Origin of the sequence: Enterobacter sp. BIDMC 30 (assembly GCF_000534355.1) — a bacterium.
GTDB lineage: Bacteria > Pseudomonadota > Gammaproteobacteria > Enterobacterales > Enterobacteriaceae > Enterobacter > Enterobacter ludwigii.
The window spans coordinates 2,903,122-2,959,662 of sequence record NZ_KI973169.1 but is presented as its reverse complement, the minus strand read 5'-3'; the positions used below and the strand labels follow the sequence as shown (position 1 = coordinate 2,959,662).

The following is a 56,541-nucleotide window of genomic DNA, read 5'->3' as shown; positions in this document are numbered from 1 at the left end:
GCAGGCGCTGGCTGCCGCGCTGGTACAAACCCAGCGTATCAGCGCGCTCTTAACCCGCTTTCGCGAACATGTGGTTCAGGAAAAAGTCACCTTGCGCGATATCGACCTGAAACCGTGCTGGCAGCAGGTGGTCGATCTCCTGGAACATGAACGCCGCTCTGAACATATCGCGGTGAGCCATGCGTTCGCGGCAGGTGCCACGCGGGTTCTGGCAGACCGCCTCTGGCTTGAACAGGTGCTGCATAATCTGCTCAGTAATGCCATTCAGGCCCAGCAAGAGTGCGCGCAAGGGTGGGTAAAAATAACCAGCGAGAAACGGGAAAACTGGATTTATATCACCCTCACCGATGGCGGACCTGGCTTTAGCCCGGAGGCCTTGCAGAACGCCTTTATGCCGTTTTACAGCGGGCGGACGGAGGGAATAGGGCTGGGAATGACGTTAACGGAGTCGTTGATGACGCGCATGAACGGATCAATTACGCTGGGCAATGCGGCCCAGGGCGGGGCGCAGGTCCGGTTACAACTGGCGAGTGGAGAGGTAAATACGCGTGGATAACACAGTCTGGCTGATTGATGACGATGAATCCATCCGTGAGTCGCTGGCCTTCTTACTCTCGGGAATGGGCTGGCAGGTCAATGGGTTTGAAAGCGTGGACGCGTTTACGTCAGCGCACGGTGGGCGCGCGGCGCTCGTCGGCTGTCTGCTGCTGGATATGCGCATGCCGGGAAAAGGCGGGCTGACCTGGCTGGAGGAGGGCAAATGGCCCTGGCCGCTGCTGCCGGTTATCGTCATGACTGGACACGGCACCGTTGATGCCTGCCGCCGCGCCTTTCGCAATGGCGTCTTTGAATTTTTCACCAAGCCGCTGGATGCCGATAAGCTCATTGAAACGGTAGGGCTCGCCTTCGAAGAGAGCCAGAGACGACTGACCCGCTGGCAGGAAACGTCGCGGATTAAAGCGCGTTTCGAACAACTGACGGCGCGTGAGCACGAGGTGCTGGCGGTGCTGATGGAAGGACGCAGCAATAAAGAGGTGGCCCTGCAGTTGACCCTCTCGCCCAGAACGGTTGAAGCGCACCGGGCCGCGGCGTTCGCCAAGCTTGGCGTGACCAGCCTGGTGCAGGCAATCCGCGATTACGACAAATTACAATCCGTATAACTACCAGGATAATTGCGTAATCAACCGAATTACGCCTCATCGCGCGTCTGAGTACGATTGAACGGTATTCAATCATTCGAGGACGTGCGATGAAAAAAGTAATGATGGCAGCCGCGCTTGTCGCCGGTAGCGTAAGCCTGACGGCACAGGCCGACGCGTTGAACCAGAAAAACCTCTCCCTGGCGCAGGCCAACGCGCTGGCGACCTCCGCCATTCAGGCCTGCGTAGCGAAAAACTACCAGGTGACGGTCACCGTGGTGGACCGCGCCGGTGTGGTCAAAGCGGTGCAGCGTACCGACAATGCCGGGCCACACACGGTAAAAGCCAGCGAAATGAAAGCCTATACCGCGCTGAGTGCAAAAAATGCGTCAGGCAAGGTTATGGACGCCGCGCAGAGCAATGCCGGCGCACAAAACATGCGTGATATTCCGGGCTTCCTGCTGCTGGCCGGTGGTCTGCCGGTGAAAGAGGGGGATGAGGTGATTGGCGCAATAGGGATCGGCGGTGCGCCGGGTGGTCATCTGGATGAAGCGTGCGCGCAGGCGGCGATTGACGGGCTGAAGAAATAATATAAAAAAGCACCGGGTTTTCCGGTGCTTTATCATCAGATCTTGCAGGCATCACCGCAGTCGTCATCGGCGATAATCGACTGCGCTTTTTTATCAGCGTCGTCGAGACGTTCCGCGTTACGCTCTTCAGCTTCATCCAGCCCGTTAAAGACCAAGTTTTCGAGATCAATTTCCATATGGCACCTGCTTTGTTCGGTTTTTGATACTGGCACAGTATAGGGCAAAAAGAGCCGGCAATGTACCGCGCAGCACATAACGATAATCCCTGCCATACTCAGTGCTTTATCGCTGAGGAGAGCTCATGATTATACTGTGTAAAACCTGCGGTACCTCTTATGACGCAACGCCGGCGCGATGCCCTGTGTGCGAGGATGAACGCCAGTATGTTCCGGCCAGCGGCCAGGCGTGGAGTGATTTTGCGACGGTGACGGCCACACACAGCAATAAATGGCAGCAGCTGGAGCCGCAGCTGCTCAGTATCAAAACGGTGCCCGCTTTTGCCATCAACCAGCGCGCGCTGCTTCTGCGTACCCCCCACGGCAATATCCTTTGGGATTGCATTGCGAATCTCGACCCGGCAACCAGAACCATCATCACGGCGCTCGGCGGCATCAGCGCGATCGCAATTTCACATCCTCACTACTACACCACGATGCAGGAGTGGGCCGGGGCTTTCGATGCGCCGGTTTACCTGCACGCGAACGATCGCGAGTGGGTTATGCGCGACAGCCCGATGCTCCACTTCTGGCAGGGCGATACGCTGGACATTTTCCCCGCGGTAACGTTATTACGCCTCGGAGGACATTTCGCTGGCGGAACGGTGCTGCACTGGCAGGAGGGTGATGGTGTCTTACTGTCAGGCGATATTCTACAGGTCACGCCGGGCAAAGATGCTGTCTCGTTTATGTGGAGCTATCCGAATATGCTGCCGTTGCCCGCCCGCAGCGTCGAAGACGTGACCGGGCGGCTGGTGGGGAAAAAATTCGCTCGCCTGTACGGCGCTTTTGAAGGGCAAAATATCCTGGCGAATGCAGATGAGATTGTGCAGCGGTCGGGCCAGAAATATATTGCTTGTCTGAAGTAAAGTCCGGTGGGTAAACTTTACTTGTGTGATCCCGATCATACCTAAACTAAAACAGATAAAAGAGAAATTGCTATGCAACATATCATTGAAGGTTTTCTCAGCTTTCAAAAAGAGATTTTCCCGCAACGTAAAGAGCTCTTCCGCAGTTTAGCGTCCAGCCAGAATCCCAAAGCGCTGTTCATCTCATGCTCTGACAGCCGTCTGGTCCCAGAACTGGTCACTCAGCAAGAGCCAGGACAACTCTTTGTCATTCGTAATGCTGGCAACATCGTGCCACCGTTCGGCCCTGAGCCAGGCGGTGTCTCCGCAACGATTGAATACGCGGTTGTTGCGCTGGGCGTGACCGATATTGTTATCTGCGGCCACTCCAACTGTGGGGCCATGAAAGCCATTGCCGACAATGCGGACCTCGAACCTATGCCGGCGGTTTCTCACTGGTTACGCTATTCCGATGCGGCAAAAGCGGTGGTTGAGAAGAAAACCTGGGATAAGCCAATCGATAAAGTGAATGCGATGGTGCAGGAAAACGTGTTTGCGCAGCTGAGCAACATTAAGACTCACCCGTCAGTGGCGGTGGGCCTGCGCAACAACGCCATCCGTCTTCACGGCTGGGTGTATGACATTGAAAGCGGCAAAATCCTTGCACTGGATAAAGAGACGAAAACCTTCGTCTCTTTATCCGATAACCCGCAGGTTTACTTCGAGTAATCCCGCGTTGCAGGGCACGGATGCCCTGTCAGTCATCACTGTACGGTAATTTCCTTCTTGAACCCGATGCGGTTTTCTCTGCGGCTTTTGCCATCGCCTCTGCTATCTCTGCACATTCCGCCAGTCCCTGAACAAAAGGGTGATCGTGCATCAGCCACGGGATTGCGCCAAATGCAATGCGTCCGCGAAGCGTTTCCGGCGCTTTTAACGTGTAATCCTCGCCAATATCCGGGATCTCATCGCCCGTCGCCTGTAGCTGCTTGCGCAGCGTCGGGAAGGGCAGATCTTTTGTTTTAAGCGGCTTTTGCCCGCGGGCATCAATAAAGACGTCGAAACGGTAGGTCGTCTCTTTTGTGGTGATGACCGTCTGCGCGCTGCCAATATCCAGCGTGTAATCATCACCCAGCGCCACAACGCTAATGATGCCGGCCTCACGAAGCGCGAGAAGCCTGCGAATGGATTGCGGGGGAATGGCGGCATAGTTGTCGATAAAGACGCGTGCCAGCCCGTTTTTAAAGCGTTCAGCGTCCTCCTCGGTAAGATGAGGAACCATCTCCTGAACCACTTCATGCAGCCGAAGCACGGTGTAGCGCCAGGCCACCGTGCGCCGGTCACGTTTGTTCCGCTCGACCTCATTCAGGTTCTCTTCAGCCCAGGTAAACGGACCGTGCTGTTTTCGATCCTCAAACCACGCTTCGCGAAGGCTGTCCGCCGTCTGCATGCGCAGCGATATTTTCTCACACCAGGCCGGGTCGGCGAGTTCAAGCTCTTTCACCATCAGGGCGAAAATGCGGTCAAGCAGACCGTCTGATCCTTTGGCGATTTCGGCTTCGAGTACCGATTCGGTTAATACCGACAGCGGTTCGTACGGAATAGGGCAGTAAAAATCGGCCTCTGGCAGAATCCCGGTCCTGGACATGAGTACAATTTTTAACGCTTCACTTCCTTTATCGAGGAGGAACGTGCCGTCGCGAAATTCACCGTGCTGCATGACCACGGCCATCGCCGCGTCTAGCCCGCTTAAGGATGTTCCCATAATACCGACGCGGCAGGGGCGGATGCGGGCATCCATCAACCCTGACCACGGGCTTGGGAAATACGCGCGCGTGGCTTCCTCTTCTTCTGGCCAGACATGCCCGGTGGCGATCACGGCGAGATCGAATCGTTCCGGAAACGGCGTGTCATTGACCGAAAGCGTCACGCCGGAGGAGGACGGGGCAACATCGGTGACGGTGGCAGACGTGTGGATCTCAACCTGAAATCCCCGTCTCTTAGCTTCCTGGACTATCGTCTGGAAACTGTCGCGAAAATACTCGCCCAGCAGAATACGGGGCAAAAACTGTCTGTCATGCAAGGCGGCTTTATCAACCTTAAAGCGCGCCAGATGGGCTTCACTCTGGCGCTTAAGCCAGTCGAGGTAGGTCATAAAAAGGGGCGGGATCTCAATGCTGGCAATGTTGGCCAGCATCAGGCGAGAGTTATCGTCGTCGTTGTAGGGCATTCCCACGCCAGCTTCGTCTGCCTGTTCAAAAACGGAGACAGAGAGCGGCGACGCGTTCTTAAGAAGAGAATAAAAGGTGTAAATCCCTGTAGGGCCGGAGCCGATAATGGCGATTTTCTTCATCGACAGTCTTCCTGTTTTTTTTCCATAAGAAAAGCGTAGCAGGAGAATAATGATGAAATTGGGGTATTAAGAAAAATCAGGGCTTAAGAAGAGGATTTGCACCATTTCAGGACTGAAATGGTGCGTCCGAGTGGACTCGAACCACCGACCCCCACCATGTCAAGGTGGTGCTCTAACCAACTGAGCTACGGACGCAGAATGGTGCGTTCAATTGGACTCGAACCAACGACCCCCACCATGTCAAGGTGGTGCTCTAACCAACTGAGCTATGAACGCAACGTGTTGTCGGTGACAACGGGGACGAATATTAGCGGCACAGCATCGTTGAGGCAAGAGGGAAAATGCATTTTTCTCTCTGATTTCACGCGATTGCTTTATTACCGCGCAAAGTGAAGAGAAAGTAGCCGCCAGCTGGCGGCTACTGCGTATTTAACGTGCAGCGCGTTGCAATATTACCGAGGATGACTGGCGTTGCAGGAAGCGCATGCGCAGCATCATCATAATTGCCGCAGAGGTTAAGCCGATGATAAAGCCCATCCAGAATCCTGCCGGCCCCATGCGGTCAACCACCAGATCGGTAAGCGCCAGGATATAACCACACGGCAGACCCAGCACCCAGTAAGCGATGAAGGTGATAAAGAAGATCGAACGCGTATCTTTATACCCACGCAGTACGCCGCTGCCAATCACCTGTATGGAGTCGGAGATCTGGTACACCGCGGCAAGCAGCATCAGATGGGATGCCAGCGCCACCACTTGCGGGTTGTCGTTGTAAAGCAGGGCAATTTGCTCACGCAGCGTGATGGTAAACAGTGCCGTACAGATGGCCATACAGACACCGACGCCAAGCCCCGTGCGGGCCGCCGTTTGCGCATCCAGCGTCGAACCTTGCCCCAGACGAAAGCCCACGCGAATGGTCACCGCTGCGGCCAGCGACATCGGCAATACGAACATCAGGGAACTGAAGTTCAGCGCAATCTGGTGACCGGCTACGTTCACAATGCCGAGCGGAGAAACCAGCAGGGCGACCACGGCAAACAGCGTCACTTCAAAGAACAGCGCCAGCGCAATCGGCAGGCCTAACTGCACCAGACGCGTCATGATGTTCCAGTCCGGCGTGCTGAACGAACGTTCATTGCGGATATCGCGCATTGAACGAGCACGTTTCACATAGGAGATCATACTGAAGAACATCACCCAATAGACAGCAGCCGTCGCCACGCCGCAGCCGACGCCGCCGAGCTCCGGCATACCGAAGTGACCATAGATGAAGATGTAGTTCACCGGAATATTCACCAGCAAGCCGATAAAGCCCATCACCATTCCGGGCTTGGTTTTCGCCAGACCTTCACACTGGTTACGCGCGACCTGGAAGAACAGATAGCCAGGCGCACCCCACAGCAGGGCCCGCAGGTAGCCGACGGCTTTGTCAGCCAGTGCCGGGTCAATATTATGCATGGCGCGGATGATATGACCGGCATTCCACAGCACAACCATTATCAGCACGGAGACAAACCCTGCCAGCCAGAACCCCTGTCGAACCTGATGGGCAATACGTTCACGTCGCCCTGAGCCATTTAGCTGAGCGATAACCGGGGTGAGGGCGAGCAGCAGGCCGTGGCCAAACAGGATGGCCGGAAGCCAGATCGAGGTGCCTATTGCCACGGCGGCCATATCGGTGGCGCTGTAGCCACCCGCCATTACCGTATCCACAAATCCCATTGCGGTCTGGGCCACTTGCGCGATGATCACTGGTATAGCCAGTGCCAATAACTGGCGCGCTTCATTCATGTACTTCTGCACGTGAACACCTTTATATTCTAGTTATTTGAGAGACTAAAAAGGCCGCCGTAACTGGCAGCAAGAAGAAAATGCAGGGGGGTGCCAGCTATTGTAGCGGGGTTTAACTATTTATCTAGTGAAAAAATCGCCACAAAATGCGCTCCGCTGGCAACCTGTTTTTCCAACTGTTATTGTGGTGGGATTAAACGGTGTCACCACCGTCCGGAAAAAACAGGAGTTGTGAGCATGTTTACTGGTATTGTGCAGGGCACCGCCAAAGTGGTGTCCATTGATGAAAAACCTAATTTCCGAACTCATGTGGTTGAGCTTCCGGAATATATGCTTGATGGCATTGAAACTGGCGCCTCGATTGCACATAACGGCTGTTGCCTGACGGTAACCGAAATTAACGGTAACCAGATTAGCTTTGATTTAATGAAAGAGACGCTGCGCATCACCAACCTGGGCGAGCTGGTGGTGGGGGATACCGTAAACGTAGAGCGTGCGGCCAGGTTCAGCGATGAGATTGGCGGCCATCTGATGTCAGGCCATATTATGACCACCGCGGAAGTGGCGAAGATTGTCACCTCGGAAAATAACCGTCAAATCTGGTTTAAAGTGCAGGATCCTTCATTAATGAAATACATCCTGTATAAAGGATTTATTGGTATTGATGGGATTAGCCTGACGGTTGGGGAAGTGACGCCGACCCGTTTCTGCGTGCATTTAATTCCTGAAACTCTCCAGCGTACAACCCTGGGGGCGAAAAAACTGGGGCATCGGGTTAATATCGAAATCGATCCACAGACTCAGGCGGTTGTGGATACCGTTGAGCGGCTGTTGGCGGCAAAAGAAGCCGCAATAATAAAGACCGCAGAAGAAGAATAAAATGAACCCCGGATATCCGGGGTTTTTTTTAGCGTGCGACCCGCAAACCGTGTTCTATCCCTCGGCTGAAAACAACCTGCCAAAGTTGAATATCACGCGCGCGAAAGGCGCCTGCGCAGGCATTGAGATAATAGCTGAACATCCGTTTAAACCGTTCAGAATAGTTGTCCGCAATTTCTGGCCAGGCTTCCTGGAAACGTGAATGCCATGCCATCAACGTGGTGTCATAATCCGCGCCAAAGTTATGCCAGTCTTCCATAATGAAATGAGGTTCACTGGCGTTAGCAATCTGGCGAACGGACGGCAAACAGCCATTCGGAAAGATGTATTTGTTGATCCACGGATCGACGTTATTGTCGGTGCGCTTAGAACCAATGGTGTGCAGCAGGAAGATGCCGTCAGGTTTCAAGTTACGGTCCACCACGCTGAAGTAGGTGTCATAGTTTTTCGGCCCCACGTGTTCGAACATGCCTACGGAGACTATGCGATCAAACTGCTCGTTCAGGTCGCGATAATCCTGAAGGCGAATATCCACATCAAGGCCCTGGCAGCGCTCCCGTGCCATTTTTTGCTGTTCAGCTGAAATGGTCACACCGACCACGCTGGCACCATAATGCTTCGCCATAAAATAGGCCAGACCACCCCATCCACAGCCGATATCCAGCACACGCATGCCCGGCTGTAGCTGCAGTTTTTCACAAATCAGACGCAGCTTCGCCTGCTGGGCTTCTTCAAGGGTTGAGGCCTCTTTCCAGTAGGCGCAGGAATATTGCATGAAAGGATCGAGCATGCGGCTGAACAGGTCATTACCGAGGTCGTAATGCTCCTTGCCGACGATCCATGCCCGTTTTTTGCTTTGCAGATTAAACAGCCGGGCGGAGGCGACACGTAATGTATCTTTCAGATTACGGGGGAGCTGGTTTTCCAGACCGGCGCGTAAAACGCTGGAGAAAAACATATCCAACCGTTCACACTCCCACCAGCCGTCCATATAACTTTCCCCCAGGCCTAACGATCCCTCTCGCAATACGCGTTTAAAAAAGTCGGGATGCTTAACCTGTGGATCGGATGGCGAAGATCCATTAATAGTGATGCCTGCGCGACCTAACAGTTCACTGACGATCCGGGACCAGTTATCGTCCGGAACGCTGACTTCTTCTATACACGATGAACTCATAGCTTCTCCATCACCTTACTGTGATCAGAACCTTCAAACAGCGTAGACGCTTTTTATGGTTTGTGAGAAATCTCACGGTATTTCCCCGTGAGGCTAGTATCCGACGTAGAACAGAGGAAGGGAGATAACCCTTGCCGAAATGCCTTCCATGGTAAAACGGGAGCGCTCCGGCTCCCGTTAACACTTAATATTTATCGTATTTAATCGAACCAAATTTAGTATAGGCCTCAAAATTTGGTGATTCAATAGAAAATTCTTAGCAACCTAATCACTGATATTTAACATAATTTCTGGCGCGATTATGCATGCGAGGTTTTCACCTCTGTGCGGTCATCCTGCTCACGTTGTGCCGCAGACTGCATACGGTATCCCAGAAGGGCCAGCGCAACCGTAACCAGCATGACGCTGGTGGTGGTCAGGAGCGGCGTGGCAATCAGCGCAGAGACCACCAGGCTTGCCAGGAAGCACAGACCCAGCTGCAGGGTATTCTGAAGCGCGGCCGCACGGCCTGTTGCCTGTGGGAACGGACGTAACGCCTGGGCTACGACGATAGGGTAAATCGCACCGTTCGCCACGGCCATCACGCAGAAGGGAATCAGAATTTCTGCCAGACCTGCGCCCGGGATAAAGCCAACAGCCCAGGTGGCGATCACGCTCAGCGCGTAGAGTACCAGCAGCCAGGGCAGCATCTGCTGACCTTCCCATTTTTGCAGCGCCGCGCGACAGCCATAGCCCCCGACCAGAAACGCGATGGTCTGCGGGACATAGCTCAGACCGATGGCGGCCGGGCTGTAACCCATATCGTGAAGAATGAACGGCGAACCGGTCAGCCACGCGAAGAAACTCGCCGAGCAGGCGGCATAAATCAGGACATTACCGCGGTACGCTTTGGTGCTCAGCAGAGAGGTGAAGGTCACCGGTGTCGTGTCGGCAGGCGTCTCTTTCTTATGTGCCGCCTTGAGTGTGAATGCCGGGATCATCAGGACCAGCGTGATGGCAAACAGCGTAGCGAAAATGGCCTGCCAGTCGAAATGCGCCAGGATCCAGCTCCCGAGCAGCGGGGCGAGGGCAGGCGAAAGCCCTACCAGCGGCATAATGGTGGCGAAAATGCGGTTTGTACGGTTGGCCGGATAGTAGTCGGTGACCAGCGCCTGCCAGGTCACCGCGGCAGCACAGACGCCAACGGCCTGCACGAAGCGCAGTACCAGCAGCCAGGTTGCATCGCGTACCCATAACATTCCCAGACAGCCGACGGCAAAGATAGCCAGCCCCAGCAACAGCACCGGTTTACGGCCAAAGCGGTCAGAGAGCGGCCCCCAGAGCAGCTGCGCGAAGGCAAAGCCCGCGAGGAATAAGCTCAGGCTGGCGCTGATGGCTGCCGCCGGGGTCTGTAAATCTTCCTGCATTGCGGCGAAGGCGGGCAGGTACATATCAGTGGCTAAAAAGCCCAGCACGCTTAAACCACCGAGCCAGACTAAAAATCCTTTCCTGGGTTGCATTGTTTTTTTCTCCTGAGGGAGGCAGGTCTATGTTTGCGCAGAGTGTAGGGAGTGCAAAGCAGCTTGTGAAACGCTAATATTTGGCGAGTGCATTCAAAATTTTTGCAGGCAGAAAATGTGGTCAGATTATTCTCTTGAAGTGGTCGATGCTGTTGCGCGCAACGGCAGCTTTAGCGGTGCAGCGCAGGAGTTGCACCGCGTCCCCTCGGCAATCAGCTATACGGTGCGTCAGCTTGAAGAATGGCTGGCCGTTCCGCTGTTTGAACGGCGTCACCGTGATGTGGAATTAACGCCCGCCGGGGCATGGTTTTTGAAAGAAGGGCGTTCTGTTATCAAAAAAATGCAGATCACCCGCGAACAGTGTCAGCAGATCGCTAACGGCTGGCGAGGACATCTTTCGATTGCCGTGGATAACATCGTAAAACCGGAACGTACCCGGCAGATGATTGTCGATTTCTATCGCCATTTCTCGGATGTCGAATTGCGGGTATCCCAGGAAGTGTTTAACGGCGTCTGGGATGCGCTGGCGGATGGCAGGGCAGAGATGGCGATCGGTGCCACGCAGGCGATCCCGGTCGGGGGACGCTTTGCCTTTCGCGACATGGGCATGCTCAGCTGGAAATGTGTGGTGGCAAGCGATCATCCGCTGGCGGCCCTGGACGGGCCGCTCAGCGACGAAACGCTCCGTAACTGGCCCTCGCTGGTGCTGGAAGATACCTCGCGTTCGTTGCCCAAACGCATTACCTGGCTGCTGGATAACCAGCGACGGGTGGTTGCGCCGGACTGGGAATCCTCAGCAACATGCCTCAGCGCAGGGCTGTGCGTTGCCATGGTTCCTGGCCATTTTGCACGGCCCCGAATCGACACCGGTGAATGGGTTGAACTGACGCTGGAAAATCCTTTTCCGGATGCGGCCTGTTGCCTCACCTGGCAACAAAATGATGTGTCGCCCGCAATGGCCTGGCTTCTGGATTACCTGGGAGACAGTGAGACGCTTAACCGGGAATGGCTACGGGAGCCAGTATAACTGGCCCCGTAAAAGATTAACGACGATAGTCGCGGAACGGACCATCCGCAACGGAACGGCGTTCGATAAGACGCGGGTGAACTTCAATGGACTGAGACTCTTCACGCTTGTTGACGATCCTGTCCATCAGCATATTGAAGGCCGTTTCACCCAGCGAGTCTTTTGGCTGGTGGATGGTGGTCAGCGCCGGGGTAAAGAAGCGCGCGTTGCGCACGTTGTCATACCCGATCACGGAAATGTCCTGCGGCACGCGCAAACCCAGTTCATCGGCGGCACAGAGAGCACCCATCGCCATAATGTCACCGCCACAGAAAACGGCTGTCGGGCGATGCGGCTGGGAGACAATCTGCTGCATTGCGCGGTAACCGGATTCCGGTTCAAAGTCACCCTGCACGATCCAGTTTTCCGGCACGGTAATCAGCGCCTCTTCCATTGCTTTCATAAACCCGGCCAGACGCCCGGCTCCGGTGTTGCGCTCCAGTGGACCCGGGATCACACCAATCTCACGGTGACCGCGTTCAATCAGATAACGGCCTGCCATATAGCCGCCTTCAAACGCGTTATCGATGACGGAGTCGGTGAAGTCTGCACGTGCTTCGCCCCAGTCCATGACCACCATAGGAATATGGCGGTACTCTTCCAGCATGGAAAGCACGGACTCCGGATACTCTGAACACATCACCAGCAGGCCATCCACACGCTTTTGCGCCATCATGGAGAGATAAGCGCGCTGTTTTTCAATGCTGTTCCACGCGTTGCCCAGAATCAGGGTATAGCCTTTCTGGAAGCAGTTTTTCTCGACCGCTTCAATGATCTCGGCAAAATAGGCCGCTTCACTGCTGGTTGCCAGCAAACCAATGGATTTGGTGTGATTAACTTTGAGGCTGCGCGCCACCGCACTCGGTGAATAGTGTAATTCTTTGATTGCCGCCCAGACGGCGTTGCGCGTCTCTTCCGCCACAAAGCGGGTTTTGTTAATTACATGTGATACGGTTGTAGTGGAAACGTTTGCGCGTTTTGCTACGTCTTTAATTGTTGCCATTAAATGTCACTCCAGACCATATCCTAAACTCCTGAAAAACTTGAAGGTAAACGTTTGCCTTCTCTCACCTTTATCACGCAATCTTGAATTGCGGCACGCCGGGAAAACGACACAGGACGTCAGGAGGGGGTCAATGGCCGGTACGCTAATAAATTTAGCGTGGAATTTTGTCCTATCTTGATGAAAAGGGGAAGAGCTAAAGTGGTTATCAGTTTAAATCCAGGAAGATTTTTGAACTAAACTGTGTAAAAATGAGCAGGCTCACTTTTCGTGGGGAGATTAAAAGGAGAAAAATTGATGAGCTACGATCTGAAGTTTTCGCTGGTGACCACCATTATTGTACTGGCTCTGATTGTTGCGGCGGGTCTGACGGCTGCATTGCACTGATTTACACGGAGGGAGATCTCTCTCCCTCTCAGTTTTCCTGATTGTTACGCCTGCGGCAAAAATCTTTTGCCAATTTGTTAACTTCTCATTTTTTGTGATTGATGTCATGCTTTCGGCTTCTTTGTTCTGTTTCACGACATGACACGGCATCCGGAGTTGACGCATGAAAATCAATTTTCCCCTGCTTGCCCTGGCGATTGGCGCTTTTGGGATTGGCACCACTGAATTCTCCCCGATGGGGTTACTGCCTGTTATCGCCCGGGGCGTGGATGTTTCTATCCCGGCGGCCGGGATGCTCATCAGCGCCTACGCCATTGGCGTGATGGTGGGGGCACCGCTCATGACGCTTCTGCTTTCACACCGCGCGCGCCGCAATGCGCTGATTTTCCTGATGGCGATATTTACGCTGGGCAACGTGCTCTCCGCGATTGCGCCGGATTACACCACCCTGATGTTGTCCCGCATTCTAACCAGCCTTAACCACGGCGCGTTCTTTGGGCTGGGATCGGTTGTGGCCGCAAGCGTAGTGCCAAAACACAAGCAGGCGAGTGCCGTGGCAACCATGTTTATGGGTCTGACGATTGCCAACATTGGCGGTGTACCTGCCGCAACCTGGCTGGGTGAGGCGATCGGCTGGCGCATGTCGTTCCTGGCGACGGCCGTGCTGGGTGTTATCGCCATGGTGGCGTTGTACTTCTCCTTGCCGAAAGGCAGCGCTGGTGAACGTCCTGACGTCCGCAAAGAGCTGTCGGTACTGATGCGCCCGCAGGTGCTCTCCGCGCTGTTGACCACCGTACTGGGTGCGGGCGCCATGTTTACTCTGTACACCTATATTTCACCGGTGTTGCACGATATCACCCACGCGACGCCTCTCTTTGTGACCGCGATGCTGGTGCTGATTGGTGTCGGGTTCTCTATAGGCAACTATCTCGGCGGGAAATTCGCCGATCGTTCCGTGAGCGGGACGCTGAAAGGCTTTTTAACGCTGCTGATTGTCATCATGATCGCCATTCCATGGCTGGCGCGTAATGAAGTCGGGGCGGCGATGGCGATGGTTGTCTGGGGGGCTGCGACCTTTGCCGTGGTTCCGCCGCTGCAGATGCGCGTGATGCGCGTTGCCCATGAGGCACCGGGTCTCTCGTCGTCGGTCAATATTGGCGCGTTTAACCTTGGCAATGCGCTCGGTGCCGCTGCCGGTGGTGCCGTCATTTCTGGCGGCCTGGGATACAGCTTTGTGCCGGTGATGGGGGCGATAATTGCCGCACTCGGCCTGCTGTTAGTGATGATGTCTGGCCGTAAACAGCCGGAAGCAGCGTGCGCTGCTAAATAATAAAAAAACGCAGAAGGGCAAACCCTTCTGCGTGTCTCTTACGCGGCGAAGTTCTTCGCCACAAACGCCCAGTTAACCAGTGCCCAGAAGTGCTCCAGGTAGTTCGGACGCGCGTTACGGTAATCAATGTAATAAGCGTGTTCCCAGACGTCCACGGTCATCAGCGGCGTTGCGCTGGTGGTCAGTGGCGTACCCGCGTTCGAGGTGGAAACGATAGCCAGTTTGCCATCCGCGTCTTTCACCAGCCACGTCCAGCCAGAACCGAAGTTCTTGACTGCAGCATCCGTAAACTTCGCTTTAAAATCAGCAAAGCTGCCAAATGCCGCGTTAATCGCGCCAGCCAGTTCACCCGTAGGTTCGCCGCCTGCATTCGGTGCCAGGCAGTGCCAGTAGAAGGTGTGGTTCCACACCTGAGCGGCATTGTTAAAGACACCGCCCTCTGAACTGCGGACGATCTCTTCCAGCGTTTTGCCTTCAAAATCGGTGCCCTTGATCAGGTTGTTCAGATTGGTGACGTACGTCTGGTGATGTTTGCCGTAGTGATACTCCAGGGTTTCCGCAGAAATGTGCGGGGCCAGGGCGTCTTTTGCATATGGTAGTGCAGGTAATTCGAACGACATTGCTTCTCTCCTTATTGTTTTTTATGTTGCCAATAACCACACAGACAACAGGGACAGGATAGCAAATTGAAAGGGTATGCAAAAGAGGAACTTACCCTGCCACGGCTGTGGCAGGGCAGGGGTTAGCGAATGGTTTTTGGCGTCATCACGCGGCGTGCGCCGACATAGTGACGTACCCAGTAGTCTTCACTGAGAGAGGTTATCTGGATGTCCTGCCCGCTACGTGGGGACTGGATAAATTTCCCGTTGCCTACATATACGCCAACGTGGTCAGCCGTGCCGCGCCCCTGAGTGCGGAAGAAGACGAGATCGCCATTCTCCAGTTCACCGCGGTTGACCGGTGACGCGTCGCGCAGGTGATACATCTCATTGGCGGTACGTGGAATTCGGAACTTCACCAGATCTTTATAGGCGTAATAGACGAGGCCGCTGCAGTCGAAACCGGTACGCGGTGAGCTGCCGCCCCAGCGATAGGGTTTGCCGATCTGCCCCATCAGTTTATTCAACGCCGTTTTTTGCGCTTTCTGCACGCGAACCTTATGCACTTCCGCTATTTTCGTGACCTTCGTGCATTTCGCTTTATGACCTTTGCGGGGGATGCATTTTTCCGTCACGAGATTAGCTGCAGTTTGCGAGGCTTTGCTTTTGGTTGCGTGGGCAGTGCGGGAAGGTTTTGTTTTCGTCTTGCTGGAGGCGGTCTTTTTAGTCTGGGTGGTGGTCTTTTTCTTGTCGTTCTTGCTGGTGGTTTTTTTCTTACGGTCTGTGGTTTTGGCCAGATGCGTTTTTTGTACAGCAGAGTGCCGCGCCTGTTGAGAGGCGTTCGCCACTGGCGTGAAAGTGAGTGTTGTAAACAGTAAAGCACAGAGCGTGATCGAGATTTTATTTATCCGCGCCACTGGGCAGTCCCCTGATAAATGCAGGTCATCAATAATACCCGCGAATGATTTACAAAGCCCGTCGATTCTAATCTATAAAAACCCGATAAGTTAATAGCATTTTTCAATCTACAATCCTGTTTCGTTAGCAAGTGCAAAAAAATTCATCAATCTGTCGCACTATTGTTCACTCCCTAAACAAAACCCTGAGTGCCGCAGGGTTAAACACCATTTGCAATGCAACTTTTCATCACTCGCGGTAAAATAAGAAAGACGTGACAAAAATGTTATTTTCCGATGGCAGTCTGAACCGCTACAATGACAGACGAATGCCGTAACAGAAGTTAAAGGAAGCAAGACATGAGCACCACTATTGAAAAAATCCAGCGCCAGATCGCTGAAAACCCGATTCTGCTGTATATGAAAGGTTCTCCGAAGCTGCCAAGCTGTGGCTTCTCCGCGCAAGCGGTTCAGGCGCTGTCTGCCTGTGGTGAGCGTTTTGCTTACGTTGATATCCTGCAGAACCCGGACATCCGCGCTGAGCTGCCTAAATACGCTAACTGGCCGACGTTCCCACAGCTGTGGGTAGACGGTGAGCTGGTCGGCGGTTGCGATATCCTGATCGAAATGTATCAGCGCGGCGAACTGCAGCAGCTGATCAAAGAAACGGCTGCGAAGTACAAAACGGAAGAGCCAGACGCGGAGTAAGTTATCTGCGAAGACAAAAAAGCGACCTCATGAGGTCGCTTTTTTTTATTCTTCACTGTCACCCATCGGCAGCGGCCAGCCGCCCAGACGCTTCCAGCGGTTCACAATTTCGCAAAACAGCTCCGCCGTCCGCTCGGTGTCATAAAGTGCGGAATGCGCCTGCGTACCGTCAAACTCAATGCCTGCCGTAATACAGGCCTTTGATAATACCGTTTGTCCCAACGCCAGACCGCTCAGTGCCGCGGTATCGAAGGTCACAAACGGGTGGAAAGGGTTACGCTTGAGCGACGCGCGCTCGGCAGCGGCCATGGTAAAGGTGTGATCGAACGTGGCGTTATGCGCCACCATAATGGCGCGGCTGCAGTTGCTCTCTTTCATACCTTTACGCACCATTTTAAAAATGGCGTGCAGCGCGTCATATTCACTTACCGCACCACGCAGCGGGTTATGCGGATCGATGCCGTTAAAGGCCAGCGCTTCGGGCTGTAAGTTGGCCCCTTCAAACGGTTCAACGTGGAAATGCAGCGTGGTGTCCGGTGTAAGCCATCCCTGTTCATCCATCTTCAGCGTGATGGCGGCAATTTCAAGCAGCGCATCGGTTTTAGCGTTAAATCCGGCTGTTTCAACATCGATCACAACAGGATAAAAACCACGAAAACGGTCGCACAGACCGCTAAATTGAGCGTTATCGGACATCAGGGTCTCTTACATGGGGAAAAAAGCAGTGCGCATTATGGCAAATTTTGGATGGGGATGCAGTAAAAGTACGGGCGCATGTTGCGCCCTGCGGGATCAGTTGCCCAGACCGCGACCAGCGTCTTTGGCTTCAATCAGCTCGATTTTGTAGCCGTCCGGATCTTCAACAAACGCGATCACGGTGGTGCCGCCTTTGACCGGGCCAGCTTCGCGCGTCACGTTACCGCCGTTGCTGCGAATACGTTCACAGGCTTCGGCTGCGTTGTCCACTTCCAGCGCGATATGACCATAAGCGGTGCCCAGCTCATAGCTGTCCACGCCCCAGTTGTAGGTCAGTTCGATGACCGCTTCGTCCGTTTCCGGGCCGTAACCCACAAACGCCAGCGAGTATTTATATTCCGGGTTTTCGCTGGTGCGCAGCAGTTTCATACCCAGTACGTTAGTGTAGAAATCGACAGAACGTTGCAGATCGCCAACGCGCAGCATGGTGTGAAGTAGGCGCATAATTTCCTCATTAACCAATGGAATAGAATATCTATTTGAACAGAAACGATGTTTTAGTATAGCGGCGAAAGGTCGCCGCTATCAATGAGCAATGAAGAGATTACAGGGTAGGGTAGTCGGTATAACCTTCAGCGCCGCCGCCGTAGAAGCTTTCCGGACGCTGAGGGTTCAGCGCGGCTTTCTGCTGCAGACGGGCGACCAGATCAGGGTTAGCGATAAAATCGCGACCAAATGCAACGGCGTCGATCAAACCTTTGCTAATCAGATCTTCAGCTTTCTCAGGGGTATATGCACCTGCACCGATGATCACACCGTGGAAGCGTTCGCGTACTTTCTGACGGAAGGCTTCAGTGTAAGGCTGACCACCGGCCCAGTCTGGCTCGGACATATGCAGATACGCGATACCCCGTTTTGCCAGCTCTTCAATCAGATAAAGGGCATCCGCTTCTTCGTCCGGGCCGTTATCAACGTTCTGGAAAGAACCAATCGGGGAAACGCGGATACCAATGCGGTCCGGGCTCCACTCCTGACATACGGCATCCACCACTTCCAGCACCAGGCGCGCACGGTTTTCAACGCTGCCGCCGTACTGGTCGGTACGATGGTTAGAGGACGGTGACAAGAACTGGTGCAGCAGATAACCATGCGCGGAGTGCAGTTCAACCAGGTCGAAACCGGCTTCACGCGCATTCGCCACGGCCTGGCGGAAATCGTTAACAATCCCCGGGATCTCGTCCAGTTCAAGAGCGCGCGGCATAGACGTATCAACGCGGATCGCATTGCCGTTTTCATCACGCAGGGAGGTGCGGGTGTTCGCGCTCAGGGCAGAGGCGGAAACCGGTGCCTGACCGCCAGGCTGGATGCTGCTGTGAGAGATACGACCGGTATGCCACAGCTGGACCGCAATACGCCCCTCTTCAGCGTGAACGCCAGCCGTGATTTTTTTCCACGCGGCAATCTGTTCCGGGCTGTGCAGACCTGGTGCGCCAGCGTAACCCTTAGCCTGAGCAGAAATCTGAGTGGCCTCGGTGATGATCAGGCCAGAGCTTGCGCGCTGACGGTAATATTCACCCATCAACGGGGTAGGGATATCACCCGGCTCAATGCTGCGCAGACGGGTAAGCGGGGCCATGAACACACGGTTTGGCGCGGTAACGGCACCCACTTTCAAGGGGGTAAATAATTTTTCAGCGGACATAAAGGCTCCTGAGTAGACCAGTCGTCTAGTAATTACGTAAATAAAAACGCCTGCTATACGCGAGGCGTAGTAATGCTGCTTTTTACATGTGCCAGTGCGCTTTCAAGCGGCACCGCACTGCGAGAAATCTTGGCCTGCAGGTTCGCGCCTAACCAGAGGGCGTATAAAACCTGCGCCTGGGTTAAGGGTTCGCCGGGAAAAATCAGCGTTTTTTCATCGCGGCCTTTCTCCAGCGCCTGTGCCATGAGGGCGATAACCCCGCGGGCCCCTTTATCCATTGCTGTGCGCATATCTTCTGAAAGATCGCACACTTCGGCAGAAAGTTTTACCGTCAGGCAACCGCTGATGATGCCCTGCTGACAGAACTGGTTCAGCGTTTCCTGATAGAAGTGCAGAACACGATCGCGATAATTACCTTCGCCCGTGGCAAAGTGCGCTGCCAGGCGCTGATGGTAGCTGGCATAGTGCCGCTCCAGCATTGCCACGCCAAACGCCTCTTTGGACCGGAAGTAGTGATAAAACGACCCCTTCGGTACCTCAGCGGTTTTTAATAACTCGCTCAACCCCATACCGGTGAACCCGCGATGCATGCAAAGTCGCTCGCCGGTCGCCAGTAAATGTTCTCGGGTATCGTGTTCTGTATTTCTGCTCATGGCCGCACTCTAATAGACCGTTCGGTCTATTGCAAGCGTGTTCAGTGGCGACATGCGTTCAGAATATCCAGCTGCTGTTGATAAACCTTTGATTTAATGTCCATCATACCCAATACGGTAGAGAACAAATTGTCCTGCGAAACCGCATTTTTTGCTGCATAGTCACGTAAACACTGCGCGTTGACGCCGAAATTTTTCGCATAGTCTGGTGATAACCAGAACATAAACGGAATGTGCGTTTGTTGCTCTGGTGCCAGCAGATACGGCGTGCCGTGCAGATAAATCCCGCTTTCGCCCAGCGACTCCCCGTGATCCGAAAGATAAATCAGGGCGGTATTCATGCTCACCTGACGCGCTTTCAGGGCATCGATGGTTTTGCTGACCATGCTGTCGGTATACAGGATGGTGTTGTCATAGGTATTCATCAGCGCCTGGTGATCGCAATCCTGAATTTCATTGGTATCGCAGGTTGGCGTAAATTTGCGGAAATTATCCGGATAACGGCGATAGTATGCCGGGCCGTGGCTGCCCATCAGGTGGATGACCAGTACGGAGTCCTGCTTCAGGCCATCCAGGACATTGTCCAGACGGGTGAAGTTCACATCGTCAATGCAGGAGTTGTCTTTGCAGAACTGATCGAGTTTCCACTGGGTCATGTCGGTATGGGGAACGCGATCGCAGGCGCCTTTACAACCGCCATCATTGTCACGCCACAGCATATTGATCCCCGCATGGGCGAGCACGTCCAGCAACCCTTCCTGGTGATGGGCCAGGTCGGCATCGTATTTACTGCGCGTCATACCGGAGAACATGCAGGGCACGGAAACGGCTGTTTCGGTGCCGCAGGAGGAGGCCTGCGGGAAGTTAATCACATCCTGCTTTTTCAGCTCGGGGTTTGTTTCACGCCCGTAGCCATTCAAGGAGTAGTTCGCGGCGCGTGACGCTTCGCCGATGACCAGCACCAGAACGGTTTTCTTTTGTTGGCCTGCAATCAGCGGCCCTTTATGGGCATCTTCACCGATCCGGACCAGTGTTTGATCGCCTGCAAACCAGCGCATTTTGCTGTATTTGACCATCGCGCTGACATAGTTAGCGGGGGTCACCATTTTGACGATGCTTTTGTTATTGCGAAACAGCGACGCGTAGTCTTTATAAAACAGGGCGGCGATGAGGATGATAACCAGCAGGGCGCCGAGCATTGCGGCAAAACGGGTCAGCAGGGCGTACCACCATTTCCCGGTGCGAATGCGGATCATGGCCAGCACCACGGACGGAACAAGACCGGCAACGACAATCCACAGGATCATCTGCGGCGTCACCAGGGCAGTGGCTTCCTGAGAGTTGGTTTCGAACACGTTAACAATCATGTTCTGATCGATAACCGCGCCGTAGGTATACATAAAGTAAGTCGCGGCGGCGCATCCGACGGTCAAGACAATCAGCAGCGGCTTACGGATAAACGGGATATTAAGCAGACTAAAAACAATGACCCAGCCGCAAAACAGCACCAGTGGAACGGACGCGGCAAAGAGGACGTCATGGATATGCGCGGGCGCGATAATTGCCCAGCTACGCTGAATAAACAGCGCGTTTAATACGGTAAAGAAAAGTGCACAGCCCAGAGTAAATTTTATATCGTTACATTGTAACTTTTTAATTAGCCACATCGATCAGAAAACCTGCAATTTTAATGATGGGGCGAGTATAGAGAACGAAGATTAGTGAAACCTTAATGCCACAAAACTGTGGTAAAGCCCTTGCACGCGGGACGTTTACCGTCTTCACTGTAGGTGATAGTCGTTATCGGGAGGTGAGTGTGGCAGAGCAACTGGAGTTTTTCCCCATCCAGAGCCCGTGCCGGGGTATTTGTCAGGTGGATGAACGCGGATATTGCCGTGGCTGCATGCGCACGCGCGATGAGCGTTTTAACTGGCAACACTTCAGCGACACGCAGAAACAGGAGGTGCTCCGTCTCTGTCGACAGCGACTTCTGCGCAAAATACGCGCAAACAAAGCCGGTGACACCGAAGAACCCCAGCAACCTTCACTGTTTTAACACGGTAATTGCGTATACTCATGACATCACGTCCTTGAGGAAAATGTTATGGTTCAGCGAATTACCCTTGCCCCCCAGGGGCCAGAATTCTCCCGCTTTGTGATGGGCTACTGGCGCCTGATGGACTGGAATATGTCCCCCCTCCAGCTGGCAAGCTTTATTGAAGAGCATCTCGACTTAGGGATCACCACGGTCGATCACGCTGATATTTACGGCGGCTATCAGTGTGAAGCCGCGTTCGGCGAGGCACTCAAGTTGGTTCCTGCGTTACGCGAACGCATGGAGATCGTCACCAAATGCGGGATTGCCACGACGGCAAAACCGGAGCATGCTCTCGGCCATTACATTACCGACAGCGCGCACATCATTAAGAGCGCCGAACAGTCGCTGGTTAACCTGGCGACCGATCATATCGATCTGCTACTGATCCACCGCCCCGATCCGTTGATGGATGCCGATGAGGTGGCCGAAGCGTTTTTGAATCTGCATCAAAGTGGCAAAGTGCGTCATTTCGGCGTATCAAACTTTACCCCTGCACAGTTTGCGCTGCTGCAGTCTCGTCTGCCGTTTACCCTGGCCACCAACCAGGTTGAAATTTCTCCGGTTCATCAGCCGCTGCTGCTGGATGGCACGCTCGATCAGCTTCAGCAGTTGCGTATCCGTCCGATGGCGTGGTCGTGTCTGGGCGGCGGACGTCTGTTTAATGATGATGAATTCCAGCCGCTGCGGACTGAGCTTGAGACCATTGCCCGCGAACTGAATGCCGGAAGCATCGAACAGGTGGTGTACGCGTGGATCCTGCGTCTGCCGTCAAAACCACTGCCAATCATTGGCTCGGGCAAAATTGAACGCGTACGCGCCGCCATTGCCGCGGAAGAGTTGCAGATGACCCGTCAGCAGTGGTTCCGCATCCGCAAAGCGGCGCTGGGTTACGACGTACCGTAACCGGTAAAACGTGACTTTCCGGTGAAATCTTTGCCCCTGGTATAAACTTAAGGGGCAAAAAACAACCCGTGGAGGTCATATGAAGCGTTTTACTCTGGCTCTCGTCACGCTGGTGGTCTGTGCAGGTGCGCAGGCGGCCAGTGATGAAGTGGAAATGAATCTCGTCACCTCTCAGGGTGTAGGTCAGTCCATCGGCACGGTGAAAATCACTGAAACCGACAAGGGACTGGAATTCGCGCCCAATCTCAAAGCCCTTCCTCCTGGCGAACATGGTTTCCATGTCCATGCCAACGGTAGCTGTCAGCCCGCCTTAAAAGAGGGAAAAGCCTCGGCTGCGGAGGCGGCAGGCGGCCACCTCGACCCACAACATACCGGTAAGCATGAAGGTCCTGACGGTATGGGACATCTGGGTGATTTGCCGGTGCTGGTGGTGAATAACGACGGCAAAGCCACGGATCCCGTCGTCGCGCCGCGGCTGAAAAAGCTGGATGAAGTGAAAGGCAAGGCGCTGATGATCCACGTCGGCGGCGACAATATGTCCGATCAGCCAAAACCGCTTGGCGGTGGCGGGGCTCGCTATGCCTGCGGGGTGATGTGATCCCCAATTGTACCCGGAGCCGGTGCCTGTTCCAGCTGCGACAGCGAGCAGTGCAGGCGCCAGATTATCGAGGCTAAATCTCGTGCTGCAGGCGAGTGGTGGTGCGCAAGGGTATCGCAAATTCGCTGAAGTTCAGCAAGCGTGGTTTCCAGTGGACGCTGCTGGACACCGCGTTCGCTCATGACATCGCGTAGCAGGGTGATGCAGACATCACGAACCTGCGACAGCGGGTCGGACCGTGTTTCCCATGCCCTAAGTTGCCAGACCACGTGAGAGCAGTTCAACAGCACCACGCCCCAGCGCAACAGCCAGCGGCGCGAAAGGGAGTCCTGGCTGTTATTGAGCTGGCTGACATAGTGATAGACCAGCGATTCATACTCACTTTCACGTAAATGCGGTTTTCGACTCAACTGGTCGACAAAACCTCTGCGTAACTCGCGGATATGCCGGCGACTCTTGCGCGCATCTGAACCCGGACGTAACACCGCAAATGCCAGCCACGCCAGCCCAACGCCAAGGATCTTCGCCAGGTTGTCATTGAGAAAATCGGCGTAGTCATAAACCGGCGGGTTAGTGACGGAGATAAACGAGCCCATAAACACAATCAGCTGTCCCCACAGCCCGGCGAGTTTGGGCATTTGCAGCTTCAGCAACTGCATGGTGGTTAACAGCGGGAACAGGAACAGAAGGAACTGCCACAGGTCGCTTATCTGCACCATCAACCCAAACTTCACGGCAAAACTAAACAGCGAAAGCAGCACCAGGGTGCGCAGCAGCAGCGTGAGGGAGTTGAACGGTGACGCGGCGACGGAGTACAGCACGCAGCTGATAGCAGCAAGCGTCAGGGCCGCAGGGCCTGACTCCCACTGGGTGGTGATACTCCACGCGCCGACCAGCGTGAGCGCGCAAAAGGTACGAAAACCGCTCCACAGTGCCTCCATCGAGTCTGTGTGTCGTGCCAGCGCCGGGCTACCGGGGACAGCGAACTCGGTGACCGGGGTGGCATTTTCCACGGCGTTAATCCAGCGGCTGCTGCGCAGATACAACCGGCAAAAATAGTTGAGACGCTGCCAGAAGGCGCGGTGACGGTAATCGTACTCATCAACTGGCGCGAGCGGGGCGATAATCTTCGCAACGGTGTAGATGTCGGCATCCGGGCGTGCAAGTGCCGCGAGCAGCGTTTCAATCACGGCGCGCGTATGTGCAGGGGGTGAAGGCCAGTTGAGTAGCATCCGGCGCAGACTGGAGATTGAGCTGGTCATACGCAACTGCTGATGCAACAGATAGTTAAGCAGGGTGTTCTGACGACGAAAGCGATAGTGGCTCCAGAAGGCCTGAATGCGTAACAGATTCATGGTCAGGATCTGGCCGATCACCTTTTCGTGCGCGAGACGGATGTCGTCGTTGGTATCCGGTTGCCAGAGCAGGCTTGCGTGCTCCAGTAAACGGGTATGCATGGTCTTCAGGGCGGTAATAAGCGCGGTGCCATCGGAGGTGCTCGGCAGTATCATCATCATGAAACCGCCGCTCAGAATACCGACAATCACTTCACAGACGCGCGCCTGTGCGATGTCCCACAGCTCGGTGGTATCGAGCACATTCACCACCGGAAAGGCGATAATGGCGGCGGTATAGCCGGCCAGCTGGAAGGCATAGGCAACGTTATTCGTAAAGTGCGCGCAGGCCCAGGTACAAAAGCCCAGCCATATCGCCATGCTCAACAAAAAAAGCCACGGATCGTTCAGCGTATGACCTGCAATGATTAACGCTGCGGTGGCACCCAACAGGCTGCCGGCAATACGTCCAAGACTTTTGCTGATCACCCCGCCGACGGTGGGGAAACTCACCACCGCGGCAGAGGTCATTGCCCAGTAGGGCTGATCAAGGTTGAGGTAATAGGCGACAGTCAGCGCCAGACACATCGCAATGCCATTACGCAGCGCATAGCGCCACTGCGGACGTGTCGCTTTCATCCACGGCGTATTTCGCCAGGAGAAGGCCTGCAGGTTCATCAACGGGTCCCGATGGCGACGGTGCAGGTTGTGCCGGAGACCAGCGTCATGCCCTGCGGTAAACGATCAAACTCCACACGAACCGGTACGCGCTGGGCCAGACGCACCCACGGCACGTTCGGTTTGATGTCCGGTACCAGGCCTGAATCCATTTCAACACTCTGATCGTAAATGGCGCGGCCGATGCTGGAGACGTGACCCTGTAACCGCTGCGAGCCGCTGTAAAGCGTAATGGTAGCGGGAGACCCTTCGCGAATATGGCGAAGCTTGGTCTCTTCAAAATAACCCACCACATAGAACGAGTGGCTGTCGACAAGGGCGAAAACGGGTTGCCCGGCGGTGGCATAATTCCCCACGCGGGCTGACAGGTTGGTGATCCATCCATCGACTGGCGCGGTAATAACGGTTTGTGTCAGCTCCCACTGCGCCTGTTTGAGCGTAGCCTCCGCGACGTTCACGCTCGCCTGCATGGCCTTAACGTTGATATTGGCAGTATCTAAATCTTCTGCGGAAATATAGTTGCGCGACAAATGCCGGCGGCGATTGGCTTCGTTATTGGCTTTTGCTAAATCAGACTGGGCCTTCGCCAGCTGTGCCTGGGCGTTAAGGATCGCAATATGATAGGGGGTGTCGTCGATACGGAATAACACGTCACCCTTTTTAACGTACTGGTTATCTTTCACAACAAGCGTCGTAATGCTGCCCGAAACCTGTGGGGTAATGCTGACCTGCTCAGCCCGCACTTTGCCGTCACGTGTCCAGGGTGACTGCATATAAAAATTCCAGAGCCACCACCCGGCAACCAGGGCCAGAGCAAGAACAATCAGCGTGGAAAAGTACTTCAGCGTTTTCAGGGACATATTCACCACACAATCAAGACAGCTAGGCCCAGGCATACGGAAAGGGCAAACAGGGAGAGATCCATTAACATGGGGTGCCAAATCTCGCCGGAGTACATCCAGTCGCGAAGCAGGCGATGGGCTATGAGCCAAATCATAAAGCCGACCAGGACGGCCTTAAACAAGGGCGGAAAGTAGACTGACGCACCGAAAATCAGGTCCTGAAGGGGGAGTCCCACGGAGCTTTGAAAAAACGTCACGGGCAGAGATCCTTTGCAGTGAACAAAATGCCGCGAGGGCGAGTCTTAATCTGATGGAACATCACAATTCAGTGTAAGTCATCCTTTTAAGTTCGATGAATGCAGTATTGCATTTGTTTTGCCAATACAAATGCTGCACACTATTCTAAAATCAGTATAATAACTTAGCAAGCTAATTATAAGGAGATGAAATTGGAATCGCCATTAGGTTCTGATCTGGCAAGGTTGGTACGCGTCTGGCGTGCTCTGATTGACCATCGCCTGAAACCTCTGGAATTGACACAGACGCACTGGGTCACGCTGCATAACATTCATCAGCTGCCACCCGACCAGTCACAAATTCAACTGGCAAAAGCGATCGGCATTGAGCAACCGTCACTGGTACGTACGCTTGACCAACTGGAAGAGAAAGGACTCATCTCCCGGCAAACCTGCGCCAGCGATCGTCGCGCTAAGCGGATTAAGCTCACTGAGAAAGCGGCCCCTATCATTACTGAAATGGAAGCCGTTATCACCAAAACGCGCGGCGAAATCCTTTCCGGGGTTTCACCCGCAGAGCTTGAACTGCTCATCAGCCTCATTGGACGCCTCGAGCAGAACATCCATGAGCTGCAGTCACGCGACTGACACCATCACAAGGCCTTGCAGCAGCAAGGCCTTTTTTACCTCGATACAACGACACGGTTACGCCCGGTCTCTTTCGCTTCATACATCGCCTTGTCAGCATTCTCCACGCACGCTTCAGCGGTCGTCGTCGGAGAGGTGGCGGTAAATACCCCCATGCTAATCGTGATGGATTCAGGTAACTGACCCCCGCTGCTGACCTTATCAAAACTGCTCAGCTTTAGCCGTATGCGTTCAGCCACCTGGTACGCTGCCTCCGACGAAGTATTGGTCAGCATCAGGACAAATTCTTCCCCACCAATACGTGCCGCAATGTCCTGCGGGCGGACGGAATCCATCAGCAGGTTGGCAACAAACTGCAATACTTTGTCTCCCTGCAGATGGCCGTAGCAGTCGTTGATGCGCTTAAAACGGTCGAGATCGCTGACGATAACCGACACAGGGTGGTTGGCTTTGCTGATGCTGAGTGCCTGATTTAAGGCGTCGTAAAAATAACTGCGGTTGTAGAGGCGCGTCAGCGGGTCGCGGATCGAGTTCTGATAAGACTGCTGATACTTTATGTGCGAGTCGCGATACAGGTTAAAGACGTCGTACAGCAGGACAAAAATAATCATCAGCGTCGCCACGGTTTCGAATAAGCGAGCGTGATACCAGGACGTGTCCTCAGCATGCCCGCCGGCTAACAGTAATGAGAGCGTCAGGACATAACAAACACATAAGAAATTACCGCCAACCCAAAAAAGATTCCGCACCCGGGTAATCGTCATTAACGTTGCTAACGCCACAACCCAGAGAAGAATCAAAAAGATATTTATGACCTGGCTCCAGAGAACCATAAATTGCCGGGTTTCATTATCCACCAGATCCAGCGTTATCAGTGCCGAGTGGCTGGAGCAGAACCAGGCCAGGGCGACCATAGAAACCGTAAACAGCAGTGTACCGATAACCACGGCAATATGCGCGGGGCGTGAAAGGGGATAATCCCGAATAGAATAGAGCAAAGCTGAGACTATTATCAGCACCGCCATAAGAATATGACGGAACATAAAGAAGATCATGGCGTCGTTATAGTCGACAACATTGAACTGATAGAGATCCAGCCATGACGGGAAGCTGGACAGGGTGCCGGCCATCAGCATCGTCGACCCGGCGAAGGCCGAGGCGAGGGCGATAAGGTACAACCGCCGTCTGTCACACCAGTATTTCATGACCATGAAGCAGGCAATAAACAGGTGGAATACCAGCAAAAATATGGTAAGTGTCGGGAATAGCAGCGGTGAGAATGAAGGGACTAATTCGACCAGTTTTACAAAGAGACCTTGTAATATTCCAACGACGACGATGCATCCAAAACAGAATGTAATATAAGGGTTCTTAAAATATCGTTGTAGTGCAAGCATAGGGATTTGACGGAATAATAAAATTAAAAAATGTAAAGTAAGAAAGAGAGTAACAGGCGTGGAGAGTAAATACTTTGCGCAGGAACAAGATATACCGCGCTTAATGATTCATGGCGGAAATGTTTTTTGTAAATATATTGCTGGTAATTATATTATATGTAAATAGATTTGTTTACGGGCTTTGCTAAATGGATTTGTTCAATGGATGTGGTCTGATGACCACATCCAGTTTGAATTAGCGTGGAGAAACGGTGACCTGGCTTCCGTTGCTCGCCAGAACAACGCGCTGGCCGGCAGAGAAACGGGTATTACCTTGTTTCTGTACTACCATGATGGTGCTGCCGTCATCTTTACGGATTTCCAGTTCTACGCCCTGGCTTTTGTTCATTGCACCCTGAACGCCCTGGCCTGCAACACCACCCGCAACGGCACCTGCTGCTGTGGCCAGCGAACGACCTGTGCCACCGCCTACGGTATTACCGAGGAAGCCACCCAGCACAGCACCGCCGATGGCACCCATCACGTTGCTGTCATCGCCACCCTGAATTTGTACAGGGCGTGCGTTAACAACGGTACCGTAAGTGACGCTCTGAACCTGTTTGGCTTCAGAAGCGCTGTACACGTCGCCAGAAAGTGAACTGTCATTCACACAGCCTGCAAGGGTTAAACCGATCAGCGAAACGCCCAGTACACGTAAAATCATTTGAATCTCCTGTTCACCAAAAACGCCCGATGGCGGGCATCCGTTATGGCTAAATTATATGGCATAAGGGGCCATAGTTCATATCTTTGCACTAACAATAAGAAAATTGTACTTGAATTTAACTTAACGAGACATAAACGGGCACCCGGCAGGTTACCTGTCTGAGATTGTTAAAAAATATTATCGCCGGATAGCAAAGCGGCGCTGTTTATGGTTGAGTGGAGAGCATTAGCCCACGCAACGTAAGGAAAGCGCATGAAATCGGGTCGCTACATTGGTGTGATGTCGGGTACCAGTCTGGATGGCGTAGACGTCGTTCTGGCCGCTATTGATGAAAACATGGTGGCACAGCAGGCGAGCCTGACCTGGCCTATCCCCCTGGCGCTGAAAGAGGACATTCTCAGTGTCTGTCAGGGGCAGCAACTGACGCTTTCTCAGCTTGGTCAGCTTGATGTGCGGCTGGGGGCGCTGTTTGCCGATGCAGTACTGGCTCTGATGCATAAAGAAAAGCTTCGCCCGCAGGATGTCGTCGCTATCGGCTGTCACGGACAAACGGTCTGGCATGAGCCGGTCGGCGATGCACCGCATACCCTGCAAATCGGCGACAACAACCAGATTGTGGCGAAGACGGGCGTGACCGTAGTCGGTGATTTTCGGCGTCGCGATATTGCGCTTGGCGGGCAGGGCGCGCCGCTGGTGCCCGCTTTTCATCAGGCATTGTTGACCCATCCGACAGAGCGCCGAATGGTGCTGAACATTGGCGGTATAGCCAACCTGTCTCTGCTTATCCCGGATCAACCCGTACGCGGCTATGACACCGGCCCGGGTAACATGCTGATGGATGCCTGGATCTGGCGTCAGCGTGGTCAGGCGTATGATAAAGACGCGCAGTGGGCCAGCGAAGGCAAAGTGATCATCCCGCTGTTGCAGTCCATGCTAAGCGATCCGTACTTCGCCCTACCGGCGCCCAAAAGCACGGGGCGTGAATATTTCAACTATGGCTGGCTCGAACGTCAGCTGGCGCAGTTCCCGGCGCTTGCACCGCAGGATGTCCAGGCGACGCTCGCCGAGTTAACGGCGGTTTCGATATCGGAACAGGTTCTTCTCAGCGGTGGCTGCGAACGCCTGCTGGTGTGCGGCGGTGGCAGCCGTAACCCGTTGGTGATGGCACGTCTTGCCGGGTTATTGCCGGGTACCGAGGTGACGACCACCGATGAAGCCGGCATCAGCGGCGATGATATGGAAGCGCTGGCTTTTGCCTGGCTTGCCTGGCGTACCATTGCCGGGCTACCGGGCAATTTACCGTCGGTGACTGGCGCACGTGAGGCCAGCGTCCTCGGGGCCATTTTCCCGGCGAATCCACGTCATAATCAGAGTTAACTGAAATTCAGCGCTGCGTGTGGTCGTTAGAATGGAATGAAACAGGAGGGCAGCCATGCCCTCCAGGACCAGGAAAGTCTTCGGAATACGCCCATGAAAAAACTTCTTCTTATTGCCGCGCCTTTATTGCTGTCAGGATGCAGCGTCTACAACCAGTTCCTTGATCGCATGCAGACCGATACCCTGGAGTATCGCTGTGATGAAAAACCGCTGACCGTTAAGCTGAACAATCCGCGTCAGGAAGCCAGTTTTGTCTACGACAACAAATTGCTCACCCTCAAGCAGGGCATTTCTGCCTCCGGCGCACGCTACACGGACGGAATTTATGTCTTCTGGTCTAAAGGCGACAGCGCCACCGTCTACAAACGCGACCGTATTGTGCTGAACAATTGCCAGCTCGAAAATCCGAAGCGTTGAGATTTTTACAGGGGCGGCGCACAATAGCGCCACCCAATGTCAATGTCAGCTAACGCCATGTCAGATAACGACGAACTGCAGCAAATTGCGCATCTGCGCCGTGAATACACCAAAGGCGGCCTGCGTCGCCAGGATCTTCCCGCCGAACCCCTCGTGCTTTTTGAACGCTGGCTGAAACAGGCCTGCGAAGCGAAACTCGCCGACCCAACGGCAATGGTTGTTGCAACGGTAGATGAAAACGGTCAACCGTATCAGCGTATCGTCCTGCTCAAACATTATGACGAGAAAGGCCTGGTGTTTTACACCAACCTGGGCAGTCGTAAGGCACACCATTTAGAAAACAATCCTCGTATCAGCCTGCTGTTCCCGTGGCATATGCTGGAGCGTCAGGTGATGGTCACCGGCAAAGCAGAGCGTCTCTCCACGCTGGAAGTGGTGAAGTATTTCCACAGCCGTCCGCGTGACAGCCAGATTGGCGCCTGGGTCTCAAAACAGTCCAGCCGTATTTCGGCGCGTGGCGTGCTTGAAAGCAAATTCCTCGAACTGAAGCAGAAATTCCAGCAGGGCGAAGTTCCGTTGCCCAGTTTCTGGGGGGGCTTCCGCATTCCGATCGAGCAGATGGAATTCTGGCAGGGCGGCGAACACCGTCTGCATGACCGCTTTTTATACCAGCGTGAAAATGGCGGCTGGAAAATCGACAGGCTGGCACCGTAATCGCCGAAATTTGTTGATTTAAGCGCTAGCGCAGGCCGCGCTTGCGCTTTATTCTATGTACCTTTCGCATCAGGCGAAAAGTCGTGTACCGGCAAAGGTGCAGTCGTTTATACATGGAGAATTTGATGGCAAGCAGTAACTTGATTAAACAATTGCAAGAGCGGGGCCTTGTGGCTCAGGTGACGGACGAGGAAGCGTTAGCAGAGCGACTGGCGCAAGGCCCGATCGCGCTCTATTGCGGCTTCGATCCTACCGCTGACAGCTTGCATTTGGGGCATCTTGTTCCATTGTTATGCCTGAAACGCTTCCAGATGGCGGGCCATAAGCCTGTCGCACTGGTTGGCGGCGCGACCGGTCTGATTGGCGACCCAAGCTTTAAAGCTGCCGAGCGTAAACTGAACACCGAAGACACCGTGCAGGAGTGGGTGGATAAGATCCGCAAACAGGTTGCGCCTTTCCTCGACTTTAACTGCGGTGACAACTCTGCGATTGCTGCCAACAACTATGACTGGTTTGGCGGCATGAACGTGCTGACCTTCCTGCGCGACATTGGCAAACACTTCTCCGTTAACCAGATGATTAACAAAGAAGCGGTGAAGCAGCGTCTGAACCGTGACGACCAGGGCATCTCCTTTACCGAGTTCTCCTACAACCTGCTGCAGGGTTATGACTTTGCCTGCCTGAATAAACTGCACGGCGTCTGCCTGCAGATTGGCGGCTCTGACCAGTGGGGCAACATCACGTCGGGTATCGATCTGACGCGTCGTCTGCACCAGAACCAGGTCTTCGGTCTGACCGTTCCACTGATCACCAAAGCCGACGGCACCAAATTTGGCAAAACCGAAGGCGGCGCGGTATGGCTTGATCCGAAGAAAACCAGCCCGTACAAATTCTACCAGTTCTGGATTAACACGGCGGATGCCGATGTTTATCGCTTCCTGAAGTTCTTCACCTTTATGGACATTGAGGCGATCAATGCTCTGGAAGAAGAAGACAAAACCAGCGGTAAAGCGCCACGCGCTCAGTACGTACTGGCTGATGAAGTGACCAAACTGGTTCACGGTGAAGAAGGTCTGGCCGCGGCAAAACGCATTACTGCAAGCCTGTTCAACGGGACGCTGAGCGATCTGAGCGAAGCGGACTTCGAACAGCTGGCGCAGGATGGCGTGCCTATGGTTGAGATGGAAAAAGGTGCCGACCTGATGCAGGCGCTGGTGGACTCCGAGCTGCAGCCATCTCGCGGTCAGGCGCGTAAAACCATCGCCTCGAACGCTATCACCATTAACGGTGAAAAACAGGCCGACCCGGAATACACCTTCGCTGACAGCGATCGTCTGTATGGCCGCTACACGCTTCTGCGTCGCGGTAAGAAAAACTACTGTCTGGTCTGCTGGAAATAATTAAAAGTATCCAGGGGCGTGGGAAACCACGCCCCTTTTGTTTTTTCAGGCTTTGGTAAGTAAAAATGAAGAACATCCTCGCCATTCAGTCCCACGTTGTCTTTGGGCATGCTGGCAACAGCGCCGCGGAATTTCCGATGCGCCGCCTCGGTGCCAACGTCTGGCCCCTCAATACCGTGCAGTTCTCAAACCATACACAATACGGTCAATGGACCGGCTGCGTGATGCCGCCTTCGCACCTCACCGACATTGTGCAGGGCATTGCCAATATCGATCAGCTAAAACGCTGTGATGCGATACTGAGCGGATATCTCGGTTCGGCAGAGCAGGGAGAGCATATCCTGGGCATTGTCCGCCAGGTGAAAGCGGCAAACCCGGCGGCGAAATACTTTTGTGATCCTGTTATGGGGCATCCGGAGAAAGGCTGCATCGTGGCCCCCGGCGTGGCTGAATTCCATGTGCGTCACGCGCTGCCGGCCAGCGATATTATTGCGCCGAACCTCATTGAGCTGGAAATTCTCTGCGAGCATCCGGTGAATAGCGTAGAAGAGGCGGTAAGCGCTTCTCGCGAGCTAATAGCCCAGGGGCCGGAGATTGTCCTGGTGAAACATCTCGCGCGCGCAGGGCTGAGCAGGGACCGTTTTGAGATGCTGCTGGTGACGAAAGACGAAGCCTGGCATATCAGCCGTCCGCTGGTGGACTTCGGCATGCGTCAGCCGGTGGGTGTCGGTGATGTGACAAGCGGCTTGCTGCTGGTGAAATTACTTCAGGGGGCCACGCTGCGGGATGCGCTTGAGCATGTGACTGCTGCGGTGTACGAAATCATGAAGGCGACAAAAGAGATGCAGGAGTATGAACTGCAGGTGGTCGCGGCACAGGATCGTATCGCGAAACCGGAGCATTACTTCAGCGCAACCCGGTTATAACGGTTCACGTTCCTGTCAGCCGGGTCGCGACAGCGCCACCCGGCAATACAGTGCGCCGGTCAGTTCAACCCTTCTGCTTTAAGCGCTGCAGCCACCGCAGGACGCGCGGCTACGCGATCCATGTACGATGCAATGTGGTTCAGCCCGTCCATGTTGAGCTTAATGGCCCGTGCCCAGCGCAGCACGGTGAACAGATAGGCATCGGCAATCGTAAAACGCGCGCCCCCAATCCACTGATCGTCTTTCAGCGATGCGTTAACGTACTGCAGTTTTTTCTCCAGCTGAGCACGTACGGTCGGTTTGTACTCTTCCGGCGTTTCCGGACGGAACAGCGGCGTAAAGCCTTTGTGCAGCTCGGTCGCAATGTAGTTCATCCACTCCAGCGTTTTGTAGCGAGAAACCGTGCTTACCGGTGCCAGCAATTGCCTGTCGGGCACGCTATCGGCGAGGAACTGCATAATCGCCACGCCTTCGGTCAGCAGGGTACCGTCATCCAGCAGCAGAGCCGGAACTTGTCCCTTCGGGTTAATAGCAAAAAAATCATCGCCGTTTTCCAGGCGTTTTTTCATGAGGTCAACGCCATCCAGCGTGAAATCTTTGCCGCTCTCGCGCAGGGTAATGTGGGAAGCAAGAGAGCACGCGCCCGGTTTGTAGAACAGTTTCATCGGTAACTCCTTTTTGCTGAGGTTTCAGCTATGTTAGTGCGCGAACGGGTAAAAAAAAAGCCGCTAATACATTAGCGGCTTCTGATCAGTCGTTTCTCAGTGACATTATGCGGTAGCGGTTTCGGTCGCTTTCGCCGTCTTGTCGTCGTCCTGAGTCATGCGATTCAGCTTCGGCGCAGTCAGCATCATCAGAACCGCGATAACCGCAGTAGCAATACCAATCTGCATGAACACGGTACCGTAGACGTTCAGAGAGACCAGTGGGTCAGTCACGTTATCCGGCACGGCCATCAGGTTTGCAATTTTACCTGCGATGATGGCGGCACCCGCAGTGGTCAGGAACCAGCTACCCATGATGAAGCCCATCAGACGCTGAGGAACCAGTTGTGCAACCATCGCCAGGCCCAGACCGGAGATCATCAGTTCACCGATAGACTGCAGCGCATAGCTCAGGATCAGCCAGTTAACGGAGACGATACCTGCGTCAGTCGCAAATTTCGTACCCAGCGGCAGTACCAGGAATGCGCCAGAACACAGCAGCATACCGATAGCAAATTTGTGCGGCATCGGCAGACGGTCGCCCATCTTGTTATAGATAGCAGCCAGAATCGGGCTACCAATCATGATCCAGAACGGGTTCAGGGCCTGATACTGCTCCGGCTCGAACGCGATACCCAGGATTGAGTGTTCAACGTTACGGATAGCGAAGAAGTTCAGAGACGTTGGCATCTGGCTGTACAGAACGAAGAAGATAATCGCTTCCAGCATCAGGATGAAGGCCACAATCATCTTACGACGAGCGGCACCCTGCATGGCGAAGGCTTCTTTCGCGAAGATGATCACGATACCCAGCGCAACCACACCCAGAACGGCACGCGCGATGCCCTGGTTATGCAGCAGCCAGGTTGCGATTGCCGCGAGGATCACCACGCCGACAATGGTCGCCAGCAGTTTGCCAATGTGAACCGGTTCGAAGTCAGGTTTGGAGCCGTAGTCTTTAACCCAGCGTTTGCAGAAGGCAAAGTTAACCACGGTGATCAGCATACCGACAACGGACAGGGAGAACGCAACGCTCCAGCCGAATTTAGCGGCCAGCCACGGGGTTGCCAGCATGGAGAAGAAGGAACCGATGTTCACGGACATGTAGTACATTGTGAATGCACCGTCCAGACGCGGGTCATCTTTGTTGTAACAGGTAGAGAGCAGGGAAGACGGGTTCGCTTTGAACAGACCGTTACCGACGGCGATAGTCGCCATACCCATATACACCACAGCGGCATCGTGACCAGACCATGCAACCAGCGCATAGCCAACGGCCAGGACAATCGCACCCAGCATAATGACACGTTTAGTCCCGAGGACTTTATCACCCAGCCAGCCGCCGATAGCGACCAGACCGTACACCAGGGCACTGAAAGAGGAGAACAGCGTAATGGAATCTGCTTCGGACATACCCAGCTGTTTTACCAGGTAAACCGCCATGATCCCTTGCAGGCCGTAATAACCAAAACGCTCCCATAACTCGATAGAGAAGATGAGATAGAACGCTTTAGGTTGTTTAAAAGCGTTAAGACTTACGCTTTCATCTGTTGGTTTATTGTTTGCAGTCGACACATATACCTCTTTTTTTACATCCCATATTAACGGGGGTGTTCATCGCGTGATGGCCGTAGTCCATCCGCCTTATAGTTATATTGGGAGGAGAAACGGCGGGTAATGTTCACTATCCTGCACCGTCTGGCAATACGTTTGTAATAATCTGTTACATATAACTGGGCCGCTATAATCGGCGGTTCATACAAATGTTATTCAGCGTTAAATTTCATACGATCTGTAAAGGGAGTTTTTTTGACTGGCATTCACCCGTATTTTGCCCTCAATGGCGATATGTTCTGCTATTTGAGGTTTATTGCAGTGATATAGCCCATATTCTGAAAAATAGCTGGTCTTATGTGTTGCTCATGATGAGTTTGATCTTGTCTGGCAAAGGGTTTACGCCGCTTTTAACAACAAAAATTCAACATGAAGTTATCAGGGTGATCTTGATCACATATGTATAGAAATTTTCGGCTATGAAAAAAGTATTAACCTGTTTGAGCGTTAAAGGCTCGAACAAGTGATAAGGGAAGCGGTAAGGAAGGCGGATAAATTATGGTCAAAAGAAGGTCTTCTGGTAGACCCTCTTTTGGTAAGGAATTGCCGTTGCGTCAGAAAACGAAAAGCGCAAGATATCAGGGATACACTTTCTCTTTGTACTCGCAGAGATCTTCGATGATACAGGAGCCACAGCGAGGCTTACGGGCAATACAGGTATAACGGCCATGGAGAATGAGCCAGTGATGGCAATCCACCTTAAATTCGGCGGGAACCACTTTTAGCAGTTTCTCTTCAACCTGCTCGACATTCTTGCCCGGTGCGAAGTTCGTGCGGTTAGAGACGCGGAAAATATGGGTATCAACGGCGATAGTCGGCCAGCCAAACGCGGTGTTAAGTACCACATTCGCAGTCTTGCGTCCCACTCCGGGTAATGCTTCCAGCGCGGCGCGATCTTCCGGCACTTCACCCCCGTGCTGTTCCAGCAGGATCCGACAGGTTTTGATCACGTTCTCAGCCTTGCTGTTAAACAGACCGATGGTTTTGATATAGGACTTCACCCCGTCCACGCCCAGTTCCAGCATCGCCTTTGGCGTGTTGGCGACCGGATAAAGCAGGGCGGTCGCCTTATTAACGCTCACGTCGGTAGCCTGCGCAGAGAGCAGCACGGCGATCAACAGCTCGAACGGGGAGTTAAAATTCAGCTCCGTCGTCGGGTGTGGGTTCTCATCCCGCAGACGGGTCAGGATCGCAATGCGCTTTTCTTTATTCATGAGGCCTTCTCGGGTATCCCTTCCTGTACGCTGCGCTCAGCCGCGCGGCGCTTACGTTTTTCATCTATCAGGTATTTTATCGCTAGCATCATGCCGAGGCCAATAAACGCGCCTGGCGGCAGCATGGCCAGCAGGAACGGCGTATCGGTGTGGAAGACTTCGATGCGCAGCGCTTTAGCCCAGCCGCCGAGCAGCGCATCTGCGCCATCAAACAGCGTTCCGTTACCCAGGATCTCACGCATTGAGCCGAGCACGAACATGGCACCGGTTGCCCCCATACCAATAGAGAAGCCATCCAGAGCCGACATCGCCGGGCTGTTTTTCACGGCAAAAGCTTCCGCGCGCCCGACCACAATACAATTGGTTACGATGAGGGGAATAAAGATCCCGAGCGACTGATACAGACCGAACGCATAAGCGTTAATCAGCATCTGGACGATACTCACCACCGACGCGATGATCATGACGTAAATCGGAATACGGATTTCCGATGGCGTCCAGCGGCGCAGGGCAGAGATGGACAGGTTGGTCAGGGTGAGAACCAGCGTGGTTGCCAGCCCCAGACCCAGCGCGTTGGTGGCGGTGGATGTCACTGCCAGCAGCGGACACATCCCCAGCAGCTGTACCAGCGCGGAGTTGTTCTTCCACAATCCCTGGACGATAACCTCTTTAACCTGGCTCATGATTACTCCTCACAGGCCGGAAGATTGTTCATCTGCGCGGGCAGCGTTTCCGCATACAGCCCGGCTCGTTTTACGGCATTGACCACGGCCCGTGGGGTAATGGTTGCCCCCGTGAACTGGTCAAACTCGCCGCCATCCTTTTTCACAGCAAATGCAGGATCCGCTTCGCCGTGGATCACTTTTCCGGCAAAATGCAAAATCCAGTCGCTCAGACGGGTTTCAATTTTATCCCCCAGGCCTGGCGTCTCATGATGTTCCGTCACGCGCGTACCCAACACGGTACCGGAGAAATCGCTGCCGACCAGCAGTTGAATCGCCCCGGAGTAGCCATCGGGCGCCGTCGCTTCCATTACCGCGCCTACCGCGTTATCCCCCTTACGGGCAATAAAGACGCGGTGCGGGCCTTTGCCTAACTGAGGTGCCTGGACCACGAAGCAACTTTTCTGCAGGTCATTATCGTAGAAATCAGGGGGGATCACCTGATCGAACAGGGCTTTTTGCTGCTTCACCGCCTGTTCGTCGATGGTCGATTTGGTCAGGTTGTTCACCAGGGCCGTCAGTCCGGTGAGGACCGCGGCGAAAATGGCCAGCGTGACGCCGTGTTTTTGCATTGTTTTCAGCATCGCGAAACCCTTAACGGTGGCCGTACACGCGCGGACGCGTGTAGTAGTCGATGAGCGGAACGGTGATGTTTGCAAGCAGAACCGCGAATGCCACACCGTCCGGGTAACCGCCAAAGCTGCGGATGAGCCACACCAGCAAGCCGGCCAGTGCACCGAAGATCAGGCGGCCACGGTTCGTGGTAGATGCCGTTACCGGATCGGTCAGGATAAAGAACGCACCCAGCATGGTTGCCCCCGAGAGCAGATGCATCTGTGGGCTGGCGAGCGATTCTGGCGAGAACACCCATCCCAGTGTGGCGCAGACCGCCAGCGTCACGAGGAAGCTGACCGGAATATGCCAGCGGATCGCTTTCTGCTGCAACAGGAACAGCCCGCCCAGCAAATAAGCAAGGTTCACCCACTGCCAGCCCGCGCCCGCCAGCATGCCGCTGAAGATGGCAGATTTCATAATCTGATCGACGGAGTGTCCGGCATGCAGGGAGGTTTTAAACGTATCGAGTGGTGTGGCCTGGCTGATGCCATCCACGCCCATACGCAACGCGTTCATATCCGCACCGAGCGCGGTATGGCCGGTAAAGATAACGTGCAGGGCATCCATAAAGCCGGGTACCGTCGCGGCAATGTCATGCGGCGGCAACCAGCTGGTCATCTGAACCGGGAAGGAGATCAGCAGTACGACGTAGCCAATCATCGCCGGGTTGAACGGGTTATGGCCCAGCCCACCATAAAGCTGTTTGGCAATAATGACTGCAAACACCGTACCGAGCACCACCATCCACCACGGGGCAAACGGTGGAATACTGATTGCCAGCAACAGGCCAGTCAGCAGTGCTGAGTTATCGGCAAGTATGCGGGAAACCGCCAGCTTACGCAGTTTAAGCACCAGGGCTTCTGCCCCTAAGGCGCTGGCACAACCCAGCACTATCTGGAACAGCGTTCCCCAGCCGAAAAACCAGCACTGAACGGCAATGCCCGGCAGCGCCGCCAGGCACACCAGCATCATGATGCGTGATGTCTGGCGCTGATTATGGGTGTAAGGGGAACTTGCGATTCTGAAAACCATTTAATCCTCGTTAACTGCTTGCTGTGCGGCTTTCTTCGCCTGAACGCGCGCAATGGCGGCGGCGACTGCGGCTTTACGTGGGTCGTCGTTTGCGGCCGGCTGCTGTTCTTCCTGCTGCGCTGCTTTACGGGCCTTGGCGCGGGCAATGGCGGCTTCAACAGCCGCCTTACGCGGGTCGACAGGTACTTCAGGTTCAGCGGCTTCAGGCTGCGCCGCCGCTTTACGCGCTTTGGCACGGGCAATGGCGGCTTCGACAGCCGCTTTACGCGGGTCGGCGGGGGCTTCAGGCGTAGCGGTTTCAGTCTGCGCCGCTGCTTTGCGCGCTTTAGCGCGCGCGATCGCCGCTTCAACAGCCGCTTTACGGGGATCTACGGCCTCCACTTCTTGCTCAACCACCACGTTTTGCTCGCCGGCTTTGCGCGCTTTGGCGCGCGCGATCGCCGCTTCAACTGCCGCTTTACGGGGATCTACGGCCTCCGCGTCTTGTTCAACTACCACGTTTTGCTCGCCGGCCTTACGGGCTTTGGCGCGGGCAATGGCGGCTTCAACGGTGGCTTTACGCGGATCGATCTCCGCGTCAGAGGAGGCTGACCGTGCTTTTTCTGCCTGACGGGCGCGCGCAGCCGCTTTACGCGCTTCGCGGGCGGCAATCGCTTCGCTGTTATCCGGTTTTTCACCGGCCGGGATCACCAAGGTCTGGGCTGCCGTCGCTTTTTTCTCCCGCACGCGTGCCAGTGCGGCATTAATCGCATCCTGGTCTTTTTCGCCGGGCTGAACTGCGGCCTGTTTGTGACGCGCCTGACGGGCCAGTTTTTCACGCTCCAGACGCGCCTGACGCGCTTCAAAACGTGCTTTCGCTTCGGCTGCGCGTTTCTCTTCCATGGAGATGGCATAAATCTCGGCCTTCTCCTGGCGGAAGTACTGCACCAGAGGAATGTTACTTGGGCAGACCCAGGCGCAGGCACCGCATTCGATGCAGTCGGCCAGGTTATGGGCCTGCGCTTTATCGTGCAGCTGACCTTTGCTGTACCAGTACAACTGTTGCGGAAGTAAATCCGCCGGACAGGCATCGGCACAGGCGCTGCAGCGGATACAGCCTTTTTCCTCCTGCTCTTCACCCATTTCGGTCGGGGAGGGGGCAAGCAGGCAGTTTGTGATTTTTACTACCGGGACATCGAGCCACGGCAGGGTAAAGCCCATCAGCGGGCCACCCATGATCACCATCTGGTCGCTGCCCGGGCAAAAATCAGCCTGTTCCAGCAGATGACGAACCGGCGTACCCAGACGCGCCCAGACGTTGCCCGGACGTGCGACAGATTCACCGGTCAGCGTAACCACGCGCTCGGTCAGCGGTTCACCGTCCACCACCGCACGTTTCACGGCGTAGGCTGTCCCGACGTTTTGCATCAGCACCCCGATGTCCGAAGAGCGTCCGCCATGCGGAACCTGCTTGCCGGTCAGAATTTGCGTCAGCTGTTTGGCGCCGCCAGAGGGGTACTTGGTTGGGATAACGCGCAGGCCGATATCGTGGCTGCCGTTGAGGACGGCGCGCAGCATCGAAATAGCCTGTGGCTTGTTATCTTCAATGCCAATCAGCACTTCGCGCGGCTGCAGAATATGGGCAAGAATGCGGATCCCTTCCACGACCTGCGCGGCGCAGTCTTGCATCAGACGATCGTCGGCGGTGATGTAGGGTTCACATTCTGCTGCATTGATGATCAGGGTCTGAATTTTATCGCCGCCGCCGTGCAGTTTGACGCCGGTAGGGAACCCTGCGCCGCCCAGGCCGGCAACGCCGAATTGATGAATACGCTCGATAAGCGCTTCGCGGCTCCGGTTGCGGTAGTCGCTCCAGCCGTCACGTTCTATCCAGCGGTCTTCTCCGTCGGCTTCAATAATGACGCTCAGCTCGGAGAGCGCAGAGGGGTGTGCAACGGTATGGGGGGCGATCGCCACCACTGTACCGGACGTCGGAGCGTGGACCGGCAGCATACGTCCGCGACCGAACGTTAACGGCTGGCCGCGAAGGACGGTATCGCCTTCTTTCACGCACAGTTCACCCTCAGCACCGATATGCTGTTTCAGCGGCATGACGTAACGGGACGCCAGCGGAATTTGGCGCAGCGGCGTGCCGTTGGACTGGGTTTTCATTTCAGGTGGATGGATACCACCGTCAAAGTCCCAAATCTTCTCTTTTCTGAAAGCAGAAAATAACTTAAGCATGTTGTTCCACAGGAATGATGCGAACCGGAATGGTTTGAAGATCCCACTTCCAGCTTTCGGTAGTCGGTTCAACCGGGCGCAACGCGATACATTGCGTCGGGCAGGGCGCCACGCAGAGGTTACAGCCGGTGCACAGATCCGCCACGACGGTGTGCATGGCGCGCGTTGCGCCAACGATGGCGTCGACAGGGCATGCCTGAATGCATTTTGTGCAGCCGATGCAGTTCGCTTCGTCAATCACGGCGAGGGCGCGAACCGGCTCCTGCACATCTTCATCGCCGTCAACAGGTTGCGGGTCAACGTTAAGCAGGGCGGCTATTTTCAGCATTACCGCTTCACCGCCGGGTGCGCAGCGGTTAATTTTTTCACCCTGCACGCCTACCGCTTCGGCATAGGGGCGGCAGCCAGGATAGCCACACTGCCCGCACTGGCTTTGCGGCAGAAGCTCATCGATTTTTTCTACAACAGGATCGTCCTCTACCGCGAAACGGCGGGAGGCGTAACCCAGAATAAGGCCAAACACCAACCCCAGCACGCTGATAGAGGTGATGGCTATCCAGACAGTACTCATTACAACTTCACCAGACCACTAAAGCCCATAAAGGCCAGAGACATTAAACCTGCTGTCACCAGGGCGATCGCGTTACCGCGGAATGGCGCAGGGATATCCGCTGCTGCCAGGCGCTCGCGAATCGAGGCGAACAGCACCATCACCAGAGAGAAACCGACGGCGGCAGAAAAACCGTACAGCGCCGATTGCATGAAGTTATGCCCAAGGTTGATGTTCAGCAGCGCCACGCCAAGTACTGCACAGTTGGTGGTAATCAGCGGCAGGAAGATACCCAGCAGGCGATAGAGAGCCGGGCTGGTTTTACGCACCACCATTTCTGTGAATTGCACTACCACCGCGATGACCAGAATAAAGGACAGCGTACGCAGATAGATTAAATCCAGCGGGATGAGGATCCAGTTATCAATCAACCACGCGCAGATAGACGCCATCGTCATCACGAAGGTGGTGGCCAGCCCCATGCCCATTGCAGTTTCCAGCTTTTTGGAAACCCCCATAAATGGACACAGGCCAAGGAACTTCACCAGGACGAAGTTGTTAACCAGCACAGTGCCGACAAAGAGCAGTAAGTAATCGGTCATTATTTAGCCTGAAATAAAAAAGCCGCCTATTATCGGACAAACCACCGCAGGCGACAACAGGTTATCTGTAAGGTTATTACGGGTTCACAAAGGTGTTCTTCACCCGCGTCGAACGCTTGAAATAGGGCACCAGCAGCGCCGCGGCCAGTAACGGAAAAAGCAGCTGGCGAACGGCCAGGGCATCAGAAACTGGCGAAAAAGCAAAGGCTTTCACCGCCAGCAGGACCGAAATCAGCAGCCAGATAATGTAGTGTTTAGGGACACCCTTACGGCGCTTAAAGAAGGCAATGGTCAGCCATAGCGTGTAGTACCACATCCCGATCGCAAAAACGAACGACACAAACCACATCGTAATATTAAGCACACTTTGCGACATCAGGGTCTGGATTGCATGAGGTGTAATCAGTGCGGTGGTATAAAGCAGCAGCGCAAGTGATGCGCTTAATAAGGCAACCAGCAGCCATGCCAGTGGGGCGATTAACCAGCCTCCAATTCGTTCTCCAGGCGTTGCGGTCATGAACTCTCCCATAATCTGCGCGAAATGTTGTACAGCCAGTTTGCAGGGCGGAGAGTATATAACATTTCGCGCGGATGGCTACTTTCTTATAAAACGTAGCGCCATACAGACTTAGGCACTTCACCGACGTTGAACAAACGGCCACCGGAGACCAGCTCCGCACGGCGGTGGTCAGCGGCGCGATACATATTGATGATTTCCTGATTATCCGACAGCGTGTAGTTCAGATGGTCAAACAGTTTTTCCAGGCTCTCAAGCGAATTGATCTTGCGAAATTTTAATAAATAGTCCTGAACTGTCATATTAATAAGTTTCCATATAAAAGTGAGTAATACCAGTTAAGGTAATTCGTCCGAATAATAAACGGATTAATAAAGACGTAAACAGCCCACTCAGATAACGCGACTAAATTAGGAGTTTTCTTTGCTGAAAGTACAGGCATCAGACGATGCCTGGAAGAGAAGGTTAACCGTGTTCACCAGGGCTGGCAATAAGTAACTGACATATTATGTCACTCTTTATTGCGGTAACCGGTTACTTAGGTTGGGCGACGGTGACAGGCTCCGGCGGCTGGTAGTTATCGATATGGCTGGCAACGCCAAGCAAAATGACCGATACCCCAAGGACAATCCATCCCGCTAATTCAATGATTCGATTAATAATTGACGTCATGACTGGTACGTGTAATTTATCCATAAATACAGGTTGCAAATGTTACAGCGCCGTTTCCCCCGCGGCAAGTGCTTTGGGAACGGTTCCCCTAAACAAAATCAGAACGTTAAATCTATGTAACAAAAACAACCGGCATAGCCTGCTATTTTACGTCATATGGCACATGATTAATCTGTAAGAACGTCAGAGTAGCCAGTGTGAAATAAGATAGTCATAAAAGAGGGCAACATTATGAGTGATAGCATCCGCGTCGGGCTTATTGGTTACGGGTACGCGAGCAAGACTTTTCATGCGCCTCTGATTGCCGGGACGCCGGGCATGGCGCTGGCGGCAGTTTCCAGTAGCGATGCCACGAAAGTGCATGTCGACTGGCCCTCCGTGCCGGTTGTTTCTGAACCTAAGCATCTTTTTAACGACCCTAATATTGATCTGATCGTCATTCCCACCCCCAATGACACGCATTTTCCGCTGGCAAAAGCCGCACTGGAAGCCGGTAAGCACGTTATTGTCGATAAACCCTTCACGGTGACGTTGTCACAGGCACGCGAACTGGATGCGCTGGCAAAAAGTTTTGGCAGAGTGCTTTCGGTATTTCATAACCGCCGCTGGGACAGTGATTTCCTGACGGTAAAAGCGCTCCTTAATGAAGGTACGCTGGGCGAAATCCTCTTTTTTGAATCGCACTTTGACCGGTTCCGCCCTCAGGTCCGAAACCGCTGGCGTGAGCAAGCCGGGCCGGGCAGCGGCATCTGGTACGATTTAGCGCCGCATCTTCTCGATCAGGCCGTAAATTTGTTTGGCCTGCCGGTCAGTATGACGGTCGATCTGGCCCAGCTCAGACCCGGAGCGCAAACCACCGACTACTTTCATGCCGTCTTGAGTTACCCGCAGCGGCGTATTGTACTGCACGGGACAATGGTGGCAGCCGCCGAATCAGCGCGTTATATCCTTCACGGTACGCGCGGGAGCTATGTGAAGTTTGGTCTCGATCCTCAGGAAGAACGCCTGAAAAACGGCGAGCGTTTGCCGCAGGAAGACTGGGGCTATGACATGCGGGACGGGGTTGTGACGCGGGTGGAAGGCGAGGAGAGGGTTGAAGAAACGTTACTGACGATCCCGGGTAACTATCCGGCGTATTATGCTGCTATCCGTGATGCGCTAAACGGGACGGGGGATAACCCGGTTCCGGCCAGCCAGGCGATTCAGATTATGGAATTGATTGAACTGGGGATTGAATCAGCCAAACACCGCGCAACGCTCTGTCTGGCGTGATTCTGGCAAAGCCGGGTAAGGGGACGACCCCACCCGGCAACGGGCTTAGCCGCGGGCGACCTTATCCCGCAGCGCCTGTTTCTCTGCTGGTGTCAGGAAGGCGATGTCCAGGCCGTTAATCTGCGCCTGGCGGATCTGATCCTGACTCAGGCCAGCCTGCGGTGCGGCGACGGTATACTCATGAATAATATCCACGCCCTGTACTGCCGGATCGTCCGTGTTCAGTGAGGCCAGAACACCGTGCTCCAGGAAGGTTTTCAGCGGGTGATGCGCCAGTGATGCCACTGTGCTGGTCTGAATATTGGACGTCAGACACGATTCAATACCAATACGCTGCTCGGCAAGGAAATCCATCAGGGCACGATCTTCAACGGCTTTGACACCATGACCGATACGCTCTGCACCCAGCTCACGGATGGCCTGCCAGATGCTTTCAGGGCCTGCCGCTTCACCGGCATGTACGGTAATGTGCCAGCCGGCGTCACGCGCGCGGTTGAAATGAGAAAGGAACAGACTGCCTGGGAAGCCGAGTTCATCACCCGCCAGGTCAACGGCAGCGATCGCATCACGATGCGCCAGTAACCCTTCCAGCTCCTGCAGACAGGCCGCTTCACCGAAGGTACGGCTCATAATGCCAATCAGGCGAGCCTGAACGTCGAAGGTTTTACACCCTTCGCGCACGCCGTCAATTACCGCTTCAACCACGCCTGCAACGGGCAGGTTGTGGGTCATCGCCATATAGCCTGGCGAAAAGCGCAGTTCAACGTAGTGCAGGCCATTACGGGCGGCATCTTCAATATTTTCGAAAGCAACACGGCGGCAGGCATCCAGCGAGGCCAGCATCTTCACGCCCCAGTCGAGTTTGCTCAGGAAACTGACCAGATCCGGTTCATTTGAGGTGACCTGAACGTGGGGGATTAGGGTCTCAATCGTTTGTGCAGGGAGCGTGAGATTGTACTGGCGGCCAAGATCGAGGATGGTTTGGGCACGAATGTTACCGTCAAGATGGCGGTGAATATCAGTTAGTGGCAGGCGTGTATCAATCATGGTCGCACTCTTTTCTGGTTAAAGTGCGTCATATTATAAAAACAAAACGAGGTAAAAAGCTATTTGCGCAAGGGAATATTCCGTTGCGCAATCTGATTACAGGAGCGTCGTTATGCCGGCGATCAGCCGCTGAACCCCTTGCTCAAGCTTGCTACGCGGGCATCCCGCATTCAGACGGACAAAACCGTTACCCTCTTCGCCGTAGGTGTATCCCGGCATGATGGCGACCTTTTGCTGCTCAATCAGGACTTTTTGTAGCATTTTGTCGTCAAGGTTGAGTGGACGTAAATCGATCCAGGCCAGATACGTGGCTTCGGGTGGCTGCCAGTTGAGCGTCGGAAACGCGCGGTGTAATTCGCGTGCAATGTACGCCAGATTTTCTTCCAGATACGCCCGCAACGCATCCAGCCATGGCTCTCCCTGCTGATAGGCAGCAATGTGGGCCGTCAGCGCCAGCACGGAAGGGGAAGAGAGCCCGTCACGACCTTTTAATGCGCTGAGGTAACCGTTACGGCTCTCTTTATCGCCAATCAGCCCCCAGGCACCGGTGAGCGCCGGTATGTTAAAACTTTTTGAACCAGAGCTCAGAAGTGCCCATTTGCCGCCTGCCACTTCATTCCACGGCGTATGGCGACGGCCTCCCCACACCATATCCATATGAATTTCATCGCTGATCACCGCCACGTCATAACGGGCGCACAGTTCTGCCATGTGACTCAGCTCTTCACGGGTCCAGACTTTACCCGTGGGATTTTGCGGGCTGCACAGCAGCAAAATTTTGTTTTCCGGTTTTGCCAGCGCCGCCTCAAGTGCGGCCCTATTTCCCTGCCAGCCCGTGGCATGTTTTTCCATCGCCACGCCGACCACCTGTCGGGCATTCCCCTCGATAGCCTTATAGAACGCATCGTAAGCGGGGGTGTGGACCACCACGCCGTCGCCGGGAGTTGACCAGAGGCGAATCAGTTCGGATACCATATAAATAACGGAAGGCCCGTACACGAGCGAGTCGGTATCAATGTGGCTGTTAAAGCGCTGCCGGAACCAGTACGCCACAGCGGCGAGAAACTCTTCATTTTTCCAGCGGCTGTAGCCAAACACCCCGTGATGAATACGTTGGTGCAGCGCTTCGGTGATGCAGGGCGCGGTCGCGAAATCCATATCGGAGATGGTGAAGGGCAGCAGATCGGCCGCGCCAAAGCGGTCGGCGACATAGTCCCACTGCGTGCACCAGGTGCCGTGTCGATCCACGACGGTTGAAAAATCGAACATGACTCAAGTCCTTAAAGAAAAACCCCCTCAGCGCGAGGGGGTGAGGCATCAGGCTTCCACTGTACGCATCAGGGTTGCCAGCTCATCTTTCACTGACTGAACCTGCGGGCCGATAACCACCTGCAAATTATGTTGATTTAACTGTACCACGCCGATGGCCCGGTTGGCTTTCAGGGCGTTGGTGTCCACTTTCGACATGTCCGCCACCGACAGGCGCAGTCGGGTGATGCAGTTATCCAGAGAGGTAATGTTATCCGCACCGCCCAGCGCCGCCAGAATAGCAGGGGTGTTATAGCCGGACTTACCCACGGTTCCTGCAACAGCCTGCTCAACGCTGCTGGCGGTATCGGTATCCCGCCCAGGCGTTTTGAGGTTAAAGCGGGTGATGGCGAAGCGGAAAATTCCGTAGTACACCGCGAACCAGATAGCGGCCACCACCGGTACCAGGTACCACTTGGTCGATAACCCGTGCAGGATCCCGAACACCACAAAGTCGATGACGTTGCCGTCGGTATTCCCGATGGTGACGCCCAGCACCGCCATCACGGTGAAGCCCAGACCGGTCAGTACCGCGTGGATGAGATACAGCACTGGCGCGACAAACAGGAACAGGAATTCGATTGGCTCCGTTGTACCGCCCACGACACAGGCGATAACACCGGAAATCAGCAGCCCTTTAATTTTATGGCGGTTTTCCGGACGAGCACAGTGATACATGGCCAGCGCCGCACCCGGCAAGCCGCCGAGGAAGGCCGGCATTTTACCCTGTGACAGGAAGCGGGTTGCACTTTCAGAGAAGCCGTGCGTGGTCGGGCAGCTCAGCTGTGCCTGGAAGATGGTCAGCGCACCGCTCACATCGTGTCCGCACACCTCCATTGTGCCGCCCGCTTCGGTAAAGCGGATCAGCGCCACCAGAATATGTTGCAGACCAAACGGCAGCAGCAGACGTTCGCCGGTTCCGAAGATCATCGGACCAAAATCGCCCGCACCGTTGATGATGCTGCCAATCCCGTTAATCCCCAGCGCAAAGACCGGCCAGATCAGCGGAATAATAAGGCCAAACAGACCCATGACCACAAGGGTTACAATGGGTACAAAGCGGGTGCCCCCGAAGAACGCCAGCGCATCAGGCAGGCGGATATTGTGGAAGCGCTCATGCAGCATCCAGATAATCACCCCGGCGATCACCGCGCCGAGGATCCCGGTATCAATGGACTGAATCCCGATAACGCTCTGAATGTTGTTCGCTTTAAGCACGGCGGCATCGGTGGTGGGCAGAATGCCTTTAGCCGTCAGCCAGAAGTTCACCGCAAGGTTCATTACCGCATAACCGACAAACCCGGCAAAGGCGGCCACGCCTTTGTTCTCGCGTGCCAGACCCAGCGGGATAGCAATACAGAACATCACCGGCAGGAAGCTAAAGGCGAAGGAGCCGACTTTACTCATCCAGATAAAGATCGCCTGCAGCACAGGTGTCCCGAGGAACGGGATCAGCGTGATGACGTCCTTACTGCTCAACGAACTGCCGATCCCGAGCATGATCCCGCAGAACGAGAGGAGTGCCACGGGCAGCATAAAGGTTTTACCCAGTTGCTGGAAAAATTCCCACAGCGATATTTTTTGTGCTGCTTTCGCCGTCATAAAACGACTCCTTTATTGTTAAAATCAGTTTATCTGCTTCAATGCTGCGAGAAGATAAAACGTTTTATCAAAGTTTAGTGCGCTCTGAATCACATTCTCAGGCTTTGACTGGTAGTATAAAGATTACATATTGATAAAACGTTTTACCGATCTCATTTCAGGGAGTCACGCCGACACATGGCTGTAGCGAAAAAAATCACCATCAACGATGTCGCGCTGGCGGCGGGGGTTTCCGTCAGCACCGTTTCACTGGTGCTCAGCGGGAAAGGACGCATTTCTCCCGCGACCGGGCAACGGGTTAACGAGGCGGTTGAGCAACTGGGCTTTGTACGTAACCGCCAGGCATCAGCGCTGCGCGGCGGCCAAAGCGGTGTGATCGGTTTGATTGTGCGTGACCTGACCTCTCCCTTTTATGCCGAACTGACCGCGGGCCTGACCGAAGCGCTTGAAGCGCAGGGACGGATGGTCTTTTTGCTTCACGGCGGTCGCGAGGCCGATCAGCTCCTTTCCCGTCTGGATATGCTCCTTACGCAGGGCGTCGACGGGGTGATCGTCGCCGGCGCGTCGGGTGTGAGTAATGACTTGTGCGAGCGCGCCGCCGAAAAAGGCGTGCCGCTGGTGTTTGCCTCGCGCGCCAGTTATCTGGACGAAGCCGATACCCTGCGACCGGACAACATGCAGGCCGCACAAATGTTGACGGAGCATCTCATTCATCGTGGGCATCAGCGCATTGCCTGGCTTGGCGGAAAAAGCTCGTCCCTGACGCGAGCCGAGCGGGTAGGCGGTTACTGCGCGACGCTGATTAAATACGGCCTTCCGTTCCACAGCGAATGGGTGGTGGAATGCGAATCCAGCCAGAAGAAAGCCGCGGAAGCGATAAACGCGTTATTACGGAGTAGCCCGACGATAAGCGCCGTGATTTGCTATAACGAGGTGATTGCGATGGGAGCCTGGTTTGGCCTGATCCGCGCCGGGCGTCAGAGCGGAGAGGGTGGGGTTGAAACCTTCTTCGGCCACCAGGTGGCGTTAGGGGCATTTGCCGACGTCGGTGAAAACGCGCTGGACGATCTGCCCATTGTCTGGGCCACCACACCAGCCCGGGAGATGGGTTACACGCTGGCGGACAGGATTATGCAGCGCATCGAAAAAGCAGACGTGCAGGCCGGGCACCAGATTGTGTCGGCACGGTTAGTGACGGTGAAATAGTATTTCGTGGCACCAGGCTGAGTACCTGCAACCGGTAGTAAAAAACCCCTCAGAGAGGGGTTTTGATGATTACTGCTGTGGTGCAGCGGGTGCAGCGGGTGCAGCGGGTGCAGCGGGTGCTTCAGGCACGGCCGGCGCTGCAGGTTCAGCCGGTTCCGGCATCCCCAGGGCAGGCATACCAAACATCCCGACAAAATCTTCCAGCGGCATTTTATCGCCGTTCAGCGTGACCTGACCGTTGGCATACTGCAGGCTGGTGGAAATGGTGTTGTCTTCCATCTTCGTGATGCGGAACATCTGGCCCATTGCCGCCAGGCCTTTCACCTGCTGGCTCGCCAGCTTGCCGGCATCTTCATCGCCATACCCTTCAAGCTTCGCAATCTGGGTCATAAACTCGGTCGCCATATCCACAGGGATGGTCAGCTTGCTGTCGAGTGACTTCACGCTGCGATCCACTTCCTGCGCCAGCGTCTGAGGTTCACCCGTTGCGGTTGCCGGGTCTTTCAGGAACAGGGACAGGTTAAAGTTGGTTTCGCCTTTGCTGTTTTTCCAGCTCAGCGGGGCCACGGTGATAACCGGCTCGCCTTTCAGCAGGATTGGCAGGTTGTTCATCAGCACCGCCATGGCCTGCTGCTGGTAAACTTCCGGATTCTGCTGCAGCGCGGCATTGCTCAGCAGTGCCTGGCTCTCTTTGCTGTATTTCTGGCTAAATTCATGCCACGCCTGGCCGTCGATATTGCCAATCTTCAGCGACAGTTTGCCGGTCCCGAGATCCTGGTTCTGCACTTTCAGGCTCTTCAGGGCGTAATCCAGTTGGGTATTGATGCTCTTACCGTCTTTAGACACGTCGGATTTGCCGTCCACCTCCATGCCTTCCAGCACGGCCATCTCTTTACCTTCAACCGCGATAGCAATCTTGTCGAAAGAGAGTTTCTGATTACCGATACGCTCTTTAAAATCGGTCATCTTGCTGTCGCCGTCGGCTTTCAGGTTATTGAACGTCAGCTGAACCTTTTGACCGTATTCATTGACGGCATTGATCAGGCCGCTCTCTGCTTCACCGGTCAGGGAGAAGACATTTCCATCGCGGTCAGCATCAACCTTGAAATTCCCCCCGCTAAAGGTCACTTTCTCGTTATCTTTCTCGTAGTTCAGTGCTTTCAGATCGATACTGGAACGTGTGTCACCGGCGTAGCTGATGCGGGTGTTAACCTCGAAAGGTGACTCATTCTTTGCCAGATCAAACAGAGGTTTGGTTAAGTCGTTATTCACCAGTACAGTATGAACGGACGCCATCGACGGGATCAGGTTAAAAGACGTTAACTGTGCCAGCGGGAACGGACCGTGACTGACCACTTCATCCAGCACCACGCTTTGGCCCGGTTTCAGCCAGCCATTTTCATTACCGGCAACAGGCTTGACAACCACCTGCATATGGCTGGTAAAGACACCACGCTGATAATTCTGGTAGGCAAGCTCCACGCCTGCTTCCGGCGCGCCACGCTTAAGCTCTCCGTTAGCCTGTGCCACCATCTCAGCCAGACGGCTTTCCAGCTGTTTCCCGGTAAACCAGGAGGCACCTGTCCAGACCACGCCTAACGCTACAATCACTCCTACCGCTACGACCGATTTTTTCATTGCGACTATCCCTAAAATGAAACCAGGCGGTAGAAACCGCCCGGTGATGTAAAGTCTTCAACTAGCTTAGCAAGAGTTGTTAAAAAATTCAGTAAGTGCTTATAGCTTATTAAAAACACGCGCCAGACGACCGGTACCGCTCACGCTCACCGGCGACTCGTTTGCCGCTACAAATGCCGATTCGCCTGGTTTGAGCACCAGACGCTCGCCACCTTTATGCAGCGTTGCTTCACCCTCAACGCAGAACAGGATTGCCGCGCTCTCCTGCGCGATGGCGGTTTCTGCCGGGCTCAGGTCATGCAGTGAGAAGGCAAAATCATCCACCGGGATTGGGAAGTCCAGCTCCGCACCCTGTTTAACAGGCTGAGTCAGCAGATGATCCGCAGGCTTCGCCTCAAACTTCACGTTGGCAACCAGCTCAGGGATATCAATGTATTTCGGCGTCAGGCCTGCACGCAGTACGTTGTCTGAGTTGGCCATCACCTCCAGCGCTACGCCCTGCAGGTAGGCGTGCGGGGTTTCAGCAAACAGGAACATCGCCTCGCCCGGGTTCAGCTTCACCACGTTCAGCAGCAGAGGGGAGAACAGGCCGCTGTCGTCCGGGTAGAATTCAGAAATCAGGCGGATGGTATCCCACGTCTCACCGTGCTGGCTGTCCAGCGCCGCTTTCAGCACCGCCAGGGCGTGAGATTTCTCTTCACCCTGCATGTTCAGAAGGCTGGCGAAAAGCTGGCTCAGGCCTTCTGCATTCGGGTTTTCCAGGAAGTGAGCGATAGCGTTGTTAGCACCCGCCACCGGCTGCAGCAGGGAGATAATTTCTGAGAACTCGCGAAACGCGTTCATCGCCAGGAAGGGGGTCAGCGCAAAGACCAGCTCCGGCTTGTGGTTAGGATCTTTGTAGTTACGCTCGGCGGCATCTAACGGAATACCGGCCGCGTTCTCTTTCGCAAAGCCCATCTCAGAGGCTTTTTTATTCGGGTGAACCTGAATCGAGAGTGGCTGGTCGGCGCACAGCACTTTAAACAGGAACGGCAGCTCACCAAAACGGCTGGCAACCTTGTCACCCAGCAGGGTGGCTTTGTCGGCATCAATCACGTCGCGCAGAGAGCGAACCTGGCCGCTTGCGTCTTCAATTTTTGAGCTGCTCTTCGGGTGCGCACCCATCCACAGCTCTGCCATTGGCAGGTTGTTTGGGTTCGCGATACCGTAGAGATCCGTTAACGCAGTTTTACTTCCCCAGGCGTAGTTTTGCACTGAGTTAATGAGTTTTTGCATTATCAAGCCCTGATTCAATGGTGGAATTAACTCCGGGTATTAAAGCAATAAACCACATGGAAGTAACCTGCGGATGTAAAAAGTCGTACTAGTCTCAGTTTTTGTTAAAAAATTGTGTAGGATAAGCTGACTCGCTTTTAAGCGGGCAGCGGAACATCTGCCCAAATAATCAGACTGAAGCAGTAAGTGAGAGAACAATGTCGAACAAACCCTTTCATTACCAGGATCCTTTCCCCCTCAGTAAGGATCAAACCGAATATTACCTGTTAACCCGCGATCACGTCTCCGTCTCTGAATTCGAAGGGCAGGAGATCCTCAAGGTCGATCCGCAGGCGCTGACGTTACTGGCGCAGCAGGCTTTCCACGACGCCTCGTTTATGCTCCGCCCTGCGCACCAGCAGCAGGTTGCCGATATCCTGAGCGACCCGCAGGCCAGCGAAAACGACAAATACGTCGCCCTGCAGTTCCTGCGTAACTCGGATATCGCGGCGAAAGGTATTTTACCTACCTGCCAGGACACCGGCACGGCCATCATTGTGGGTAAAAAAGGCCAGCGCGTCTGGACCGGCGGCGGCGACGAAGCGGCGCTGGCGCACGGCGTGTACAACACCTACACCGAAGACAACCTGCGCTACTCGCAAAACGCGGCGCTGGATATGTACAAAGAGGTCAACACGGGCACAAACCTGCCTGCGCAGATTGACCTGTATAGCGTGGACGGTGATGAATACAAATTCCTCTGCATCGCCAAAGGTGGCGGTTCAGCGAACAAAACCTATCTCTACCAGGAAACCAAAGCGCTGCTCACACCGGGCAAGCTGAAGAATTATCTGGTTGAGAAAATGCGCACGCTCGGCACCGCTGCCTGCCCGCCGTACCATATTGCCTTTGTGATTGGCGGTACGTCAGCAGAGAGCACCCTGAAAACGGTGAAGCTGGCGTCGACCAAATACTACGACGGCCTGCCTACCGAAGGGAACGAGCACGGCCAGGCGTTCCGCGATGTTCAGCTCGAACAGGAACTGCTGGAAGAAGCGCGTAACCTCGGCCTGGGCGCGCAGTTCGGCGGCAAATATTTTGCCCATGATGTGCGTGTGATCCGTCTGCCGCGCCACGGCGCCTCCTGTCCGGTCGGGATGGGAGTCTCCTGTTCTGCGGATCGTAACATCAAGGCGAAGATCAACCGCGAAGGCGTCTGGATCGAAAAACTGGAGAACAACCCAGGGAAGTACATTCCTGAAGCGTTGCGCAAAGCGGGCGAAGGTGAAGCCGTTCACGTTGACCTGAACCGTCCGATGAAAGAGATTCTGGCGCAGCTGTCTCAGTATCCGGTGTCGACCCGTCTCTCTCTTAACGGAACCATCATCGTTGGTCGTGACATCGCTCACGCGAAATTGAAAGAGCGTCTGGACAACGGTGAAGGGCTGCCGCAGTACATCAAAGATCACCCGATTTACTACGCAGGCCCGGCCAAAACGCCGGAAGGCTACGCCTCTGGCTCGTTAGGCCCGACCACAGCAGGCCGTATGGACTCGTATGTTGACCAGCTGCAGGCCAACGGCGGCAGCATGATCATGCTGGCAAAAGGAAACCGTAGCCAGCAGGTGACGGATGCCTGCCATAAACACGGTGGCTTCTACCTGGGCAGCATCGGCGGTCCGGCTGCCGTACTCGCGCAGGGCAGCATCAAGAGCCTGGAGTGCATTGAATACCCGGAACTGGGTATGGAAGCTATCTGGAAAATTGAAGTGGAAGATTTCCCGGCGTTTATCCTTGTGGATGACAAAGGTAACGACTTCTTCAGGCAGATCCAGTCCTCTCAATGTTCGGCGTGTGTGAAGTAATCTACTATAGCCGGGTGGCGTTCACGTCACCCGGCACATCAAAGAGCGCACAAAGCGCCATATCTTTTCTGTAAAGCAATCAATACTTATCTCTGAAGCATGTGAGCAATCCCGACAGTGTTATCAAGGAGAAAGTAATGACTACGGTACGCCGTGAGAAAGACTCTATGGGCGCGATCGATGTCCCGGCTGACAAGCTATGGGGCGCGCAAACCCAGCGTTCGCTGGAACATTTCCGTATTTCGACCGAGAAAATGCCCGTCTCGCTGATTCAGGCGCTGGCGCTCACTAAACGTGCGGCCGCCAAAGTGAATCAGGATTTAGGCCTGCTGGCGGCAGATAAGGCCACCGCGATTATCACTGCTGCCGATGAAGTGCTGGCCGGCAAGCATCCTGATGAATTCCCCCTCGCCATCTGGCAGACCGGTTCTGGCACCCAGAGCAACATGAATATGAATGAGGTGCTGGCGAACCGGGCAAGCGAACTGCTGGGCGGCGTGCGCGGTATGGAGCGTAAGGTTCACCCGAACGATGACGTAAACAAAAGCCAAAGTTCGAACGACGTCTTCCCGACGGCGATGCACGTGGCGGCGGTGATTGCGCTTCGTGAACAGCTGATCCCGCAGCTCAACGTGCTTAAAACCACCCTTGGCGAGAAAGCGCAGGCTTTCAGCGATATCGTCAAAATAGGACGTACTCACCTGCAGGATGCCACGCCGCTGACGCTCGGCCAGGAGATTTCCGGCTGGGTGGCAATGTTAGAACATAACCTCAAGCACATCGAGTACAGCCTGCCGCATCTTGCAGAGCTGGCGCTGGGCGGAACGGCGGTCGGTACGGGGTTAAATACCCATCCGGAATATGCGGTGCGCGTTGCCGACGAGCTGGCGGCCATCACCGGGCAGCCGTTTATCACGGCGCCGAATAAGTTTGAAGCGCTGGCCACCTGTGATGCGCTGGTTCATACCCACGGCGCCCTCAAGGGTCTGGCGGCGTCGTTGATGAAAATCGCCAATGATGTGCGCTGGCTGGCCTCGGGTCCCCGTTGCGGGATCGGTGAAATTAGCATTCCGGAAAAC

The 56,541-nt window shown here is 54.6% G+C and carries 58 protein-coding genes and 2 tRNA genes (2 of these 60 cut by a window edge); 23 read left to right on the top strand and 37 right to left on the bottom strand.

Annotation, left to right across the window (positions count from 1 at the left end; translation table 11 throughout):
- From L466_RS08395 to L466_RS08405, 3 genes are all read left to right on the top strand, one after another.
- Positions 1–556: the 3' end of a sensor histidine kinase gene (locus L466_RS08395; protein WP_032681171.1), read on the top strand. 770 nt of this gene lie to the left of the window's left edge; the window shows 556 of its 1,326 coding nt (coding positions 771–1,326); its start codon lies off the left edge, out of view; the stop codon is at positions 554–556.
- Entirely contained in the window at positions 549–1,160 is a 612-nt protein-coding gene (locus L466_RS08400) for a response regulator transcription factor (RefSeq protein ID WP_032681170.1), read from the top strand. The genes L466_RS08395 and L466_RS08400 overlap by 8 nt, the downstream gene beginning before the upstream one ends.
- 89 nt (positions 1,161–1,249) lie before the next feature.
- Positions 1,250–1,729, top strand: a complete 480-nt coding sequence (locus L466_RS08405) for a GlcG/HbpS family heme-binding protein (protein ID WP_032681169.1) — start codon at positions 1,250–1,252, stop codon at positions 1,727–1,729.
- Between the two features lie 35 nt (positions 1,730–1,764).
- On the opposite strand, the gene L466_RS23695 is transcribed toward L466_RS08405, so the two are convergent.
- A complete protein-coding gene (locus tag L466_RS23695) occupies positions 1,765–1,905 on the bottom strand; it encodes a hypothetical protein (RefSeq protein WP_020884349.1) in 141 nt (46 codons plus the stop codon).
- 125 nt (positions 1,906–2,030) lie between these two features.
- On the opposite strand from L466_RS23695, the gene L466_RS08415 reads away from it, so the two are divergent.
- Together L466_RS08415 and L466_RS08420 are read left to right on the top strand one after the other, a co-directional pair.
- The gene (locus L466_RS08415) at positions 2,031–2,813 is read left to right on the top strand and encodes an MBL fold metallo-hydrolase (RefSeq protein ID WP_032681168.1); all 783 of its coding nucleotides are present in this window, start codon (positions 2,031–2,033) and stop codon (positions 2,811–2,813) included.
- A gap of 72 nt (positions 2,814–2,885) precedes the next feature.
- Positions 2,886–3,521: a carbonic anhydrase gene (locus tag L466_RS08420; protein WP_014169762.1), complete on the top strand. Its 636-nt coding sequence runs from the start codon at positions 2,886–2,888 to the stop codon at positions 3,519–3,521.
- Between the two features lie 28 nt (positions 3,522–3,549).
- Here L466_RS08420 and L466_RS08425 read toward each other — a convergent pair whose 3' ends face one another.
- The 4 genes from L466_RS08425 to mdtK all read right to left on the bottom strand — a co-directional run bounded on the left by L466_RS08425 (position 3,550) and on the right by mdtK (position 6,948).
- Entirely contained in the window at positions 3,550–5,145 is a 1,596-nt protein-coding gene (locus L466_RS08425; RefSeq protein ID WP_032681167.1) for an FAD-NAD(P)-binding protein, read from the bottom strand.
- A 118-nt stretch (positions 5,146–5,263) separates the two neighbouring features.
- Positions 5,264–5,340: transfer RNA gene (locus L466_RS08430), tRNA-Val, on the bottom strand.
- A 4-nt stretch (positions 5,341–5,344) separates the two neighbouring features.
- Positions 5,345–5,421, bottom strand: a tRNA-Val gene (locus tag L466_RS08435).
- Positions 5,422–5,574: 153 nt separating this feature from the next.
- Positions 5,575–6,948, bottom strand: a complete 1,374-nt coding sequence (gene mdtK / locus L466_RS08440) for an MdtK family multidrug efflux MATE transporter (RefSeq protein WP_032681166.1) — start codon at positions 6,946–6,948, stop codon at positions 5,575–5,577.
- A 225-nt stretch (positions 6,949–7,173) separates the two neighbouring features.
- On the opposite strand from mdtK, the gene L466_RS08445 reads away from it, so the two are divergent.
- Positions 7,174–7,815, top strand: a complete 642-nt coding sequence (locus L466_RS08445; protein ID WP_020884345.1) for a riboflavin synthase — start codon at positions 7,174–7,176, stop codon at positions 7,813–7,815.
- Positions 7,816–7,843: 28 nt separating this feature from the next.
- On the opposite strand, the gene cfa is transcribed toward L466_RS08445, so the two are convergent.
- Positions 7,844–8,992 carry a cyclopropane fatty acyl phospholipid synthase gene (gene cfa, locus L466_RS08450; protein WP_014169766.1) on the bottom strand — a complete coding sequence of 383 codons (1,149 nt, stop codon included), beginning with the start codon at positions 8,990–8,992 and terminating at the stop codon, positions 7,844–7,846.
- Between the two features lie 299 nt (positions 8,993–9,291).
- On the bottom strand, positions 9,292–10,491 hold the full coding sequence (punC, locus tag L466_RS08455) for a purine nucleoside transporter PunC (protein ID WP_032678015.1): 1,200 nt from the start codon (positions 10,489–10,491) through the stop codon (positions 9,292–9,294).
- 115 nt (positions 10,492–10,606) lie between these two features.
- Between punC and punR the strand changes: the two genes are divergently transcribed.
- Positions 10,607–11,518, top strand: a complete 912-nt coding sequence (gene punR, locus L466_RS08460; RefSeq protein ID WP_032681165.1) for a DNA-binding transcriptional activator PunR — start codon at positions 10,607–10,609, stop codon at positions 11,516–11,518.
- A gap of 16 nt (positions 11,519–11,534) precedes the next feature.
- On the opposite strand, the gene purR is transcribed toward punR, so the two are convergent.
- Entirely contained in the window at positions 11,535–12,560 is a 1,026-nt protein-coding gene (purR, locus tag L466_RS08465) for an HTH-type transcriptional repressor PurR (RefSeq protein WP_010430302.1), read from the bottom strand.
- A gap of 297 nt (positions 12,561–12,857) precedes the next feature.
- Here purR and L466_RS23690 point away from each other — a divergent pair, with 297 nt between their 5' ends.
- Positions 12,858–12,947, top strand: a complete 90-nt coding sequence (locus L466_RS23690; RefSeq protein ID WP_050594876.1) for a cytochrome bd-I oxidase subunit CydH — start codon at positions 12,858–12,860, stop codon at positions 12,945–12,947.
- A 163-nt stretch (positions 12,948–13,110) separates the two neighbouring features.
- Positions 13,111–14,277, top strand: a complete 1,167-nt coding sequence (locus L466_RS08470) for an MFS transporter (RefSeq protein WP_020884342.1) — start codon at positions 13,111–13,113, stop codon at positions 14,275–14,277.
- A gap of 38 nt (positions 14,278–14,315) precedes the next feature.
- Here L466_RS08470 and sodB read toward each other — a convergent pair whose 3' ends face one another.
- Positions 14,316–14,897, bottom strand: a complete 582-nt coding sequence (sodB, locus tag L466_RS08475; protein ID WP_020884341.1) for a superoxide dismutase [Fe] — start codon at positions 14,895–14,897, stop codon at positions 14,316–14,318.
- Between the two features lie 122 nt (positions 14,898–15,019).
- The gene (locus L466_RS08480; protein ID WP_014169773.1) at positions 15,020–15,793 is read right to left on the bottom strand and encodes a C40 family peptidase; all 774 of its coding nucleotides are present in this window, start codon (positions 15,791–15,793) and stop codon (positions 15,020–15,022) included.
- Positions 15,794–16,132: 339 nt separating this feature from the next.
- Between L466_RS08480 and grxD the strand changes: the two genes are divergently transcribed.
- Positions 16,133–16,480 carry a monothiol glutaredoxin 4 gene (grxD, locus tag L466_RS08485; RefSeq protein ID WP_003832760.1) on the top strand — a complete coding sequence of 116 codons (348 nt, stop codon included), beginning with the start codon at positions 16,133–16,135 and terminating at the stop codon, positions 16,478–16,480.
- 45 nt (positions 16,481–16,525) lie between these two features.
- Here grxD and rnt read toward each other — a convergent pair whose 3' ends face one another.
- The 5 genes from rnt to eptA form a co-directional block, all read right to left on the bottom strand.
- Positions 16,526–17,176, bottom strand: a complete 651-nt coding sequence (gene rnt, locus L466_RS08490; protein ID WP_014169774.1) for a ribonuclease T — start codon at positions 17,174–17,176, stop codon at positions 16,526–16,528.
- A gap of 96 nt (positions 17,177–17,272) precedes the next feature.
- Entirely contained in the window at positions 17,273–17,680 is a 408-nt protein-coding gene (gloA, locus tag L466_RS08495) for a lactoylglutathione lyase (RefSeq protein ID WP_020884340.1), read from the bottom strand.
- A 100-nt stretch (positions 17,681–17,780) separates the two neighbouring features.
- Positions 17,781–18,878, bottom strand: a complete 1,098-nt coding sequence (locus tag L466_RS08500; protein WP_020884339.1) for an alkene reductase — start codon at positions 18,876–18,878, stop codon at positions 17,781–17,783.
- 53 nt (positions 18,879–18,931) lie between these two features.
- Complete coding sequence (locus L466_RS08505; protein WP_032681164.1) at positions 18,932–19,531, bottom strand: TetR/AcrR family transcriptional regulator; 600 nt, start codon at positions 19,529–19,531, stop codon at positions 18,932–18,934.
- Positions 19,532–19,572: 41 nt separating this feature from the next.
- Complete coding sequence (eptA, locus tag L466_RS08510) at positions 19,573–21,198, bottom strand: phosphoethanolamine transferase EptA (protein WP_032681163.1); 1,626 nt, start codon at positions 21,196–21,198, stop codon at positions 19,573–19,575.
- Between the two features lie 149 nt (positions 21,199–21,347).
- Between eptA and L466_RS08515 the strand changes: the two genes are divergently transcribed.
- The 3 genes from L466_RS08515 to sodC all read left to right on the top strand — a co-directional run bounded on the left by L466_RS08515 (position 21,348) and on the right by sodC (position 23,130).
- Positions 21,348–21,587, top strand: a complete 240-nt coding sequence (locus tag L466_RS08515) for a DUF1289 domain-containing protein (protein WP_020884337.1) — start codon at positions 21,348–21,350, stop codon at positions 21,585–21,587.
- 48 nt (positions 21,588–21,635) lie between these two features.
- Positions 21,636–22,532 carry an aldo/keto reductase gene (locus tag L466_RS08520; RefSeq protein WP_014169781.1) on the top strand — a complete coding sequence of 299 codons (897 nt, stop codon included), beginning with the start codon at positions 21,636–21,638 and terminating at the stop codon, positions 22,530–22,532.
- Between the two features lie 79 nt (positions 22,533–22,611).
- Entirely contained in the window at positions 22,612–23,130 is a 519-nt protein-coding gene (gene sodC, locus L466_RS08525) for a superoxide dismutase [Cu-Zn] SodC (protein ID WP_020884336.1), read from the top strand.
- Here sodC and L466_RS08530 read toward each other — a convergent pair.
- Genes L466_RS08530 through L466_RS08540 form a run of 3 tightly spaced genes read right to left on the bottom strand, consistent with a single transcriptional unit; the run spans position 23,109 to position 26,241 of the window.
- Positions 23,109–25,142, bottom strand: a complete 2,034-nt coding sequence (locus tag L466_RS08530; RefSeq protein WP_032681162.1) for an FUSC family protein — start codon at positions 25,140–25,142, stop codon at positions 23,109–23,111. The two genes, sodC and L466_RS08530, sit on opposite strands and share 22 nt — an antisense overlap.
- A complete protein-coding gene (locus L466_RS08535) occupies positions 25,142–26,002 on the bottom strand; it encodes an efflux RND transporter periplasmic adaptor subunit (RefSeq protein WP_032681161.1) in 861 nt (286 codons plus the stop codon). The genes L466_RS08530 and L466_RS08535 overlap by 1 nt, the downstream gene beginning before the upstream one ends.
- Before the next feature lie 2 nt (positions 26,003–26,004).
- Positions 26,005–26,241: a DUF1656 domain-containing protein gene (locus L466_RS08540; RefSeq protein WP_020884333.1), complete on the bottom strand. Its 237-nt coding sequence runs from the start codon at positions 26,239–26,241 to the stop codon at positions 26,005–26,007.
- A 186-nt stretch (positions 26,242–26,427) separates the two neighbouring features.
- On the opposite strand from L466_RS08540, the gene slyA reads away from it, so the two are divergent.
- Complete coding sequence (gene slyA, locus L466_RS08545; protein ID WP_014169785.1) at positions 26,428–26,868, top strand: transcriptional regulator SlyA; 441 nt, start codon at positions 26,428–26,430, stop codon at positions 26,866–26,868.
- 35 nt (positions 26,869–26,903) lie between these two features.
- On the opposite strand, the gene L466_RS08550 is transcribed toward slyA, so the two are convergent.
- Both L466_RS08550 and slyB read right to left on the bottom strand, forming a co-directional pair.
- On the bottom strand, positions 26,904–28,265 hold the full coding sequence (locus L466_RS08550; RefSeq protein ID WP_020884331.1) for a sensor domain-containing diguanylate cyclase: 1,362 nt from the start codon (positions 28,263–28,265) through the stop codon (positions 26,904–26,906).
- A gap of 235 nt (positions 28,266–28,500) precedes the next feature.
- Entirely contained in the window at positions 28,501–28,968 is a 468-nt protein-coding gene (slyB, locus tag L466_RS08555; protein ID WP_014169789.1) for an outer membrane lipoprotein SlyB, read from the bottom strand.
- A 255-nt stretch (positions 28,969–29,223) separates the two neighbouring features.
- Here slyB and anmK point away from each other — a divergent pair, with 255 nt between their 5' ends.
- From anmK to pdxY, 5 genes are all read left to right on the top strand, one after another.
- Complete coding sequence (gene anmK, locus L466_RS08560) at positions 29,224–30,348, top strand: anhydro-N-acetylmuramic acid kinase (RefSeq protein ID WP_020884330.1); 1,125 nt, start codon at positions 29,224–29,226, stop codon at positions 30,346–30,348.
- A 93-nt stretch (positions 30,349–30,441) separates the two neighbouring features.
- Positions 30,442–30,765: a C-type lysozyme inhibitor gene (gene mliC, locus L466_RS08565; protein ID WP_020884329.1), complete on the top strand. Its 324-nt coding sequence runs from the start codon at positions 30,442–30,444 to the stop codon at positions 30,763–30,765.
- 57 nt (positions 30,766–30,822) lie between these two features.
- Positions 30,823–31,479 (top strand): pyridoxamine 5'-phosphate oxidase, encoded by a 657-nt coding sequence (gene pdxH, locus L466_RS08570; protein ID WP_025204349.1) that lies wholly within the window; start codon positions 30,823–30,825, stop codon positions 31,477–31,479.
- Between the two features lie 125 nt (positions 31,480–31,604).
- The gene (gene tyrS, locus L466_RS08575; RefSeq protein WP_025204348.1) at positions 31,605–32,879 is read left to right on the top strand and encodes a tyrosine--tRNA ligase; all 1,275 of its coding nucleotides are present in this window, start codon (positions 31,605–31,607) and stop codon (positions 32,877–32,879) included.
- Between the two features lie 65 nt (positions 32,880–32,944).
- Positions 32,945–33,805 (top strand): pyridoxal kinase PdxY, encoded by an 861-nt coding sequence (gene pdxY / locus L466_RS08580; protein WP_014169794.1) that lies wholly within the window; start codon positions 32,945–32,947, stop codon positions 33,803–33,805.
- A 59-nt stretch (positions 33,806–33,864) separates the two neighbouring features.
- Here pdxY and gstA read toward each other — a convergent pair whose 3' ends face one another.
- From gstA to blr, 12 genes are all read right to left on the bottom strand, one after another.
- Positions 33,865–34,470: a glutathione transferase GstA gene (gstA, locus tag L466_RS08585; protein ID WP_032681160.1), complete on the bottom strand. Its 606-nt coding sequence runs from the start codon at positions 34,468–34,470 to the stop codon at positions 33,865–33,867.
- Positions 34,471–34,575: 105 nt separating this feature from the next.
- Positions 34,576–36,084, bottom strand: a complete 1,509-nt coding sequence (gene dtpA / locus L466_RS08590; protein WP_014169796.1) for a dipeptide/tripeptide permease DtpA — start codon at positions 36,082–36,084, stop codon at positions 34,576–34,578.
- Positions 36,085–36,701: 617 nt separating this feature from the next.
- Entirely contained in the window at positions 36,702–37,337 is a 636-nt protein-coding gene (gene nth, locus L466_RS08595) for an endonuclease III (RefSeq protein ID WP_014169797.1), read from the bottom strand.
- A complete protein-coding gene (locus L466_RS08600; protein ID WP_020884326.1) occupies positions 37,334–38,020 on the bottom strand; it encodes an electron transport complex subunit E in 687 nt (228 codons plus the stop codon). The genes nth and L466_RS08600 overlap by 4 nt, the downstream gene beginning before the upstream one ends.
- A gap of 2 nt (positions 38,021–38,022) precedes the next feature.
- Positions 38,023–38,643: an electron transport complex subunit RsxG gene (rsxG, locus tag L466_RS08605; RefSeq protein WP_020884325.1), complete on the bottom strand. Its 621-nt coding sequence runs from the start codon at positions 38,641–38,643 to the stop codon at positions 38,023–38,025.
- Between the two features lie 10 nt (positions 38,644–38,653).
- Positions 38,654–39,706, bottom strand: coding sequence for an electron transport complex subunit RsxD (rsxD, locus tag L466_RS08610; protein ID WP_014169800.1), 1,053 nt, complete (start codon positions 39,704–39,706; stop codon positions 38,654–38,656).
- Positions 39,707–41,929, bottom strand: a complete 2,223-nt coding sequence (rsxC, locus tag L466_RS08615; protein WP_032681159.1) for an electron transport complex subunit RsxC — start codon at positions 41,927–41,929, stop codon at positions 39,707–39,709.
- Entirely contained in the window at positions 41,922–42,500 is a 579-nt protein-coding gene (rsxB, locus tag L466_RS08620) for an electron transport complex subunit RsxB (protein ID WP_032681158.1), read from the bottom strand. The genes rsxC and rsxB overlap by 8 nt, the downstream gene beginning before the upstream one ends.
- Positions 42,500–43,081 (bottom strand): electron transport complex subunit RsxA, encoded by a 582-nt coding sequence (rsxA, locus tag L466_RS08625; RefSeq protein ID WP_014169803.1) that lies wholly within the window; start codon positions 43,079–43,081, stop codon positions 42,500–42,502. The genes rsxB and rsxA overlap by 1 nt, the downstream gene beginning before the upstream one ends.
- A 76-nt stretch (positions 43,082–43,157) precedes the next feature.
- Entirely contained in the window at positions 43,158–43,598 is a 441-nt protein-coding gene (locus L466_RS08630; RefSeq protein WP_025204344.1) for a DUF2569 domain-containing protein, read from the bottom strand.
- Between the two features lie 86 nt (positions 43,599–43,684).
- Positions 43,685–43,900 (bottom strand): transcription modulator YdgT, encoded by a 216-nt coding sequence (gene ydgT / locus L466_RS08635; protein WP_006174966.1) that lies wholly within the window; start codon positions 43,898–43,900, stop codon positions 43,685–43,687.
- A 232-nt stretch (positions 43,901–44,132) separates the two neighbouring features.
- Complete coding sequence (gene blr / locus L466_RS0122560; RefSeq protein ID WP_168112406.1) at positions 44,133–44,258, bottom strand: division septum protein Blr; 126 nt, start codon at positions 44,256–44,258, stop codon at positions 44,133–44,135.
- 243 nt (positions 44,259–44,501) lie between these two features.
- Here blr and L466_RS08640 point away from each other — a divergent pair, with 243 nt between their 5' ends.
- The gene (locus L466_RS08640; protein WP_032681157.1) at positions 44,502–45,542 is read left to right on the top strand and encodes an oxidoreductase; all 1,041 of its coding nucleotides are present in this window, start codon (positions 44,502–44,504) and stop codon (positions 45,540–45,542) included.
- A gap of 45 nt (positions 45,543–45,587) precedes the next feature.
- Here L466_RS08640 and add read toward each other — a convergent pair whose 3' ends face one another.
- From add to malX, 3 genes are all read right to left on the bottom strand, one after another.
- Positions 45,588–46,589: an adenosine deaminase gene (gene add, locus L466_RS08645; protein WP_014169807.1), complete on the bottom strand. Its 1,002-nt coding sequence runs from the start codon at positions 46,587–46,589 to the stop codon at positions 45,588–45,590.
- 96 nt (positions 46,590–46,685) lie between these two features.
- The gene (locus L466_RS08650; RefSeq protein WP_032681156.1) at positions 46,686–47,858 is read right to left on the bottom strand and encodes a MalY/PatB family protein; all 1,173 of its coding nucleotides are present in this window, start codon (positions 47,856–47,858) and stop codon (positions 46,686–46,688) included.
- 48 nt (positions 47,859–47,906) lie between these two features.
- Positions 47,907–49,499 carry a maltose/glucose-specific PTS transporter subunit IIBC gene (gene malX, locus L466_RS08655; RefSeq protein WP_032681155.1) on the bottom strand — a complete coding sequence of 531 codons (1,593 nt, stop codon included), beginning with the start codon at positions 49,497–49,499 and terminating at the stop codon, positions 47,907–47,909.
- 177 nt (positions 49,500–49,676) lie between these two features.
- On the opposite strand from malX, the gene L466_RS08660 reads away from it, so the two are divergent.
- Positions 49,677–50,705: a Mal regulon transcriptional regulator MalI gene (locus L466_RS08660; RefSeq protein WP_014169810.1), complete on the top strand. Its 1,029-nt coding sequence runs from the start codon at positions 49,677–49,679 to the stop codon at positions 50,703–50,705.
- Positions 50,706–50,774: 69 nt separating this feature from the next.
- Here the strand turns inward: L466_RS08660 and L466_RS08665 are convergent, their stop codons facing one another.
- Together L466_RS08665 and manA are read right to left on the bottom strand one after the other, a co-directional pair.
- Entirely contained in the window at positions 50,775–52,343 is a 1,569-nt protein-coding gene (locus tag L466_RS08665) for a YdgA family protein (RefSeq protein WP_032681154.1), read from the bottom strand.
- A 99-nt stretch (positions 52,344–52,442) separates the two neighbouring features.
- Positions 52,443–53,618: a mannose-6-phosphate isomerase gene (manA, locus tag L466_RS08670; protein WP_032681152.1), complete on the bottom strand. Its 1,176-nt coding sequence runs from the start codon at positions 53,616–53,618 to the stop codon at positions 52,443–52,445.
- A 197-nt stretch (positions 53,619–53,815) separates the two neighbouring features.
- Here manA and fumA point away from each other — a divergent pair, with 197 nt between their 5' ends.
- Together fumA and fumC are read left to right on the top strand one after the other, a co-directional pair.
- Positions 53,816–55,462, top strand: a complete 1,647-nt coding sequence (fumA, locus tag L466_RS08675; protein ID WP_025204339.1) for a class I fumarate hydratase FumA — start codon at positions 53,816–53,818, stop codon at positions 55,460–55,462.
- 137 nt (positions 55,463–55,599) lie between these two features.
- Positions 55,600–56,541, top strand: partial view of a class II fumarate hydratase gene (gene fumC, locus L466_RS08680; RefSeq protein ID WP_020884315.1) — the 5' portion only. The gene runs 453 nt beyond the window's last position; 942 of the gene's 1,395 nt are visible here — the first part of the coding sequence; its start codon is at positions 55,600–55,602; the stop codon falls past the right edge of the window.

Excerpts from the sequence above, each read along its gene's own strand:
- L466_RS08405 (WP_032681169.1), top strand. The coding sequence starts at position 1,250 with ATGAAAAAAGTAATGATGGCAGCCGCGCTTGTCGCCGGTAGCGTAAGC.
- L466_RS23695 (WP_020884349.1), bottom strand. The coding sequence starts at position 1,905 with ATGGAAATTGATCTCGAAAACTTGGTCTTTAACGGGCTGGATGAAGCT.
- L466_RS08415 (WP_032681168.1), top strand. The coding sequence starts at position 2,031 with ATGATTATACTGTGTAAAACCTGCGGTACCTCTTATGACGCAACGCCG.
- L466_RS08420 (WP_014169762.1), top strand. The coding sequence starts at position 2,886 with ATGCAACATATCATTGAAGGTTTTCTCAGCTTTCAAAAAGAGATTTTC.
- L466_RS08425 (WP_032681167.1), bottom strand. The coding sequence starts at position 5,145 with ATGAAGAAAATCGCCATTATCGGCTCCGGCCCTACAGGGATTTACACC.
- L466_RS08445 (WP_020884345.1), top strand. The coding sequence starts at position 7,174 with ATGTTTACTGGTATTGTGCAGGGCACCGCCAAAGTGGTGTCCATTGAT.
- cfa (WP_014169766.1), bottom strand. The coding sequence starts at position 8,992 with ATGAGTTCATCGTGTATAGAAGAAGTCAGCGTTCCGGACGATAACTGG.
- punC (WP_032678015.1), bottom strand. The coding sequence starts at position 10,491 with ATGCAACCCAGGAAAGGATTTTTAGTCTGGCTCGGTGGTTTAAGCGTG.
- punR (WP_032681165.1), top strand. The coding sequence starts at position 10,607 with ATGTGGTCAGATTATTCTCTTGAAGTGGTCGATGCTGTTGCGCGCAAC.
- purR (WP_010430302.1), bottom strand. The coding sequence starts at position 12,560 with ATGGCAACAATTAAAGACGTAGCAAAACGCGCAAACGTTTCCACTACA.
- L466_RS23690 (WP_050594876.1), top strand. The coding sequence starts at position 12,858 with ATGAGCTACGATCTGAAGTTTTCGCTGGTGACCACCATTATTGTACTG.
- L466_RS08470 (WP_020884342.1), top strand. The coding sequence starts at position 13,111 with ATGAAAATCAATTTTCCCCTGCTTGCCCTGGCGATTGGCGCTTTTGGG.
- sodB (WP_020884341.1), bottom strand. The coding sequence starts at position 14,897 with ATGTCGTTCGAATTACCTGCACTACCATATGCAAAAGACGCCCTGGCC.
- grxD (WP_003832760.1), top strand. The coding sequence starts at position 16,133 with ATGAGCACCACTATTGAAAAAATCCAGCGCCAGATCGCTGAAAACCCG.
- rnt (WP_014169774.1), bottom strand. The coding sequence starts at position 17,176 with ATGTCCGATAACGCTCAATTTAGCGGTCTGTGCGACCGTTTTCGTGGT.
- gloA (WP_020884340.1), bottom strand. The coding sequence starts at position 17,680 with ATGCGCCTACTTCACACCATGCTGCGCGTTGGCGATCTGCAACGTTCT.
- L466_RS08500 (WP_020884339.1), bottom strand. The coding sequence starts at position 18,878 with ATGTCCGCTGAAAAATTATTTACCCCCTTGAAAGTGGGTGCCGTTACC.
- L466_RS08505 (WP_032681164.1), bottom strand. The coding sequence starts at position 19,531 with ATGAGCAGAAATACAGAACACGATACCCGAGAACATTTACTGGCGACC.
- eptA (WP_032681163.1), bottom strand. The coding sequence starts at position 21,198 with ATGTGGCTAATTAAAAAGTTACAATGTAACGATATAAAATTTACTCTG.
- L466_RS08520 (WP_014169781.1), top strand. The coding sequence starts at position 21,636 with ATGGTTCAGCGAATTACCCTTGCCCCCCAGGGGCCAGAATTCTCCCGC.
- sodC (WP_020884336.1), top strand. The coding sequence starts at position 22,612 with ATGAAGCGTTTTACTCTGGCTCTCGTCACGCTGGTGGTCTGTGCAGGT.
- L466_RS08530 (WP_032681162.1), bottom strand. The coding sequence starts at position 25,142 with ATGAACCTGCAGGCCTTCTCCTGGCGAAATACGCCGTGGATGAAAGCG.
- L466_RS08535 (WP_032681161.1), bottom strand. The coding sequence starts at position 26,002 with ATGTCCCTGAAAACGCTGAAGTACTTTTCCACGCTGATTGTTCTTGCT.
- slyA (WP_014169785.1), top strand. The coding sequence starts at position 26,428 with ATGAAATTGGAATCGCCATTAGGTTCTGATCTGGCAAGGTTGGTACGC.
- L466_RS08550 (WP_020884331.1), bottom strand. The coding sequence starts at position 28,265 with ATGCTTGCACTACAACGATATTTTAAGAACCCTTATATTACATTCTGT.
- slyB (WP_014169789.1), bottom strand. The coding sequence starts at position 28,968 with ATGATTTTACGTGTACTGGGCGTTTCGCTGATCGGTTTAACCCTTGCA.
- anmK (WP_020884330.1), top strand. The coding sequence starts at position 29,224 with ATGAAATCGGGTCGCTACATTGGTGTGATGTCGGGTACCAGTCTGGAT.
- mliC (WP_020884329.1), top strand. The coding sequence starts at position 30,442 with ATGAAAAAACTTCTTCTTATTGCCGCGCCTTTATTGCTGTCAGGATGC.
- pdxH (WP_025204349.1), top strand. The coding sequence starts at position 30,823 with ATGTCAGATAACGACGAACTGCAGCAAATTGCGCATCTGCGCCGTGAA.
- tyrS (WP_025204348.1), top strand. The coding sequence starts at position 31,605 with ATGGCAAGCAGTAACTTGATTAAACAATTGCAAGAGCGGGGCCTTGTG.
- pdxY (WP_014169794.1), top strand. The coding sequence starts at position 32,945 with ATGAAGAACATCCTCGCCATTCAGTCCCACGTTGTCTTTGGGCATGCT.
- gstA (WP_032681160.1), bottom strand. The coding sequence starts at position 34,470 with ATGAAACTGTTCTACAAACCGGGCGCGTGCTCTCTTGCTTCCCACATT.
- nth (WP_014169797.1), bottom strand. The coding sequence starts at position 37,337 with ATGAATAAAGAAAAGCGCATTGCGATCCTGACCCGTCTGCGGGATGAG.
- L466_RS08600 (WP_020884326.1), bottom strand. The coding sequence starts at position 38,020 with ATGAGCCAGGTTAAAGAGGTTATCGTCCAGGGATTGTGGAAGAACAAC.
- rsxG (WP_020884325.1), bottom strand. The coding sequence starts at position 38,643 with ATGCTGAAAACAATGCAAAAACACGGCGTCACGCTGGCCATTTTCGCC.
- rsxD (WP_014169800.1), bottom strand. The coding sequence starts at position 39,706 with ATGGTTTTCAGAATCGCAAGTTCCCCTTACACCCATAATCAGCGCCAG.
- rsxC (WP_032681159.1), bottom strand. The coding sequence starts at position 41,929 with ATGCTTAAGTTATTTTCTGCTTTCAGAAAAGAGAAGATTTGGGACTTT.
- rsxB (WP_032681158.1), bottom strand. The coding sequence starts at position 42,500 with ATGAGTACTGTCTGGATAGCCATCACCTCTATCAGCGTGCTGGGGTTG.
- rsxA (WP_014169803.1), bottom strand. The coding sequence starts at position 43,081 with ATGACCGATTACTTACTGCTCTTTGTCGGCACTGTGCTGGTTAACAAC.
- L466_RS08630 (WP_025204344.1), bottom strand. The coding sequence starts at position 43,598 with ATGACCGCAACGCCTGGAGAACGAATTGGAGGCTGGTTAATCGCCCCA.
- ydgT (WP_006174966.1), bottom strand. The coding sequence starts at position 43,900 with ATGACAGTTCAGGACTATTTATTAAAATTTCGCAAGATCAATTCGCTT.
- L466_RS08640 (WP_032681157.1), top strand. The coding sequence starts at position 44,502 with ATGAGTGATAGCATCCGCGTCGGGCTTATTGGTTACGGGTACGCGAGC.
- add (WP_014169807.1), bottom strand. The coding sequence starts at position 46,589 with ATGATTGATACACGCCTGCCACTAACTGATATTCACCGCCATCTTGAC.
- L466_RS08650 (WP_032681156.1), bottom strand. The coding sequence starts at position 47,858 with ATGTTCGATTTTTCAACCGTCGTGGATCGACACGGCACCTGGTGCACG.
- malX (WP_032681155.1), bottom strand. The coding sequence starts at position 49,499 with ATGACGGCGAAAGCAGCACAAAAAATATCGCTGTGGGAATTTTTCCAG.
- L466_RS08660 (WP_014169810.1), top strand. The coding sequence starts at position 49,677 with ATGGCTGTAGCGAAAAAAATCACCATCAACGATGTCGCGCTGGCGGCG.
- L466_RS08665 (WP_032681154.1), bottom strand. The coding sequence starts at position 52,343 with ATGAAAAAATCGGTCGTAGCGGTAGGAGTGATTGTAGCGTTAGGCGTG.
- manA (WP_032681152.1), bottom strand. The coding sequence starts at position 53,618 with ATGCAAAAACTCATTAACTCAGTGCAAAACTACGCCTGGGGAAGTAAA.
- fumA (WP_025204339.1), top strand. The coding sequence starts at position 53,816 with ATGTCGAACAAACCCTTTCATTACCAGGATCCTTTCCCCCTCAGTAAG.